This is a genomic window from Desulfosalsimonas propionicica (genome assembly GCF_013761005.1).
Classification (GTDB): Bacteria; Desulfobacterota; Desulfobacteria; order Desulfobacterales; family Desulfosalsimonadaceae; genus Desulfosalsimonas; species Desulfosalsimonas propionicica.
This window is the reverse complement of the sequence record NZ_JACDUS010000001.1, coordinates 55,740-113,410: the sequence shown is the minus strand read 5'-3', so window position 1 is coordinate 113,410 and position 57,671 is coordinate 55,740. Positions and strand designations below refer to the sequence as shown.

50 protein-coding genes, 1 tRNA gene and 1 riboswitch (2 of these 52 cut by a window edge) are annotated in these 57,671 nt (G+C 54.6%); of the genes, 21 read left to right on the top strand and 30 right to left on the bottom strand.

Features of this window, described 5'->3' with window-relative positions; translation table 11 throughout:
* The 12 genes from mazG to gltA form a co-directional block, all read left to right on the top strand.
* Positions 1–356, top strand: partial view of a nucleoside triphosphate pyrophosphohydrolase gene (gene mazG, locus HNR65_RS00540; protein WP_181549497.1) — the final stretch only. 409 nt of this gene lie to the left of the window's left edge; only the last 356 of its 765 coding nucleotides appear in the window; its start codon lies beyond the left edge, outside the window; the stop codon is at positions 354–356.
* A 396-nt stretch (positions 357–752) separates the two neighbouring features.
* Complete coding sequence (locus HNR65_RS00535; protein WP_181549496.1) at positions 753–1,625, top strand: methylenetetrahydrofolate reductase; 873 nt, start codon at positions 753–755, stop codon at positions 1,623–1,625.
* A gap of 106 nt (positions 1,626–1,731) precedes the next feature.
* Positions 1,732–4,764 (top strand): FAD-dependent oxidoreductase, encoded by a 3,033-nt coding sequence (locus HNR65_RS00530; protein WP_181549495.1) that lies wholly within the window; start codon positions 1,732–1,734, stop codon positions 4,762–4,764.
* Positions 4,764–5,210 (top strand): hydrogenase iron-sulfur subunit, encoded by a 447-nt coding sequence (locus HNR65_RS00525; RefSeq protein ID WP_181549494.1) that lies wholly within the window; start codon positions 4,764–4,766, stop codon positions 5,208–5,210. Before HNR65_RS00530 ends, HNR65_RS00525 begins: the two co-directional genes overlap by 1 nt.
* Before the next feature lie 28 nt (positions 5,211–5,238).
* Positions 5,239–5,907 carry a methylenetetrahydrofolate reductase C-terminal domain-containing protein gene (locus HNR65_RS00520; protein WP_181549493.1) on the top strand — a complete coding sequence of 223 codons (669 nt, stop codon included), beginning with the start codon at positions 5,239–5,241 and terminating at the stop codon, positions 5,905–5,907.
* A complete protein-coding gene (locus tag HNR65_RS00515) occupies positions 5,904–6,827 on the top strand; it encodes a methylenetetrahydrofolate reductase (protein WP_181549492.1) in 924 nt (307 codons plus the stop codon). Before HNR65_RS00520 ends, HNR65_RS00515 begins: the two co-directional genes overlap by 4 nt.
* Before the next feature lie 61 nt (positions 6,828–6,888).
* Positions 6,889–7,275: a response regulator gene (locus HNR65_RS00510; RefSeq protein WP_181549491.1), complete on the top strand. Its 387-nt coding sequence runs from the start codon at positions 6,889–6,891 to the stop codon at positions 7,273–7,275.
* A gap of 43 nt (positions 7,276–7,318) precedes the next feature.
* Positions 7,319–8,281, top strand: a complete 963-nt coding sequence (locus HNR65_RS00505; protein ID WP_181549490.1) for a hypothetical protein — start codon at positions 7,319–7,321, stop codon at positions 8,279–8,281.
* A gap of 62 nt (positions 8,282–8,343) precedes the next feature.
* Positions 8,344–9,831: a PAS domain-containing sensor histidine kinase gene (locus HNR65_RS00500; protein ID WP_220128237.1), complete on the top strand. Its 1,488-nt coding sequence runs from the start codon at positions 8,344–8,346 to the stop codon at positions 9,829–9,831.
* Positions 9,832–9,997: 166 nt separating this feature from the next.
* Positions 9,998–11,545, top strand: coding sequence for an ATP-binding response regulator (locus HNR65_RS00495; protein ID WP_232364597.1), 1,548 nt, complete (start codon positions 9,998–10,000; stop codon positions 11,543–11,545).
* Between the two features lie 74 nt (positions 11,546–11,619).
* The gene (locus tag HNR65_RS00490) at positions 11,620–12,453 is read left to right on the top strand and encodes a sulfide/dihydroorotate dehydrogenase-like FAD/NAD-binding protein (protein ID WP_181549489.1); all 834 of its coding nucleotides are present in this window, start codon (positions 11,620–11,622) and stop codon (positions 12,451–12,453) included.
* 41 nt (positions 12,454–12,494) lie between these two features.
* Entirely contained in the window at positions 12,495–13,907 is a 1,413-nt protein-coding gene (gene gltA / locus HNR65_RS00485; protein ID WP_181549488.1) for an NADPH-dependent glutamate synthase, read from the top strand.
* Between the two features lie 9 nt (positions 13,908–13,916).
* On the opposite strand, the gene nadA is transcribed toward gltA, so the two are convergent.
* Complete coding sequence (gene nadA, locus HNR65_RS00480) at positions 13,917–14,822, bottom strand: quinolinate synthase NadA (protein WP_232364596.1); 906 nt, start codon at positions 14,820–14,822, stop codon at positions 13,917–13,919.
* 63 nt (positions 14,823–14,885) lie between these two features.
* Positions 14,886–15,566: an outer membrane lipoprotein periplasmic chaperone LolA gene (gene lolA, locus HNR65_RS00475; protein WP_181549487.1), complete on the bottom strand. Its 681-nt coding sequence runs from the start codon at positions 15,564–15,566 to the stop codon at positions 14,886–14,888.
* Between the two features lie 586 nt (positions 15,567–16,152).
* On the opposite strand from lolA, the gene HNR65_RS00470 reads away from it, so the two are divergent.
* Together HNR65_RS00470 and HNR65_RS00465 are read left to right on the top strand one after the other, a co-directional pair.
* On the top strand, positions 16,153–18,561 hold the full coding sequence (locus tag HNR65_RS00470; RefSeq protein ID WP_181549486.1) for a 3-hydroxyacyl-CoA dehydrogenase/enoyl-CoA hydratase family protein: 2,409 nt from the start codon (positions 16,153–16,155) through the stop codon (positions 18,559–18,561).
* Positions 18,562–18,596: 35 nt separating this feature from the next.
* Entirely contained in the window at positions 18,597–19,802 is a 1,206-nt protein-coding gene (locus tag HNR65_RS00465; RefSeq protein ID WP_181549485.1) for a thiolase family protein, read from the top strand.
* 115 nt (positions 19,803–19,917) lie between these two features.
* Here HNR65_RS00465 and serC read toward each other — a convergent pair whose 3' ends face one another.
* Entirely contained in the window at positions 19,918–21,006 is a 1,089-nt protein-coding gene (serC, locus tag HNR65_RS00460; protein ID WP_181549484.1) for a 3-phosphoserine/phosphohydroxythreonine transaminase, read from the bottom strand.
* 322 nt (positions 21,007–21,328) lie between these two features.
* On the opposite strand from serC, the gene hisD reads away from it, so the two are divergent.
* The 3 genes from hisD (at position 21,329) to HNR65_RS00445 (ending at position 24,118) form a co-directional block, all read left to right on the top strand.
* Entirely contained in the window at positions 21,329–22,630 is a 1,302-nt protein-coding gene (hisD, locus tag HNR65_RS00455) for a histidinol dehydrogenase (RefSeq protein ID WP_181549483.1), read from the top strand.
* A 134-nt stretch (positions 22,631–22,764) separates the two neighbouring features.
* On the top strand, positions 22,765–23,205 hold the full coding sequence (locus HNR65_RS00450) for a DUF134 domain-containing protein (protein WP_181549482.1): 441 nt from the start codon (positions 22,765–22,767) through the stop codon (positions 23,203–23,205).
* Between the two features lie 52 nt (positions 23,206–23,257).
* Positions 23,258–24,118 carry an Mrp/NBP35 family ATP-binding protein gene (locus HNR65_RS00445; RefSeq protein ID WP_181549481.1) on the top strand — a complete coding sequence of 287 codons (861 nt, stop codon included), beginning with the start codon at positions 23,258–23,260 and terminating at the stop codon, positions 24,116–24,118.
* Positions 24,119–24,221: 103 nt separating this feature from the next.
* On the opposite strand, the gene HNR65_RS00440 is transcribed toward HNR65_RS00445, so the two are convergent.
* Complete coding sequence (locus HNR65_RS00440) at positions 24,222–26,318, bottom strand: 6-phosphofructokinase (protein ID WP_181549480.1); 2,097 nt, start codon at positions 26,316–26,318, stop codon at positions 24,222–24,224.
* Positions 26,319–26,570: 252 nt separating this feature from the next.
* On the opposite strand from HNR65_RS00440, the gene HNR65_RS00435 reads away from it, so the two are divergent.
* Positions 26,571–26,966: a pyridoxamine 5'-phosphate oxidase family protein gene (locus HNR65_RS00435; protein WP_181549479.1), complete on the top strand. Its 396-nt coding sequence runs from the start codon at positions 26,571–26,573 to the stop codon at positions 26,964–26,966.
* 596 nt (positions 26,967–27,562) lie between these two features.
* Complete coding sequence (locus HNR65_RS00430; RefSeq protein ID WP_181549478.1) at positions 27,563–28,267, top strand: rubredoxin-like domain-containing protein; 705 nt, start codon at positions 27,563–27,565, stop codon at positions 28,265–28,267.
* A 730-nt stretch (positions 28,268–28,997) separates the two neighbouring features.
* On the opposite strand, the gene HNR65_RS00425 is transcribed toward HNR65_RS00430, so the two are convergent.
* The 4 genes from HNR65_RS00425 to proV form a co-directional block, all read right to left on the bottom strand.
* Entirely contained in the window at positions 28,998–30,179 is a 1,182-nt protein-coding gene (locus tag HNR65_RS00425; protein WP_181549477.1) for a hypothetical protein, read from the bottom strand.
* A 253-nt stretch (positions 30,180–30,432) separates the two neighbouring features.
* Entirely contained in the window at positions 30,433–31,473 is a 1,041-nt protein-coding gene (gene proX, locus HNR65_RS00420) for a glycine betaine/L-proline ABC transporter substrate-binding protein ProX (RefSeq protein ID WP_181549476.1), read from the bottom strand.
* 82 nt (positions 31,474–31,555) lie between these two features.
* Complete coding sequence (locus HNR65_RS00415; protein WP_181549475.1) at positions 31,556–32,401, bottom strand: ABC transporter permease; 846 nt, start codon at positions 32,399–32,401, stop codon at positions 31,556–31,558.
* An 8-nt stretch (positions 32,402–32,409) separates the two neighbouring features.
* Positions 32,410–33,648 (bottom strand): glycine betaine/L-proline ABC transporter ATP-binding protein ProV, encoded by a 1,239-nt coding sequence (proV, locus tag HNR65_RS00410; protein ID WP_181549474.1) that lies wholly within the window; start codon positions 33,646–33,648, stop codon positions 32,410–32,412.
* A gap of 405 nt (positions 33,649–34,053) precedes the next feature.
* On the opposite strand from proV, the gene yihG reads away from it, so the two are divergent.
* Positions 34,054–34,950 (top strand): 1-acylglycerol-3-phosphate O-acyltransferase, YihG family, encoded by an 897-nt coding sequence (yihG, locus tag HNR65_RS00405; protein WP_181549473.1) that lies wholly within the window; start codon positions 34,054–34,056, stop codon positions 34,948–34,950.
* Between the two features lie 18 nt (positions 34,951–34,968).
* On the opposite strand, the gene HNR65_RS00400 is transcribed toward yihG, so the two are convergent.
* Positions 34,969–35,361 (bottom strand): hypothetical protein, encoded by a 393-nt coding sequence (locus HNR65_RS00400; RefSeq protein ID WP_181549472.1) that lies wholly within the window; start codon positions 35,359–35,361, stop codon positions 34,969–34,971.
* Between the two features lie 316 nt (positions 35,362–35,677).
* On the opposite strand from HNR65_RS00400, the gene HNR65_RS00395 reads away from it, so the two are divergent.
* Positions 35,678–36,175 carry a rubrerythrin family protein gene (locus HNR65_RS00395; protein WP_181549471.1) on the top strand — a complete coding sequence of 166 codons (498 nt, stop codon included), beginning with the start codon at positions 35,678–35,680 and terminating at the stop codon, positions 36,173–36,175.
* A 71-nt stretch (positions 36,176–36,246) separates the two neighbouring features.
* Here HNR65_RS00395 and HNR65_RS00390 read toward each other — a convergent pair whose 3' ends face one another.
* The 21 genes from HNR65_RS00390 to infC form a co-directional block, all read right to left on the bottom strand.
* Positions 36,247–37,857: a fumarate hydratase gene (locus HNR65_RS00390; RefSeq protein WP_181549470.1), complete on the bottom strand. Its 1,611-nt coding sequence runs from the start codon at positions 37,855–37,857 to the stop codon at positions 36,247–36,249.
* Between the two features lie 31 nt (positions 37,858–37,888).
* On the bottom strand, positions 37,889–39,175 hold the full coding sequence (gene thiC, locus HNR65_RS00385; protein ID WP_181549469.1) for a phosphomethylpyrimidine synthase ThiC: 1,287 nt from the start codon (positions 39,173–39,175) through the stop codon (positions 37,889–37,891).
* A gap of 207 nt (positions 39,176–39,382) precedes the next feature.
* Positions 39,383–40,156 (bottom strand): sulfide-dependent adenosine diphosphate thiazole synthase, encoded by a 774-nt coding sequence (locus HNR65_RS00380; protein WP_181549468.1) that lies wholly within the window; start codon positions 40,154–40,156, stop codon positions 39,383–39,385.
* A gap of 98 nt (positions 40,157–40,254) precedes the next feature.
* A riboswitch (TPP riboswitch) is annotated at positions 40,255–40,363 on the bottom strand.
* Between the two features lie 116 nt (positions 40,364–40,479).
* The gene (locus HNR65_RS00375; RefSeq protein WP_181549467.1) at positions 40,480–41,328 is read right to left on the bottom strand and encodes an MBL fold metallo-hydrolase; all 849 of its coding nucleotides are present in this window, start codon (positions 41,326–41,328) and stop codon (positions 40,480–40,482) included.
* Positions 41,325–41,783, bottom strand: coding sequence for a dUTP diphosphatase (gene dut, locus HNR65_RS00370; RefSeq protein WP_181549466.1), 459 nt, complete (start codon positions 41,781–41,783; stop codon positions 41,325–41,327). The genes HNR65_RS00375 and dut overlap by 4 nt, the downstream gene beginning before the upstream one ends.
* Positions 41,784–41,796: 13 nt before the next feature.
* Positions 41,797–43,971 (bottom strand): polyribonucleotide nucleotidyltransferase, encoded by a 2,175-nt coding sequence (gene pnp, locus HNR65_RS00365; protein ID WP_181549465.1) that lies wholly within the window; start codon positions 43,969–43,971, stop codon positions 41,797–41,799.
* Between the two features lie 424 nt (positions 43,972–44,395).
* Positions 44,396–44,665: a 30S ribosomal protein S15 gene (gene rpsO, locus HNR65_RS00360; RefSeq protein WP_181549464.1), complete on the bottom strand. Its 270-nt coding sequence runs from the start codon at positions 44,663–44,665 to the stop codon at positions 44,396–44,398.
* Positions 44,666–44,715: 50 nt separating this feature from the next.
* Positions 44,716–45,708 (bottom strand): tRNA pseudouridine(55) synthase TruB, encoded by a 993-nt coding sequence (gene truB / locus HNR65_RS00355; protein WP_181549463.1) that lies wholly within the window; start codon positions 45,706–45,708, stop codon positions 44,716–44,718.
* Positions 45,705–46,688, bottom strand: a complete 984-nt coding sequence (locus HNR65_RS00350) for a DHH family phosphoesterase (protein WP_181549462.1) — start codon at positions 46,686–46,688, stop codon at positions 45,705–45,707. Before HNR65_RS00350 ends, truB begins: the two co-directional genes overlap by 4 nt.
* Positions 46,648–47,028 (bottom strand): 30S ribosome-binding factor RbfA, encoded by a 381-nt coding sequence (rbfA, locus tag HNR65_RS00345; RefSeq protein ID WP_181549461.1) that lies wholly within the window; start codon positions 47,026–47,028, stop codon positions 46,648–46,650. The genes HNR65_RS00350 and rbfA overlap by 41 nt, the downstream gene beginning before the upstream one ends.
* The gene (locus HNR65_RS00340; RefSeq protein ID WP_232364595.1) at positions 47,025–47,327 is read right to left on the bottom strand and encodes a DUF503 domain-containing protein; all 303 of its coding nucleotides are present in this window, start codon (positions 47,325–47,327) and stop codon (positions 47,025–47,027) included. Before HNR65_RS00340 ends, rbfA begins: the two co-directional genes overlap by 4 nt.
* Positions 47,320–50,292 carry a translation initiation factor IF-2 gene (infB, locus tag HNR65_RS00335; RefSeq protein ID WP_181549460.1) on the bottom strand — a complete coding sequence of 991 codons (2,973 nt, stop codon included), beginning with the start codon at positions 50,290–50,292 and terminating at the stop codon, positions 47,320–47,322. Before infB ends, HNR65_RS00340 begins: the two co-directional genes overlap by 8 nt.
* 50 nt (positions 50,293–50,342) lie before the next feature.
* Positions 50,343–51,665 carry a transcription termination factor NusA gene (gene nusA / locus HNR65_RS00330; protein ID WP_181549459.1) on the bottom strand — a complete coding sequence of 441 codons (1,323 nt, stop codon included), beginning with the start codon at positions 51,663–51,665 and terminating at the stop codon, positions 50,343–50,345.
* Complete coding sequence (rimP, locus tag HNR65_RS00325; protein ID WP_220128235.1) at positions 51,659–52,111, bottom strand: ribosome maturation factor RimP; 453 nt, start codon at positions 52,109–52,111, stop codon at positions 51,659–51,661. The genes nusA and rimP overlap by 7 nt, the downstream gene beginning before the upstream one ends.
* Before the next feature lie 208 nt (positions 52,112–52,319).
* A tRNA-Gly gene (locus HNR65_RS00320) sits at positions 52,320–52,395 on the bottom strand.
* Between the two features lie 166 nt (positions 52,396–52,561).
* Entirely contained in the window at positions 52,562–52,900 is a 339-nt protein-coding gene (locus tag HNR65_RS00315; RefSeq protein ID WP_181549457.1) for a MerR family transcriptional regulator, read from the bottom strand.
* A 51-nt stretch (positions 52,901–52,951) separates the two neighbouring features.
* Positions 52,952–55,366: a phenylalanine--tRNA ligase subunit beta gene (gene pheT, locus HNR65_RS00310; RefSeq protein WP_181549456.1), complete on the bottom strand. Its 2,415-nt coding sequence runs from the start codon at positions 55,364–55,366 to the stop codon at positions 52,952–52,954.
* Between the two features lies 1 nt (position 55,367).
* Entirely contained in the window at positions 55,368–56,375 is a 1,008-nt protein-coding gene (gene pheS / locus HNR65_RS00305) for a phenylalanine--tRNA ligase subunit alpha (RefSeq protein ID WP_181549455.1), read from the bottom strand.
* 38 nt (positions 56,376–56,413) lie between these two features.
* Positions 56,414–56,764 carry a 50S ribosomal protein L20 gene (rplT, locus tag HNR65_RS00300; RefSeq protein ID WP_181549454.1) on the bottom strand — a complete coding sequence of 117 codons (351 nt, stop codon included), beginning with the start codon at positions 56,762–56,764 and terminating at the stop codon, positions 56,414–56,416.
* Between the two features lie 26 nt (positions 56,765–56,790).
* Positions 56,791–56,988: a 50S ribosomal protein L35 gene (rpmI, locus tag HNR65_RS00295; protein ID WP_181549453.1), complete on the bottom strand. Its 198-nt coding sequence runs from the start codon at positions 56,986–56,988 to the stop codon at positions 56,791–56,793.
* A gap of 398 nt (positions 56,989–57,386) precedes the next feature.
* Positions 57,387–57,671 carry the 3' portion of a translation initiation factor IF-3 gene (gene infC / locus HNR65_RS00290; RefSeq protein ID WP_332308989.1) on the bottom strand. 210 nt of this gene lie beyond the right edge of the window, so only the last 285 of its 495 coding nucleotides appear in the window; its start codon lies beyond the right edge, outside the window; the stop codon is at positions 57,387–57,389.

Sequence of the window (57,671 nt, the reverse complement as noted above, 5' to 3'; positions counted from 1 at the left end):
GTCTGCCGGCGCTGATGTATGCCGCCAAGCTTCAGACCCGGGCGTCCAGGGCCGGCTTTGACTGGGCCGATGCCCTGGGGGTGATGGAAAAAATCCAGGAAGAAGCCGATGAAACCCGGGCTGCCCTGGAGACCGGGGATCAATCGGATGCCGCAGATGAAATCGGGGATCTGATTTTTTCCGCGGTCAATCTGGCAAGAAAGCTCGGCATTGATCCGGAAGCCGCCGTGCGCCGTGCAAATTGCAGGTTTGCAGACCGGTTTGCATTGATTGAAAAGGCTGCCGCAGACCGGGGCGTTTCTGTTGCCGATATTCCCATGGATGAAAAGGAGCGTATCTGGCAGAAGGCCAAGTAAAAAAATCGGCCTTTTCCGTATCCGGACCGTATTTTTGCAATGCGGGGGGCCTATTTTAAATTAAAGTATTTATTCTTTTATTGCAGCAGGTTATAGCAAAAGGCGCCTGAGCGGCAATGGCCGGATAGCAACCGCGTAGCGCATTTTTTTGGTAAAATCATAAAAAAAATGGCAAAGGCATTTATTTAAAATTTCAGTAGTTATGTGCATATGTTCAAAAAATGTTTTTTGTTGTCTTGACAAGCCCTTAGCAGGGTGTTTTGATACTTTTTTTTTAAACTGGCGTAGATGCTATCCATGAAAAACTTATTGCAATTATTACGTATCGGGTTTATCCATCCTTAAACCGTGCCCGTGGGGCCTGGGGATAACTGCCTTACACAATGAGGTTCGATTATGAATTTTAAGAAGAAGTTGTCAGCAGCTGAATTCGTGGTACTTGCCGAGATGAATACCCCCAAGGGCGTGGATATCTCGGAGCTCGTGACCAATGCCAGGCGAGTAAAAGACCGGGTGGATGCCGTGGTGGTGCCGGATATGGACAACGGGGTGATGCGCATGAGCGCCCTGGCCGGGGGGGCATTGCTTCGCCGGGAGGGTCTGGAGACCATCGTGCATGTCTATGGCCGGGACAAAAACCGGATGGCCCTGCAGGGAGATCTCCTGGCGGCATATGTGCTGGGCATTCCCCACCTGCTGGTGGTCCCGGCTGAGCCCATGTCAAACGGCGACCACCGTGAAGCGGTAACCGTTGACGACCTTGATGAGTCCGGGATTCTGCAAATGATCCGCTCCCTTCGCGAGGGCGTTGACCTGTCCGGCTTTGATCTTAAAGGAACGCCGGATTTTACCTCGGGATGTGCCATGGCACAGGTGGCAGAAGACAGCGGTCTGGACCAGGAGATCGAGACCGTAAAACGAAAAGTCGAGGCCGGTGCCCAGTATATCGTTACCCCGCCGGTGTTTGATCTGGACGCCTACGGCCGGATCGCGGAGGCGTTAAAACCCCTGGGTGTTCCGGTGATCGCCACGGTGTTTTTGCTGAAAAATGTTGGTATGGCCCGATATATGTCCATTCATGATCCGGGTTCCCGGATTTCCGAGGACATGATCCGGCGTATCCGCAAGGCCCCGGACCGGGAGGCCGAGTGTATCCGCATGGCCGGCGAAACTGCTGCGGAACTGAAAAAAATGGTTCAGGGCATCAAGATTGCCACCCTGGGCTGGGAACACCGGCTGCCCGATATCCTGGCCAGCGCCGGGCTCTAGCCAGAAACCCGGATTGTCAGGCGGCCGGGTGCCGGCTGACCGCGTTTGAAATGCGGCAATCCAAATCATGCTATCAATGGGGGAACCCATGCAGGAATATACGGATATGAACACCAGAGAAACGGACAAACAAAGCGTGCTCGTCATCGGCGGGGGCGTGGGCGGCATCCGTGCAGCCCTTGACCTGGCCGAGTCCCGGCGCGATGTGGTTCTCATTGATAAATCCTATGCCATTGGCGGGCTGATGACCCGTCTGGACCGGACTTTTCCCACCAACAACTGTGATCTGTGCACCATCTCTCCCCATCTGTCAGAAAGCGGCCGGCAGCTTCGCCTGGATTTAAAGCCCATGACCGTTGTGGAGCAGGTGGAGGGGCAGGCCGGTGATTTCAAGGTCACGATCCGAACGCTGCCCCGCTACATTGATGTGGAAAAATGCACTGCCTGCGGCGAGTGTGCGGAAAAATTTCCGGACTGGGTCCGATTTACTCCGGGCCTTGATCCAAGGGCGCCCACATGCATGCGCTATCCCCAGGCAACACCGTATGCATTTTCCGTGGATGCCGATAAGGTGACGGATTTTGACGCACTGCAGAAGACCTGTAAAGTCGGGGCCATTATCCCCGATGACCAGGAAAAAACCGAGACTCTGTCTGTGGCTTCCATTATCCTTTCCACAGGCGCTGAATTATTTGATCCGGCAGTGCTGGACAATTTCGGCGGCGGCCAGTTTCCCAACGTGGTGACCGGCCTGGAATACGAACGGCTCATGTCGGCCTCCGGGCCCACCCTGGGCCAGCTGGCCAGACCCTCGGACAACAAGCGGCCGGCCCGGGTGGCATGGATTCAGTGCGTGGGCTCCCGGGGCATCAACCGCCAGGATGTGCCTTATTGTTCCAGCGTCTGCTGCATGTATGCCTTAAAGGAGGCCATTGTCACAAAGGAGCGCTTTGCCGAAGATATCGAGGCCAGCATTTTTTACATGGACATGCGGACCTGCGGCAAGGATTATGAGCTGTATCTCAACCGTGCAGTAAACGAATACGGTGTGAAACTGGTCCGCTCCCGGCCCCATTCCGTGGTTGAAGATTCGGAAACCGGCAACCTGGTCATCACCTATGCCACAGACGACGATGAGCGCCACAAGACCGAGGTTTTTGACATGGTGGTGCTTTCCACCGGCTTTCGGATTCCGGCCAGCACCCGGGAACTCGCCGGCCGCCTGGGCATTGATCTCAATGAACACGGCTATGCGCAGACCAGCGGATTTTCTCCGGTGGCCACTTCCCGGCCGGGTATCTATGTCTGCGGTGTGAGCGAAAGCCCCAAGGATATTCCCGAAACCATGATTCAGGCCAGCGCGGCCGCGGCCATGGCCGGCACCCAAATGCACCTGGAACAAGACACCGGGGCGGAAGAAGAGGATTTCCCTCCGGAAATCGATGTATCCGGCCAGAATCCCCGGGTGGGGGTGTTTGTTTGCGACTGCGGCCCCAACATCGGTGATGTGATCACGGTTTCCGCACTCGTGGAAAAGGTTCGTTCCTTTCCCGGGGTGGCCTATGCCGAAGCCGTGGGCTATGGATGCAGCAAGGAATCCATGGACAAAATGGAGACCCTGATCCGGGAGCACGGGTTAAACCGTGTGGTTATCGGCGGATGTTCCCCCCGGACCCACGAAACCAAGTTCCAGGACATGATGCGCCGCTGCGGCTTAAACAAGTACCTGGTGGAAATTGTCAATATCCGGGACCAGGATACGTGGGTGCATATGGACCGGCCGGCGGATGCCACCCGCAAGGCTGTAAAAATGCTGGAAATGGGAGTTCACGCGGTGGCCCGGGCGCATCCGCTCATGGAGCATTCCCTGCCCATGAATCAAAACGTGTTGGTTGTCGGAGGCGGGGTCACGGGGATGAATGCTGCCCTGATTCTGTCGGATCAGGGATTCCGGGTTTATCTGGTGGAGCGTGAAGCCCGGCTCGGCGGCATTGCCCGAAATATCCGCGCCACCCTGGAAGGCGACGATGTGGGCCGGTATATCACTGAACTGGCGGGAAAAGTGACGGCAGACCAGAAAATTCAGGTGCTGACCCAGTCGATCATCGTGGATCACAAGGGCATGCCCGGCCGGTTTACAACCGGCATCCAGACCGGCCCGCGGATGCACTACATGCAAATCGAACACGGGGTGAGCATCCTTGCCACCGGTGCACTGGCCAACAGGCCCGGTCAATACCAGCTCGGAGAAGACGACCGGGTCATGACCCAGCTGGACATGGATGCAAAAATCGCAGATGATCCGGAATCCGTCCGAAGCATGGACCAGGCGGTGATGATCCAGTGCGTTGGCTCCAGGGAGCCGGGCAATCCCAATTGTTCGCGCATCTGCTGCCAGAGCGCTATTAAAAATGCCCTGCGGATGAAAGCCCTGAATCCGGACATGCAGATTTATGTGTTATACAGGGATATGCGCACCTACGGCTTCCAGGAGGATTACTACCGGGAGGCAAGAAAGCAGGGCGTGAAATTTATCCGCTATGAACCCGAAAGCCGGCCGGAAGTCAGGGCGGATAAGGCCGGCCTGGCCGTTTGCGTCTACGATGAAGTCCTTGGCCGGTATCTTGAGATTTCCGCTGATGCCCTTGTCCTGAGTACCGGGCTGATTGCCGATGATGAAACCACTGAGGATCTCTCGGTGATGTTTCACCTGCCGCGCTCAGATGACGGATATTTCCTGGAGGATCATGTCAAGCTGCGGCCCACGGATATGTCCGTGCGTGGCTTTTTCGTGGCCGGTACGGCCCATGCGCCCAAATCCATTCGGGAAAGCATTACTCAGGCCCAGGCCGCAGCCGGCCGGGCCCAGACACTGCTGTCTAAGCAGTGGATCAACCTGGGGGCGTCAGTGGCAAAGGTGGATGGCGATAAATGCGCTGCATGCCTGATATGCGTCCGGGTTTGCCCCTATAACGTGCCTTATATCAATGCAGAAGGCTATTCGGAAATCGATCCGGCCAGGTGCCACGGCTGCGGTACCTGCGTGGCTGACTGCCCTGCCCGGGCCATACAGCTCATGCAGTATGAAGACGATCAGATACTGGCCAAACTCGATGGGCTATTTGAGAGGATGAACTGATGACCGACACCTTTGAACCCGAAATTGTTGCATTCTGCTGCCATTACTGCGCCTATACGGCTGCGGACATGGCCGGCAGCAAACGGATTTCTTATCCGCCAAACGTTAAAATCATCCGCGTGCCGTGCACCGGCAAGGTTGACGCCATTCATATCATGAAGGCCCTGGAAAAGGGTGCTGATGGTGTCTACGTGGCCGGGTGCCTGGAGGGAGACTGCCATTTCAAGACCGGCAATATCCGCGCGGCCCACAGGGTCCTGCGGGTTCAGGCGCTTCTGGAAGAAATCGGAGTAGAACCCCAGCGGGTGGAAATGATCACCATGTCAGCCGGCATGGGAGAGCGATTTGCAAAAACGGCCCGGGATTTTACGGAAAAGATCCGGCAGCTCGGCCCCAGCCCGGTTACAACCGCTGCCCGGGATTCTCGCCGGCGGGCGGTGAGTTAATCATTGAAATCGAATCTGGAGAAAAAAGATGATCACGGCTGTACGAAAACCCATGGAAGAGATTATCGCGTGTGTCGAACCTTATGACCGGATTCTTCTGGTTGGGTGCAATGAATGCGTCAGTGTGTGCTCGGCGGGCGGTCGAAAGGAAGTGGCGCTTCTGGCTTCGGCTCTGCATATGCATTTTATGAAACAGGGCAAAACCATGGATATCCGGGAGCTTACCCTGGAACGCCAGTGCGACCCCGAGTATGTGGAAGAGCTTGTGACTTCCGTGGACGGGGCGGATGCCATTTTATCCATGGCATGCGGCTGCGGGGTGCAGACAATCGCTTCCCGGTACCGGGACAAGCCGGTATTTCCGGCGGTCAATACCACTTTTATGGGCGCATCCGAGCGCCAGGGGGTATGGTCGGAACGATGCCAGGGGTGCGGAGACTGCGTGCTGGGCATTACCGGGGGAATCTGTCCCATTGCCCGCTGCTCCAAGCGGCTGATGAACGGCCCCTGCGGCGGCTCCACAAAGGGTAAGTGTGAAATCGATGCCAACGTTGACTGCGCCTGGCAGTTGATCTGGGACCGGTTAAAAGCCCTGGGCCTGGAAAGGCGCATTGAAGATATCATGGAAGCCAAGGACTGGCGGACAAGCCGGGACGGCGGACCCCGTAAAATCATAAGAGAGGATCTGGCATCATGAAAACCGAAAGCAGACTGGAGAAGGTACTGGCCTCGGGTGCGCTGGCGGTTACCTCCGAGTGCGGCCCGCCCAGGGGTGCGGTGCCCGAAAAGGTAAAGGAAAAGGCGGAATTGTTGCGGGGCAGCGTGGATGTGATCAATGTCACTGACAACCAGACAGCCATGGTCAGAATGTCGAGCTGGGCCGCCGGCATTCTTATCCGCCAGCTCGGACTTGATCCGGTGCTTCAGATGGTGACCCGGGATCGCAATCGGCTCGCCATGCAGGCAGATATTATAGGTGCCTATTCACATGGCATCAATACTATGTTATGCTTATCCGGAGATCATCCGCATTTCGGCGATCATCCCATGGCCTCCAATGTTTATGATCTGGATTCCGTGCAATTGATCCAGGCCGTGGTGAAAATGCGCGATGAGGGCAAGTTCCAGGGGGGGAAAGATATCGACCATCCGCCGAAAATGTTTGTGGGTGCTGCGGCCAACCCCTTTGCCGATCCCTTTGAATTGCGGGTGATGCGGCTGGCCAAAAAAGTCAAGGCGGGCGTGGATTTTATCCAAACCCAGTGCATCTACAACCTGGACAAGTTTGAAACCTGGATGAAGGGGGTCTGCGACCGGGGCTTGGATGAGCAGGTCTATATCCTGGCCGGGATTACGCCCATGAAAACTGCGGGTATGGCCAGATACATGAAAAACCGGGTGCCGGGCATGGATGTGCCCGACGAGGTGGTCAAGCGAATGGAGTCGGTTCCCAAGGAACAGCAGCCCGAAGAGGGTATAAAGATTGCCGTAGAAACCATCCAGCGCTTAAAAGAGGTTAAAGGCGTGGCCGGCTTTCATATTATGGCCATTGAATGGGAAGAAAAAGTTCCTGAAATCGTTGAAAAAGCAGGTCTTCTTCCCCGGCCCGAAGTGTAGCGGCCCTGGCTTGAAACCAGGCGGATAGCAAAAATTGACGAATCAGCAAGGAGCCGATCAGATGAGTGAAAAATTTATTATGGTTGTCGATGATGATCCGGACTTGGTGGAGGCTGTCTCCATGAAGCTCGAGTCCAAGCAATTCCGGGTCGCCAAAGCCTATGACGGTGAAGAGGCGATGGAGAAACTTAAAGGGGAAAAACCGGATCTGGTGATTCTCGATGTGATGATGCCCCGGAAAAACGGCTGGGTGGTCTGCGATGAGATTAAAAACAGCGATGCCACCAAAAATATCGTTGTGGTGATGCTCACCGCCGTGGGCGATGCCGTTCAGAGCACGAGCTATACGCATCATGACGGCAAAACAACCCTGGCCGACGATTATGTGCCCAAGCCCATTGACATGGACAAGCTCATGGAAATCGTGGATGATCATCTGGGCGCCTGATGCTTGATTTGAAATGACTTTTATACGGATAAACGGTCTTCGAATGAGTGGTCGGTTTGCCCGGCTATACCAGGAAGTTGACGCTTCGGTTAATCAGGAGTCCGTTTATCTGCATCAAAAGCTGGCTGCTGACCGGATCAATATTGTTTTTTTGTCACTTGATTTTCTCCGGAACCCCCGGCAGATTACCTGCATGGTGGCACCCGGTGCGGCACCGGCGACAGCAGGTCAGCACCATGATCAGGGGGCGGCCGGACTGGTTTCCCTCTTTCCGCACCGATTTGATCCGGCTGCCATGGCAGTGGTGTTTGCTGCCCTGGGCCAAAGACAGATTCCATGGTACGCCATGGCCAGTTCCGGATCCATGCTCACGGTGGTCACTGATTTTGCCGTCCAGCAGCAGGCCGCCGATGCTTTGGCCGAATACGCCCAACTCCCCCCTGGGCATGGGCCTCTGCGCGTTCAGCAGGATTACGATGACATTGCCAGACGGTTAAAGAGCGCACCGGAAACCGTTGCCCAATATGTGGAAGCCCGGATCCGGACCTATGGTATTGCCGTCAAGACCGGCCTGAAGCTGTGCCGGATTGACTTTCATTCCCATGAGCAGGTGCTGCTGGGCCGGGCCCTTGAGGGTCTGGCAGCAGACAATGCCGGTTTTGCTTATATATGCGCAAACCGCGCCGCAGACGGCCGGGGCCATTTGGCCGTGGCCCTGGACCCGGGACAAACCCCTTCCGATGCCCCGGATATTGCCGCCCACCTGGCGCCCGCCCTTTGTTCCAGCCGATTGGAAATTCGTGAAAATGTTGAAATGCTTTGTTTCCATGGCCCGCATTTCGGCGATCGATACGGGATTGCGGACAAGGCGCTGGGCTGTCTGATAAATGCGGGCATTCCCGTCTGGCTGGCCGGCTGCGTGGGCGCAACGGTTTCCATCATTGTCCCCCCGGGCATGGGCGAATCGGGCGTGGAAGCGCTTTCAACATCATTTGATCGACCCTGACCGCCGGGTCCGCCCCGGGTGGCGCCCGAACAGGGGAACGGAAACGATAATTGGATGCAGTGATGAACAACGTCGTTGACAAAGAGGAATTGAACTGGCGCCTGCGCGTGTTTGACTCCCTTTCCTATCCGACCCTGATCATACGACCGGATTACACCCTTGTCAGCGCCAACCGGAAATTTCTGGAACTGTTTGAGGAAGACCAGGAACGGATCCGGAATCAAAAATGCTACCATTTTTTTTACAAAAAAAATACGCCCTGCAGGGCCGAGGACTGCCCGGTGGTAAGGGTTTTAAACACCCATCAGGGCCAGACCGTGACATGGCGGAAAGAAGGACGGTGGGAGGACCGGGTTTTTTCCCCCATTCTCGATGACAACGGCGAAGTCGTCTATATCATTGAAAGCATTCGGGATGTTACCCGGGTCAAGATGCTTGAAAGCGAGCTTTCAGAAACCAAGGAGCTCATTACCCGGGTGGTGCAGAGCTCGGCCAGCGCCATTGTGGCAGCTGACCGCAAGGGCCGGATCCAGCTCATGAACCGGGCGGCCAAGGAGTTGTTCGGGGTGGTAAACAAGGAATGCTGGCCCTTTGATAACGCAGAGCAGCTTTATCCGCCGGGCAAGGCCAAGGAGATCATGAGCATGCTCAGAGACGAAACCATGGGGGGCAAGGGAAAGCTCTCCGGGGTGCCCGCCACCATTGTCAGTGCAGATGGTGAGGAAATCCCCGTGGAAATGAGCGCGGCCATTATTTATGACGACGATGACAATGAATCGGCCACAATGGCCATATACAATGATCAGCGCAAAAAGCGCGAAATCGAAAAAAAGCTAAAAGACGCTCAGCAGCAGCTGGCCCAGTCTGAGAAAATGGCATCCCTGGGTCAGCTGGCAGCCGGCGTGGCCCACGAGATCAACAATCCGCTTACCGGTATTCTGATGTATTCGAGTATGGTGCTGGAGCATCTGGAAACCGGCAATCCCCTGAGAAAGGACCTTGAATGTGTCATTGAGGATGCCAACCGGTGCAAGGAGATCGTCAAAAGCCTGCTGGTCTATAGCCGGAGCACGGATTCCCGCCGTCAGATCATTCATATCAATAAGCTGGTGGAGCAAAGCTTCCGCCTGACCCGGGACCAGAAGATTTTCCGCAACATCAGCATCCACAAAGAATTGGACGACGAGATGATGCTGATCAACGTGGATACCAACAAGCTCAGCCAGGTGATTATCAATCTGATTATCAATGCCGCCGATGCCATGGGCGGCAGGGGCGAACTCATTGTGCGCACGTATCGCAACAAATCGGCCCAAAAGGTTTTTCTCGAAATTGCCGATACCGGACCGGGCATTGCCGAAGAAAATCTCAACAAGATATTTGACCCCTTTTTTTCCACAAAGCCAAAGGGCAAAAGCACCGGCCTGGGCTTAAGCATTGCATACGGCATTGTGGAGGAACACGGCGGCCGGATTTCCGTTAAACAAACCGGGCCGGAGGGCACAACGTTTCTGCTGGAACTGCCCCAGTATATCCCGGCAGAAAGTTGATGGCACCGCAAAAAGTCCAATATCTGCGTTACGCGCAGTTTCCCGGAATTTCAATTACGGATAACTATTCTGTATTCTTTGAAATTGTGCGAGCCTTGATCTTGAACTTTTTACGGCGCCATCTACAATCAGACTTTTACGGGCGCATCAACGTTAAGAGGAAAAAATGACCACAAACCACGACCAAGAAGACTTTATGCAAAAGCCTTCCCGGAATGCGGATGCCGAAGGCGATACAACGGTGCGGGGAAACGTTGAGGAGATTTTTTTCCAGCCAAGGGTGCTCGTCATCGATGATGAGGAACGGATCCGGGATGCCTGTGACCGAATGCTCACCGAGGACGGTTTTGAGGTGGCCTGCGCCTGCAACGGCGAAGACGGTCTGCAGTTAATCCAGGAGGCCCACTTTGACATCATTCTGCTGGATCTGATGATGGCCGGGCTGTCGGGTTTTGAGGTGCTCACCCGGGTCAAGTCCCTTCATCCCGATACGGTGATCATCGTGATTACCGGTTATGCCACCATTGAGCACTCCATCGAGGCCATGAAAAAGGGGGCTTTTGATTTTCTGCCCAAGCCTTTTTCCCCCGAGGATCTGCGGCTGGTGGTGCGAAAGGCCATAGAGTTTATTCGCACTCTTCAAGACATTTCCACGGAAAAGTCCCGCATGCGGGTGCTGATCAACCTGCTGGCCGACGGCGTGCTGACCACCGACAATCAGAAGAAAGTGGCCCTGGCCAACCCGGCTTTTCTGAAAATGATCGGCTCCACCCGCACAAATGTTCAGGGCTGCCCGGTGGATGAAATTGTTACCGATTCCGCGCTGCTGGAAATGATCGATCAGGCCCTGGGTCAGCCGTCCGGCAGTTTTGCCGAGATTACCGAGGAGATCCGGATCAACGGAGATTCACAAGACAAGGAAACGATTCTGGGCGCCACATGCATACCCTTCCGGGACCGGCTGGGCCGGAATCTGGGAACGGTAACCGTGTTAAACGACATTACCACCCTAAAGCATCTGGACCAGGTCAAGTCGGATTTTGTGTCCATGGTTGCCCATGAGATCAAAAGCCCGTTGAATTCTGTGCTGATGCTTCTCGATAATGTGAAATCCGGTCTGGCCGGCGAGATCAACGACAAGCAGGCCGAAATTTTGGACCGGGTCACCGAGCGGATCAAATCTTTGACCTCGCTTTCGTCTGAACTGCTGGATCTGGCCAAGATCGAATCCGGGCTGATTCACCAGGAAAGAGAAGAGGTGGATATAGCCGCACTGATGGCAGAGCAGGCGGATTTATACAGGCCCAAGGCAGAAAGCCGATCCATTGACATGAAAGTGCTGCCGGCCGACGGGCCGGTGACGGCCATGGGCAATCGCACCAATCTGTGCGAAGTCATGGCCAACCTGATCTCCAACGCCATCCGCTATACTCCGGAAGGCGGACAAATCCGGATTTCTGCGGGGGTTGAGGACCATTTTGCGGTTTTTTCAGTGGCTGACACGGGATTCGGAGTTGACCCGGAGGAGCAGGAGCGGATTTTTCAGCGCTTTTACCGGGTAAAGACCGAGCAGACCCGGCCCATCAGCGGCACCGGACTGGGGCTTGCCATTGTCAAAAGCATTGTTGAGGCCCATCACGGGCGTATCCAGGTTGACAGCCAACCTGGTCAGGGCAGCACATTTCGCGTATATTTGCCCAGAATGCAAATGTAAACCAACCCGTGGGGATTGGAAGACCTTTCACCTGAAACCTGAACGGGTTGAATCGAACCAGTGGAGGATACAGCATGTTTAAAATCGTAAAACGAGAAACCATGGCTGATGACACGGTTGTCTTAAATGAAATCGAGGCGCCGCGGATTGCGGCCAAGGCCAGTCCCGGCCAGTTTGTCATCCTGAAAGCCAATGAGACCGGAGAGCGGATTCCGCTGACCATCTCGGATCTGGACCCGGAGCGCGGCACCATCACAGTGATTTACATGGTTGTGGGAAAATCCACGGCCCTGTTTCAGACCCTTGCCGTTGGAGACGGTTACCAGGACGTGATCGGTCCCCTGGGAAAACCCACGGATATTGAAAAACTCGGCAAAGTGGTCTGTGTTGGCGGCGGTACGGGTGTGGCGGTGCTGTTTCCCATTACCCGGGGCTTTAAGGACGCCGGAAACGAGGTGATCAGCATCATCGGCGCCAGAAACAAGGACTTGCTGCTGCTTGAAGACAAGATGGAAGCGGTATCCGATCAGCTCCATGTTTGTACGGATGACGGTTCATACGGGCACAAAGGCTTTGTCACCGAGGTGTTAAAGGATGTCCTGGACAATCACAAAGTGGACCTGGTGGTGGCCATCGGCCCGGTGCCCATGATGAAGTTTGTCTCCAGGCTCACCTATGAATACAATGTCAAAACCCTTGTCAGCCTCAATCCCATCATGATTGACGGAACCGGGATGTGCGGCGGATGCCGGGTATCGGTGGGCGATAAAACCAAGTTTGCCTGCGTGGACGGCCCGGAATTCGACGGCCACAAGGTTGATTATGACGGACTGATGCAGCGGCTCAATGCCTATACCCAGGAAGAAAAGGCCGCTTACGAACAATACTGCAAATTGCACCAAACCTGATGGATGAACAGGGCCTCTCCGGAGGCAACGGAGGAAGCAACATGACACAAAAAGCGTCGAAAAAGGAAAAAACCCCGCGTCAGCCCATGCCGGAACAGGCCCCGGAGGTGCGGCGGCGAAATTTTGAGGAAGTCCCGCTGGGATACACTGCGGAAACGGCTGTGAAAGAGGCACAGCGCTGCCTGCAATGCAAAAAGCCCGCCTGCGTGACCGGATGCCCGGTCCAGGTGGATATCCCCGGGTTTGTGGGCCAGATTGCCCAGGGCCATTTTGAAAACGCCATTCAGACCATCTGGGGCAAAAACAGTCTGCCGGCCATTTGCGGCCGGGTCTGCCCCCAGGAAATTCAGTGCGAGGGCGAATGCATCCTCGGCAAAAAAGACCAGCCCCTGGCCATTGGCAACCTGGAACGGTTTGTGGCAGACCGTGCCCGAGAGGAAGTCGCCTGTGAATTTCCGGCAAAGGCGGCGCCCACGGGCAAAAAAGTGGCCATTGTGGGCTCCGGGCCCTCCGGGCTGACAGTGGCCGGCGACCTGCTGCTAAAGGGACATGACGTCACCCTTCTTGAAGCCTTCCATAAACCCGGCGGCGTTCTGGTCTATGGTATCCCGGAATTCCGTCTGCCCAAGGAAATCGTGGCCTGCGAGGTGGCAGGCCTTGAAAAGCTGGGTCTGCGAATTGAATGCAACAATGTGGTGGGACGCACCGTGAGCCTGGATGAATTGTTTGAGGACGGCTATGATGCGGTTTATATCGGCGTGGGTGCCGGCTTGCCCAAATTTCTCAATATCCCCGGGGAAAATCTCATCGGCATTTATTCAGCCAACGAATATTTGACCCGGGCAAATTTGATGAAGGCGTACCGGTTTCCCGAATATGACACACCCCTGGCCAAGGGTAAAAATGTGGCGGTTCTGGGTGCGGGCAACGTGGCCATGGACTCGGCCCGAACGGCCATGCGCCTGGGAGCGGAAAAGGTGCGCATTGTTTATCGCAGAAGCCGCGATGAGATGCCGGCCCGGGCCGCGGAAATTCATCATGCCGAAGAAGAGGGCATTGAGTTCTATCTGCTGACCAGTCCCACTGCCTTTATCGGCGATGAAAACGGCCGGGTGGTGCAGATGAAGTGCCTGCAGATGGAACTTGGCGAGCCCGATGAATCCGGCCGCAGGCGGCCGGTTGCCGTTGAGGGCTCCGAGTTTCTGCTCGACTGCGACCTTGCGGTGGTGGCCGTGGGCGCTGACGCCAATCCCCTGCTGACCCGGTCGGATTCCGAGATCGCCCTGAACAAATGGGGTTATATCATTGCAGATCCCAAAACCGGCAAAACCACCAAAAAAGGCGTGTGGGCCGGCGGCGACATTGTCACGGGTCAGGCCACGGTGATCCTTGCCATGGGCGCTGGAAGAGACGCCGCCAACTCCATCCATGATTATCTGACAATCGGCTGGTAGGCCCCTGGCTTACCGGATGGAAAGCATTTTTTGCACAGCTGAAAGCGCCGGGTTCCGGATCTCCTCCGGAACCCGGACCTCGCCGGACAGGTGCGCCAGGGTTTCGGCCACATGTTCCGGGGTGATTTTTTTCATGTCCGCGCAATACATTTTTTCCGAGGCCGGATAAAACCGTTTGCCTGGATTGGCTTTTTCAAGAGGGTAAATCAGGCCGGTTTCGGTTCCCACGATAAATTCGGTGTGCGGTGATTGGCTGGCAAACAAAAGCATTCCCGAAGTCGATGTCACCACGTCGGCCATGGCTGTCACCTCTGGCCGGCATTCAGGATGGGCCATGAAAACAGCCCCTGGATACCGCCGGCGGACCTGGCTTACCATCTCCGGGGCAAGCTGCTCGTGATAGGGGCAGTACCCGTCCCATGCGTGAATGGTGATACCGGTTTGTGCCGCGGTATAGGCAGCCAGGTTCCGGTCAGGGGTCATGAGGAGTTCATCTGTATCCAGGCTGCGGGCCACTTTCACGGCATTGGCCGAAGTGCAGCAGACCGTGGAAATGGCCTTAACCGCAGCCGGCGAATTCACATACGTGATCACCGGCATTTCCGGCAGTGCTTTGACTTTTTCGGTCAGGGCCGCGGGCGTGACCATGTCGGCCATGGGGCATCCGGCATCGGGCCGGGGCAGCAACACGGTTTTGTCCGGGCAAAGAATGGATGCGGTTTCGGCCATGAAGTGCACTCCGCAGAACACCACCACATCGGCACTGGTTTCAGCAGCCTTTATGCTCAGTTCCAGGGAATCGCCGCATAAGTCGGCCAGATCCTGGATTTCCGGCGGCTGGTAGTTATGGGCCAGGATCAGGGCGTTTTGTTTTCGGGCCAGGTTTTTGATTTTTTTCATCATTTCCGGGTTCATGGTGTCTTGTTTCCTGCTGCCGGCAATATTTTATAAACTCCCGATTTTGGGCTTGTAATAACATTAATTTTCCATTTGGATGACATCTGCGCCCGCCGGGATTTGAAAGTCAAACAGCCGGTCCGGCATTTCCGGGTGAAACTCCACATCTTCAAATACAATCCGCGTAATGTCGCCATAGATGTTTTCCGTGGTGACCTGCTCGATTTCAAGGCTTTTGCGGTTGACCTCCATGTGGATCTGCTCAAGATCGCCCTGCTGCTTGCGGGGAATCAGTTTGATCCGCCAGGACTGGTCATCGGAATCTGCAAGGGAGGCCTCAAAAACGTCTGTGATGCGGGTAAAGTCGGCCAGAAAGCTTGCTCCCCGGCCGCCGCCGAAATGCCCGGCCGCATCGCCCACCACCACCTGGCGGTCAGCAGGACGGTGAATCCAAAGAGTCTCGCCGTCTGTGACAATAAGATAGGTCTCGGGCACCTTGTATTGCCAGCGCATTTTTCCCGGGTGCTTGAACCAGACCCGGCCTTCGGCGGTGTCAGTGATGTCCATGGCCTTGAGGATGGACTTCTGGCGGAAATCCGCGGTGAAATTTTTTTTTCCGTAGTGATCGTTTAGTTTTTCAATTACATCATCCACGGTTTTTCCCTTTCCGGCGTCCTCTTGTCCAAGCGTGGGCATCACGCCTGCTGACAGGCAGAGCATGCAAATAACAGCCATGATGGAAAACCATTTTTTTATCCGCATTCGCGGGTATCCTTATTTTTGGGTTTTTGGCAGCATCTCGGGTTTATCTCCGATTTCAGCAATCGGTTTTGGGCAGTTGTCGCTGATGTCTATATTATAAGGCCAAAATTGATATTCTGTCATGTTTTTTGCTATGTTAAGTAGAATCCACCAAAAATGTCAACCGCATTGTTTTTGCCACCGGCAAGCCCAGGCATGCATTTTTTCGTGGATTTCGCATGATGCCGGGCCGGGGACGGCTTGCTCCCTGCTGACCGCTTGCGCGGTCAATGCGACGCGCAAACCGACCCCGGTCCGGCATCATGGCCGGCACTCGGGTTGACCGCCGGTGCGATAGCTGCGGCGGGGGTTGTGCGGCCTTTTTGGACAGTCCAGGCCAGACAGCAGATTTTTTCTTAAATTCAGGCGGTTTTGCCGGCATTTGCAGCCTGTTTTTTCCTTGACTTGAGGTCTTGCGGTCTGATAAATAAATACTTTTTATCAAAGTCGGGCTTTCGGCGCGTCTAATTGACCGGATGCTCAGTATAAATCAAAAGCGTTTTACCCTAGTTTTGCTGGTTTAAACCAATATATCAGGAGGTACGTTATGCAAAGAAGGATCGCAAAGGCAGCTGTTGTGGGTTCCGGGATCATGGGGGGCGGAATCGCCGCCCTGCTTGCCAGTGCAGGCATCAAAACCCTGCTGCTGGACATTGTTCCGTTTGATCTCTCCGATGAGGAGAAAAAAGATCCAAAGGCCCGCAACCGGATCGTGGAAAAGGGCCTGGATGACGCCATCAAGTCCAAGCCGCCGCTTTTTATGGACAAAAAAAGCGACCCGGCACTGGTCACCACCGGCAACCTGGAAGACGACATTGACAAGCTCGCCGATGTTGACTGGATTGTGGAAGTGGTGGTGGAAAATGTGAAAATCAAGCAGGATCTGTTCAAGAAAATCGACAAGGTGCGCAAAAAGGGTACCGTGATCAGCTCCAACACTTCGGGCATTCCCTTAAAGGAAATGTCCCAGGATCTCAGCGATGACATGAAAAAGCATTTCCTGGGCACCCATTTTTTCAACCCGGTGCGCTACATGCACCTGCTCGAAATCATCCCGGGTCCGGACACAAGCCGGGATGTGCTTCAGTTCATGGCTGATTTCTGTGAAAAATACCTGGGCAAAGGCATTGTCTGGGCCAAGGATACGCCCAATTTCATCGGCAACCGGATTGGTATCCAGGGCATGGGCAAAGCCATGCACGCCATGCTCGAACACGGTCTGACCATTCCCGAGGTGGACGCCATTTTCGGCCAACCCATGGGCCGGCCCAAGACCGCAACATTTAAGACCGCCGACATGGTGGGGCTGGATACCATGTATCACGTGGCCAAGAACTGCTACGACATGTGCCCCGACGATGAAATGCGCGACACCATGGCACTGCCCGCATTTGTCGAAAAAATGGTCAACAACAACATGCTCGGCAACAAAACCAAAGGCGGATTTTATAAAAAGGAAATCACCCCGGAATGGAAAACCATCCGCAAGGTGATCAATCCCGAGACCCTGGATTATGAGGAATACGGCAAGGTTGATTTTCCCTGCCTGGCAGAGGCCAAGAAAAAGGCCTCTCTTCCGGAAAAAATGCAGACCATTGTTTATGCCGACGACAAGGCCGGCAAATACGCCTGGGATGTCATGGCTACCAGCCTGATTTATGCGGCCAACCGGATTCCCGAGATTTCCGATACCATCGTGGACATCGACAATGCCATGAAATGGGGCTACAATTTTGAAATGGGCCCGTTTGAGGCATGGGAAGCCATCGGAGTGCAAAAATCAGTGGAAAAAATGGAAAAAGAAGGCCGCACCGTGCCGGAAAAAATCAAGAAGTTTCTGGATGCAGGCAATGAGACCTTCTACAAGATCCAGGACGGCAAAAAATATTTCTATGATTTTGCCTCTGGCGCCTATAAGCCCGTGCCGGTCAGTGAAAAGCAGATCAGTCTCTATAATCTGCGCCAGGAAAACAAGGTGGTCAAAACCTCAGGCTCCTGCTCGCTGATCGATCTTGGCGACGGTGTTTTTGATATCGAGTTTCATTCCAAGATGAACGCGGTCAACCGCGAAATGATCGAGTTTATGATCGAAGCCCACCAATACGTGGCTGAAAACGGCGTGGGTGTGGTTGTGGGCAACCAGGCCTCGGGCATGCCGGCTCCGTTTTCCGCAGGCGGGGACCTGGGCTTTATGCTGGGACTGGCAAAAGAGGGCAAGTTCTCTGAAATCGATGATTTCATCAAGACCGTGCACCAAAGCATCCTGGCCTCCAAGTACGCCCCCTACCCGGTGGTGGCCGCCCCGTTCGGCCTGGCCCTGGGCGGCGGATGCGAGATGTGCCTGGCGGCCGACCGCGTGGTGGCCAATGCCGACCTGTTCATGGGTCTGGTGGAAGTCGGCGCGGGTCTGGTGCCCGGTGGTGCGGGCATGATGCACCTGTGGCAGAACTACATCAAGTACAAACCCCAGATTGCCAAGATCACCGATTACTCCGGATTTTTTGTCCAGGCGTTTATGCAGGTGGCCCAGGCAAAGGTTTCCGGATCTGCGGCAGAAGCCAGAAATGCCGGTTTTCTGCGTCCTGCAGACCGGATCGTGTTCAACAAGGACTTGCTCATCGGTGAGGCCAAAAAGGAAGTGCTCAAGATGGTTGATGACTGCTACGCACCGCCGCGCAAGGAAAAATTCCCGGTGTTCGGCCGTGAGGGCCAGGGCATGATCTGGTCTGAAATGCTGAATATGAAATCGGGCGGATACATCACCCCGCACATGGAAACCATTGCCAAGCGGGCCTGCTACTGCTTAGCCGGCGGGGACGTGCCCGCAGGCACCCCGGTTGCCGAGGATTATCTGCTCAAGCTGGAGCGCGAAGCCTTTGTGGATCTCTGGCGCACAGAGCAGACCCAGCAGATGGCAGAGCACATGATGAAAACGGGCAAGCCCTTGTTCCTGTAACAGATATAATAACTGAAAGTTAGGAGGATATACAGATGAGAGAAGCCTATATTGTCACATCGCTCCGCACGCCGGGCTGCCGGAGGGGCAAAGGCGCATTGGCCCAGACACGGCCGGAGGATCTGCTCAAGACCGTGATAGAAGCTGTCATGGAAAAAACCCCCAATCTGGACAAAAAGGATGTGGAAGACCTGATGATCGGGTGTTCGTTTCCCGAAGCCCAGCAGGGGCTTAATATCGGACGTATTATCGCCCAGATGGCCGGTTTTCCGGACTCAACCTGCGGGGCCACGGTCAATCGTTTCTGCTCCTCGGGACTGGAAGCCATTTCGCTTCAGGCCATGCGCATCAAAAGCGGATGGTGTGACGTGGCCATCGGCGGCGGCATTGAATCCATGAGCATTGTGCCCATGGGCGGCAACATGCCCCGCCCGCATCCCAAGATGGCAAAGGAAAATCCGGATGTCTACGTTTCCATGGGCATTACCGCGGAAAACGTGGCCAACCGTTACAATGTCAGTCGGGAAATGCAGGACGAGTTTGCCTATCATTCTCAGATGAAAGCGGCAAATGCCAAAAAGAACGGACTTTACAAGGAGCTCGTTCCCACCCCGGCCTCCCGCTTCGTGGAAAAAGACGGCCAGTGGGAAGAGCAGACCTTTGTCCAGGATTTTGACGACGGCATCCGGGAGGTCACTACCATTGAGGGGCTTGGCAAGCTTCGTCCGGTTTTTGCCGCAAACGGATCCGTTACAGCGGGAAATTCCTCCCAGACCACTGACGGGGCCGCTGCCACGCTGATCGTAAGCGAAGAGGCCCTGAAGAAATACAACCTGGAGCCCATTGCAAAAGTCAAAACCTATACCGTGGCCGGCTGCAGGGCCGATGAAATGGGCGTGGGGCCTGCTTACGCAATTCCCAAGGTCCTGGACATGGCCGGGCTTAAGGTCGAGGATATCGGCATTTTTGAAGTCAACGAGGCCTTTGCCTCCCAGGCCATCTACTGCCTGCAGCAGCTCGGGATGTATGATGACAAGAGCCTGTGGACCTCTGACAGTGACAAGCGCATTGTCAATGTCAACGGCGGTGCCATCGCCCTGGGCCACCCCCTGGGCTGCACCGGCGCCAAGCTCTGCGCCCAGGTGATCAACGAGATGAAAGAACGCGGCGTGAAATACGGCGTGGAATCCATGTGCATCGGCGGCGGCATGGGTGCTGCGGCTGTGTTTGAGCTGGTATAGACAAGACAGGGCGGTGGATTGATACCGCCGCCCTTGTCGGATTGAAAATAAAAGGCTGCCGGGTTGGCCCGGCAGCCTTTTTTATGGGCTTTTCGTTTGTCCTTTACCAAGGCCATTATTTGTTCCGGTTTTCAAATTCCTTCATAAAGGATATCAGCTTTTCAACGTTTTCCACGGTGGTGGCGTTATAGATCGAGGCCCGGCAGCCGCCAACCGAGCGATGGCCCTTAAGACCGCCAAGACCGTTTTGCGCGGCCTGGTCAATGAATTTCTTTTCCAGTTCCTCGCTGGGAAGCCGGAAAGTAACATTCATCATTGAACGGCTGTCGAGATCCGCGGTTCCCTTGTAAAAATCGCTTTCATCAAATGCGGCATAAAGCAGTTCCGCCTTTTTCCGGTTGATTTTTTCCATCTCCCCCAGTCCGCCAACAGTTTCCTCCAGCCACTTGAGCACCAGCTGCACCGTGTAGATGGCAAAGCAGGGCGGGGTGTTGTACATGGAGTTTTTCTCCACATGGGTGCGGTAGTCCAGCATGGTGGGCAGACCGTCGGGAATGAGTTTGAGCATATCATCGCGCACAATCACCATGCAAACCCCGGCCGGGCCGATATTTTTCTGTGCGCCCACATAGATCATGCCGAATTTGGACATGTCAATGGGCCGGCACATGAAATCCGAGGACATGTCCGCTATCAGGGGGACATCGCCTGTGTCCGGAAACTGATCCCACTGGGTTCCTTTGATGGTGTTGTTGGAGGTGATGTGGACAAATGTGGCATCCGGGTTAAAGGAGAACTCCTTGGGAATGTAGGCAAAATTGCGGTCCTCGGAAGAGGCGGCCACGTTAAAGTTCTTTTTCTGGATTTGGGCTTCCTTGATGGCCTTGGTGGACCAGGTGCCGGTGTTGATGTAATCGGCCGTTCGCCCTTCTGCAAGAAAGTTCATTGGGATCATGGCAAACTGCAGGCTGGCACCGCCCTGGAGAAACAGGACGTGATAGTTGTCCCCGATGCCCAAAAGACGCTTGGTGCGGGCCACGGCATCATTGATCACATTGTCAAAGTCGTTGGACCGGTGACTGATTTCCAGAATGGACATGCAGCAGTTTTGAAAATTCAGTACATTTTCCTGCAGTTCCTGGAGCACCGGCTCGGGCAGGGCAGCCGGGCCGGCATTGAAATTGCAAATTCGATTGACTTCCATAAAGGGTTCCTCCGATTGATATTGAACTTTTTACAAAGCCGTCTGTAATCAGACTTTTTACAAGCGCATAACAAAATAAAACATAAACATTAAGTATTACATAATTGTTAAAATAAGTCAACAACTAATGATTGTCGGAAATTGCAGATAGTTGCATTGTTTTTGCCAGGGTCGGGTCATCGGCAGGCGCGGCCGGCTTGTTGACATCTGCCCGGCTTTGCCATAAAACAGAGAAAAATTTTAAAAACCCCGGAAAATTTCGGGCCATTGATCCGGTCAGGCCGTAAGACCGGGTTGAATCTCAGCGCTGGAGAAGTGGAAAATGAAGATCTATGATTACCCCTCTGCTGAGGCGGAAAACCGGATTCAGGCAATTGTCAACCGGGGCCTGGATGCGGGTGCGGCCGATTATCAAAATGTGGCCGCCATTATCGGGGATGTGCGTACCCGCGGCGATGAAGCGGTTATGGAATATACCAACCGCTTTGATGCCCCCGGAATGGAGATTTCCGGGCTCAGGGTGACAGATACAGAAATGGAGGCCGCACGCAATTTTGTGAGTTCAGAATTTCTGTCCGCCCTTGATACGGCTGCATCCCAGATTGAGGCTTTTCACCGCAGACAGGTGCGCAATTCCTGGTTTACCGCTGACCGCCAGGGCGTGGTGCTGGGCCAGTTGACCAATCCAGTGGATGCGGCCGGAGTTTATGTTCCCGGGGCAAAGGGAGGCACAACGCCTTTGGTGTCATCGGTGCTCATGGGCGCCATACCGGCTGCCATTGCCGGTGTCAGCCGGGTTGTCATGGTCACCCCGCCCATGGAAGACGGCACAATCAATGCCCATCTGCTGGCTGCTGCAGATCGGGTCGGGGTCACTGAGATTTATAAAACCGGCAGCGCCTGGGCTGTGGCTGCCCTGGCCCACGGCACAAAGACCATTGCCCCGGTGGATGTGATCGTGGGGCCGGGAAATATTTACGTGACCCTGGCCAAGAAAATCGTTTCTGCATTCGTGGGCGTGGATATGATCGCCGGGCCCAGTGAAATCCTGGTGGTCGCCGATGAAACAGCCGATCCGGGCTTTATCGCAGCCGATCTGCTGTCCCAGGCCGAGCACGATCCTCTGTCATCGGCCATACTCGTGGCCACATCCCGGGAACTGGTCCAATCAGTGAAATCCGAGGTTCAGCACCAACTGGCCGGGCTTTCCAGAAAACAGATCGCAGAGCAGTCCATAGAAGATTTTGGTGCGGTTTTTGTGGTTGGCGATATTTCCGCGGCCATGGCCCTGTCCAACCGGATCGCTCCGGAGCACCTGGAATTGCAGATCCGGGACCCGTTTGCCTGGCTGCCGCTGGTCAAAAACGCCGGGGCGGTTTTCCTTGGCGCCTATACCCCCGAGCCGGTGGGCGATTACATGGCCGGCCCCAACCACGTGCTGCCCACCGGCGGTTCAGCCCGGTTTTCATCGGCCCTTTCGGTTGACTGCTTTGTCAAACAGTCCAGCGTGGTTTATTATTCAAAGGATGCGTTTGAACGCGAAGCCGACGCCATTGCCGGTCTGGCCGAAATTGAGGGTTTGTCCGCACATGCGGCATCCATACGTCAGCGGCTTAAATCATAAGGCGATCCTGAAAGTTATCTGTCAGGATTCAGGGCCCGAACAGGCTGTCTGCTTAGGGAAAAATCCGGCCTTGACAAGAGGGCGGCAAGTACATATTTTAATATTTTGAGATTATACTCATAAGGTGGAGAAAAATGGGGAGACCGCATAAAAAACGCAATGTCGCATACAATCCGAATGTCAGTTATTTCAAGCCCCGGGGGATTCCCATGAAGGAACTGTCGGAAAGTGTTCTGACAGTGGATGAGTGCGAAGCCATCCGGCTGGCTGATTATGAAGGATTCTCCCATGAGGCCGCAGGAGAGCTCATGGGTGTTTCCAGGGCCACTTTCGGCCGGATCATCGAACAAGCGCGCAAGGTGGTGGCCGATGCCCTGATAAACGGCAGGGCCATCCGCATTGAAGGGGGTTCCTACCGGTTTGTGGATACGGAGCGACGATTCGGCTGTAAGGTATGCAACCATCAGTGGGTGTTGCCGTGCGGAACCGGCCGGCCGGAGAATTGCCCGGAGTGCGGGGATATGCAGGTAGGCCGGGTTGGGCCCTCAGAGAGCAAGCCCTCAGAGTGCCGATAGGCGCCGGCTTTTGAATTGTTCATTTTATTTTGCATATAAGGAGCAGTCAATTATGGAAAAGTGTCAGCAGGGCGGATGCGACTCGCAGCAAGCCCAGCAGCAACAGCAGCAACAACAGCAACAGCAGCAGGAACAGTCGGTCAAGGAAACCCTTGCCAAAATCAAAAACAAGTTCGTGGTCATGAGCGGCAAGGGCGGCGTGGGCAAAACCAGCGTGTCTGTGAACCTGGCCATGGCCCTGGCAGAAAAGGGATATCAGGTGGGCATTATGGATGTGGATGTGCACGGCCCGGATGTGCCCAGGATGCTGGGTTTGTCCGGCATGCTCACCGGAGACGGCAAAAAGCTCGCCCCAATGCGCTACAGCGACCACTTGGCGGCCATTTCCATTGAGGGGCTCATGCCGGACAAGGATTCAGCCGTTATTTGGCGGGGGCCGCTCAAGCATTCGGCCATCACCCAGTTTGTATCTGACGTGGACTGGGGGGAACTGGATTTTCTGATCGTGGACTCGCCTCCGGGCACCGGAGATGAGCCCATGAGCGTGGCCCAGACCATTCCCGACGCCCAGGCCATTATCGTGACCACTCCCCAGGAGGTGGCCCTTTCAGACGTGCGCAAATCCATCAACTTCTGCAGCAAGGTGGAAATGCCGGTATTCGGCGTCATCGAGAACATGAGCGGCTATGCCTGTCCCCACTGCGGCGAAACCATTGAGCTGTTTGGTTCCGGCGGCGGAGAGAAAACCGCGCAGCAGTTCGGGCTCAATTTTCTGGGCCGGATTCCTTTTGATGCCAACATGGTCAAGTCCGGCGATGCCGGCCAGTCCTATATGCGTGCGTACGCGGATTCGGCTGTGACACAGGCCTTTGACCGGATCGTGGAGCAAATGGGCAAGCTGATCCAATCCTGAACTCAGCTTAGGCCAAAAGATTCGGCCGGGAAAAAATCGGTTTAGAAACCCGATTGGAAAATGAGGGCGGGGCGCAGTGTTTTTGCATGCGCCCCGCTTTTTTTTATTGGCGTCCCAGTTCGTTTAACACCAGGGTAATGGGCCGGGAATCCTCGCTTTCGCCTGAATAGCGGATGGGTCCGGGCCTGCGGTAACAATCCGGTCCGGGTTCGGCGGCCAGCCATTTCTCCCGCATTGCGGAAAACACCCGAAAGGCCGGGGCTTCAATGTCCACAAGGGATTTTTCCAGCACCAGGGCCAGTTTCCCCTTGCGTTCCTCGAGGTGCATCAGGGGAGCAATGGGGATGCCCAGAGGCGTCCAGTCGGAAAAATCTTTTTCCAGGTTCTTAATGGCTGCCATCTGCCCGGTGGCTCCGCAGGCGATCAAGGCAAATACGGTTCGCCCCAGATTGTAGGTGTAGGTGCAGTCAAACCAGGTGGGATCATTTCCCCGGCCGTCATAGCCGTAGAAATGATTCTGGGTTTTGAATTTGGGCATGGAGGCCTTGTAGATTTTGTCAATGGGTTTGGGAATGTCTTTGCTTTCATCCAAAACCCCTTCCCGGGCCAGGGTCTGTTTTAAGGTTTTTACCGAAACCGCGGATTTTTTGACCAGCAGAAAGGCATCATCGGTGTCAAAGTTTTGAAACAGGGCCCGGCCGTAGGTTTTCGGATCCAGGCCGCCTTTTTCCATGGTCCGGGCATACCAGCCCCGTTCGATGCCGATTTTATAGACGCCCTGCTCGGCCAGGGTTTTGAGGTAATCCTTGACCAGGCCCATGATCACCTTGTCGGTTTCCACCTGGGAGAACTGGAAGTTGCCGTGGCTATCTCGCTCCGTGAGCAGGCCTTCCTGGAAAAACGGGGGCAGGACATTAAACAGGTCGTCATCCCGGGTATTCCAGACCGTGAAAATATGGTTTTCCCGGGCCATGCGGGCCATGCGCCGCAAATGGTCGAGCTTGTCGTCCAGGGTCGGGAAATCCGAGTGAAAATCCGTGTCATGGGTCTGGTTGTAGTCTGCGATAATGGTATTGAGCTTGATGATAAATACCTGGATTTCATTGATAAATTCCAGCAACCCCTCGGGCATGACAATCACGCCGTAATTTTTGCCCGCAGCCGCCCGCTTGACAATGCCGTCGCAGATCAGCCGGGAGACGTGCCGAAGTGTCATGCCATAGGCGGTGTAATCCACGGTTCCCTGCTCACGGGCTTTTTCAATCCGCTCCTCGTCAATGAAATCAGCCACTTCCTCGCCAATAAGTGTAATATTGGGATGGACCTGCAGGCCCACTTCCAGGGCCAGGTGGCTGGCCACCCGCCCCATGACCTTGCAGATATGCCAGTATTTCACATCTGAGCTGCAGTCCGCACACAGCCCGCTGACATTGTGGGCAAAGGCCCGGGCCGCGGTGTGAAAGCCAAAGGACATGGCACACAACAACTCGCTGTTTTTGTCCCGCACCTGGATGTCCCCGTCAATGGTCTTGGGCACGCCAATGACCTGTATGCCGTCATTGAAAAACTCCTGGGCCATGAACGCGGCATTGGTGTTGGAATCATCGCCGCCCACGATCACCAGGGCATCCAGGTTCAAATCAAGGCAGTGCTGGCGGGCCAGAGCCATTTTATCCGGTGTGTCGATTTTGGATCTTCCGGTTCCGATCATGGTAAAGCCGCCCAGGTTGCGGTAGGCATCGACTTTTTCCCGGGTGATTTCCATGTAATTGTTTTCCAGGATACCGTCAGGACCCAAAAGAAATCCGAAAAGGCGGCTGTTTTCATTGGCCGCAAACATGGCGTCAAATACCCCGGCAATCACGTTATGCCCTCCCGGGGCCGGCCCGCCGGAAAACACAATGCCGATGTTAAGCCGCCTGTCCGAAGGTTTGGCTGCCGGGTCCGGCTGATCTGCGCCCACAATGCCCTCCACCGGGTTGTCAATGATATCGGGCAGGCTTTCCCGGGCCGAGGGGTGGATTTGGAAACCATAACGGTTTTCTGTTTCCAGCCGGATAAAAGGGGATTTGAAGACTTCGCATACGGGGGGGATGAATCCGAGGCGTTCTGACAAGGCGGAACTGGCGCTGCTGACGGTTTTTCCAACGTCTGCCTGCGCCATGAAAGATTTCAGCGACCAGGTGCTTTTTTCCGTCATTTGGTTTTTTCTCCGTTTTTTTCCGGGTTGCCGATGCTTATATGCGGGTCTGTATTCAAGTATAGCGTTTGATGCCGGGGTGTCAAGCATCCAGGACAGGAGGCGGTTTGATTTTTCTGAAAAAAGGGGTTTTGCGCATATCTCCTGCATTCTTTTTGCGCACAGGCGCAATCATTGCTATATTTGTGGAAAATATCCGATACGAAGTTTATGTTTGAAATAGCAAACCATTGCATCACAAGGAGAGGACAAATGCAGAAGGATCTGAAATCGTATTTTGAAGAAACTGAAGGCACCGGCATCATGGCCACGGCCGATGCGGCCGGAAACGTCAACGCTGCTGTCTATGCAAGGCCCCATGTGCTCGAAGACGGCTCTGTGGCCATGATCATGCGCGATCGGCTGACCCGGAAAAATCTGCTGGAAAATCCAAAGGCATCCTTTCTGTTTATGGAGAAGGGCCCGGGCTACAAGGGCTGCCGGCTGTATCTGACAAGAACCGGCGAGGAAAGCGATGTTGAGAAAATCCGGTCCATGAAGCGGCGGTGTCCCACAACAGATGCGGACCCGGACAATACGGATCTTTATCTGGTCACTTTTCGGGTGGATAAGACCCTGCCTCTGATCGGCGCGGGTGATGGCAAGTGATCCCGGGGCAAGAAACTGAAATTCCAGTAAGTTTCAAAAAAGTTGCTGTTCGTGTTTGGTTCTATGATTTTCGCATGATGCCGGCCCGGCGGCGGTTTGCTCCCTGCTGACCGCTGGCGCGCTCAATGCGACTCGCAAACCACCCCCGGGCCGGCATCATGGCCGACTGTGTGCAAAGTTTCACACCAGGGGGTCCGGAGCAACACATCTAAGTAACTTCAGAAAAAGTTACTGTTATAGCTTGGTCCCGGGATGCGGTCCGGAGAAGCATTTTTAAGCAAAATCATATATTGTTATGCGGGGACAATCTTCCAACAAGTTTCCAAGAAAGCCAAGGTCGGGGTTTTGGTTTTTGAAGCGACATTGAGCGTTTACGGAAAAATTCAGCAAATGCCGGAGCTAAAAAATTTCAAATTGTTTGAGGCCGGCAGGCCGAGTTTTTGAAATTTTAGCGAAGGCATTGGCTGAATCCGTAAACGGTCAGGAGCGAAAAAACCAAAACTCCGACCGCAGGGCTTTCTTCCTGAAAAACATCAAGCGATGGAAAAAACGTTTGTGACCCTTTCATTATTTTTAAAAAAAGGAGAAAGTCCAAAATGAAAAAATGGCGGTGCACGGTCTGCAACTACATTCACGAGGGGGATCAGCCGCCGGAGACCTGTCCGGTATGCGGGGCGGATAAAAGCAAGTTTGTTGAAGTCAGTGATGCGGAAGCCAAAGAGATCCAGGCCAAAAAAAGCGAAAAACAGCTTGAGCGGGAAAAGGCCATGGCTGAGAAGGCAAAAGCCCAAAGCCCGGGTTCAAAACAAAAGTCCCAAACAGGACAAAGCGCATCCGGGCAAAAGGGTTCCGGCAAAAAGGGCTGGATCGAGTTTGCCAATGGCCAGATGATCCGGCATCATGCCCATCCCGTGTCCGTGCACATCCCCAACGGGGTACTGCCGGTATCTGTTCTGTTTGTCCTTCTCGCCCTCTGGTGCACAGGCCAGGGTTTTGCCACGGCAGCGTTTTACAACAGCGTGGTGGTGTTAATCGCAATGCCGGCAGTGCTCTATACCGGTTACAATGCCTGGCAGCGCAAATACGGCGGTTCATGGACCACTATTTTTATCTTCAAGATCATCACCGCGTTGATTGTGACCGTCACCTGTCTGCTGGTGGTGATCTGGTATGTTGTCAACCCGGAGATTTTGTCCGGCGGGGCAGCCCGTCAGGCCGGTTTTGTGTTTTTGAATCTGATTATGCTGGCCGCAGCAGTGGTAGCCGGTTTAATCGGTGGAAAGCTTGTTTTCAAGGATTAGAGCAGATTTATAACCTGTTTGACCGGCGGCTCTTGTTTGCTCAAGATTTTCGCATTTTCCCCGGATTTTGAATTTGCCCCGGTTTTCGCACGGGGCCGGTCGCGGTATGGTTTGTGCCTTGCTGACCGCTGGCGCGCTCAATGCAATTCACAAACCATCCCCCGCCCGCGCCCCGTTGTCCAGCCTCTCGGGGTATTTTCCCCATTTCACTACTGTCCCATCGATTTTGAAAAAGCCAAAATATTGGATATAAGTGCTTGATTTTTATATATGCCATTTCTGGTTAAAGCTGAAATCGATAACTCCGAAAAAAATCCGAAAACCCTCGATATTAGTGGTACACAGCGTGTAGATCTATATGTCGATGGGACACGCATGGCCATAGCATTTCCGATTTGGCTAAAGCCTTCGGTTTCCCTGGTCCGGACAGAAACAAGCGTTTTCCCGTACGGTCCGGCGTTGATGCCGCCTCCTGGCGGCGCATTGCACGTTGGGCCGGCCAGCAGTTCTTGGCGAAGCGAAGCGGCCGCGGCCGAATTACTTCGGCCGCAGCGGAGCAAGCCTTAGAACTGCCCGGCCCGAGTGCGCGACCGTCAGGGGGCGGCACCAACGCCGGGCCGCACGAGACGGGCGCGCTCCGGCAAAAAAAAGGCCCGGATTTCGATTTCTCGAAACCCGGGCCTTTTCAGGTCATGCTTTTTTTAGTGCAATTTGGCTTTACGCCATTTGCTTAGAAATAATAGCCAAAGTTGATGTTGAAGCGGTACTGCCATTCATCATTCGGATTGTCCCCAAATCGATTATTATAGGAATCATTAAAAGGTTCGCCACCGACAAAATCATTGCCGTTAGAGTAAGCCAAGTCGGTATATATATACCATCCGCCGCGGGCCCAGGCAGCACCCAGGACCCACATTTCACTGTCATTGAAGTCGCTTTCATCCTTGATAATGGAGGAATACTCAACATACGGAATCATATAGTCAAGAAAATCGATCTGCGGGGTTTCCAGGTAGTAGCTCAGGGAGACAGCTGGAATCCAGGCCTCTGCAGCTACCAGGGTTGGAAAATCATATGCACCAAATTGAACTAGGTCAGCAGTGCTGCCGTCGGGCTTTTCTACGTCATAATCGTAATAGGTAAGCTGTGCAGTCAGGTTCCAGTTGTTGAACTTATTGACCGCGTGAATGGATCCGGCCCAGTGACTACCGTCATCCTGGGGGCCGTTGCTGTCCAGCATTCCGTACTGCAGGGAACCTCCCAAATCAGTTTTGACAGCGCCCATTTCAACGGGATAAACGGCTCGGATATTGAACTGGTGCTCTTCTTCGTAACCGTCTCCGCTTTCATTCACCACGTCATAGGAATAACGACTGCTGTCTTCTGTGGAGCCAAAATAATTGCCCTCATCCATGACATAATAGGCAAAATCCATTTTCAGCTTGCCAAAGGATGTGATGTATTTGGCACCCAGGTCCATGTCGTCAGAAAGGCCCACGTAATAGTGCTGGTCAAACAGCCAGCTCTGGGATACGCCGTAAGGGCCGGGACCAAAGGGCACGCGGTTGACACCAACCTGAAGCTGGCTTTTCTCGTCAAAGTTGTAGCCCATCCAGCCGGTATGCAGAAAGTGATACCCGTCATAAAACCGGTATTCGGCTTTGCCCACCCATTGATCCTGCTCGTAATCCAGATTGATGCGAAACGTGTCAAGAACAAAATTCCCGCCATCATCTTCTGCGCTAGAAGGTGCTGATGGATCCTCATCTTCATAATCACCAATCAGATAATTGGCCCTGATGGCGCCGCCTACGTCCAGGGGGCCCAGTTCAATGGCCATGGCGCCGGCGGGGAATGCCAGTAATAATACCAGCAGCCCTGCTAAAAACAGGTTCCTTTTTGATTTGCGCATTTGTTGCTCCTTTCGTTTGTGTTTCTGTTTTGCCGTTGTTTTTTGTTTTCCCGTCTTTGCGGGAAAACGGTTTGAATTAAATAAACATCTTTTCAGATTTCAGTTTTTGCGGTTTTTCACAAGAATCTCCCAAGGCAAACGGATTAATCCTTTTTACCCCGGGAGATTTTTTAGGTCAACAATTATTGGATGCCGGCTGGCCGGTCACAGAGAGATTTTCAGACCGGCTCCGGCCGGGTTTGAAGCGCACGGTCTATTTGGCCGCGGCCTTGGCCGCTGTCAGCCAGGCGTTCCACTTGTCCTGGTTTTCCTCGATCCACTCGTCCACGTGTCTTTCCACGTCTTCCTGCTTGTCTTCGCCCTCAAACATGCGGTTGTTCTGGGCGGCAATGTCGGGGAAGGGAACAGACATCAGGGCAAACATGGTTTTCACAGCCGGATTTGCCTCAAGGAAATCCTTGTTGGCCACCACGCGGATGTCATTTGCCACAAAGCCCATTTTACAGGGATCGGTCACTGTTCCGGTCAGCCCCTTGGCGATCATGGCGTCTTCCAGGCCCTTCTGGCCTTCCTTGGGAATGATTTCCGGCACGTTGATCCACATGACGTCCTCGCCCGGCTTGAACTTATAGACCGTCCAGTTGGGGGTCCAGGTGTAGAAAAACACCGGCTGTCCGTCCTCGTAACGGGCCAGGGCATCGGCCATGCCGGCGCTGTATCCGGCCTTGATCAGGTTGATGTCATCGTGGAGATCATAGACGTCCATGTGATGGGCAATGGTTTTCTCACATCCCCAGCCCGGCGGGCAGGCCACGAGATCGGCCTTTCCGTCGCCGTTGGCGTCAAAAGCTTCTTTGACCTCGTCGCGCCGGAAATCATCCAGAGACTTGATGTCGTATTCTTCCACATGTTCCTTGGACACCAGGTATCCCTGGACAGCGCCGGCCTTTACAACCGTGCCGGCCATAACGATCCGTTTGTCCCAGTTTCTGGGTAGAAATTCCGCGTGCAGGGGAAACCAGCCATTGGCCCAGAAATCCACCTCGCCATTGGCCAAAGAGCGGTAAAAAATCGGGCCGCCGAGTTTTTTGGCCTCTTCGACCTCATAGCCGAGTTCTTCACAGGCCCTTGAATAAAGGGCTTCCAGGAAAAACCCGGTGGTCCATGTGGCCGCAGCCGGTTCAATGGTTTTGCCCTTGCCGGGCAGGTCCTCTGCCATGGTTGTGCCGGAAAATGCCATCATGCAGGCGGCTATCACAAGCCCTGCAAGACCGATTCTTTTTGCCAGTTTCATGGGAATCCTCCTTTTTTGGTGTTGTCCTGTCAATGGTTACAGGTTTTGTTTGACGGGTACATGATCCACACCCGGCAAAGCGTTATTCATCATACTTGGTTTGCCCCAGCGCCTGGGTGATGCGGTCGAGCACCATGGCCATCAAAACAATGCCGAGACCGCCGATGCCGGCCAGGCCTACCTGCAGGCTGTTCAATCCCTCAAACACGGGCACGCCCAGACCGCCGGCGCCGATCAGGGATGCAATGACCACCATGGACAATGACAACATAATGGTCTGGTTTAATCCGGCCATGATGGTGGTCAGGGCCAGGGGGATCTGCACTTTCCATAAAACCTGGCTCCGGGTGGCCCCAAAGGAGTAGGTGGCCTCGATTAGCTCCGGGTGCACCTGGCGGATCCCAAGGTTGGTCAGGCGGATAATCGGGGGCATGGAAAAGATGATGGTGGCAATCACGCCGGCCACCGTGCCGATGGAAAACAGCATGACCACGGGCACCAGGTAGACAAATGCCGGGGTGGTTTGCATGGCATCCAAAATCGGGCGCAGAGAACTGGCAAACCGATCGCTTCTCGATGACAAAATGCCTAAAGGAACGCCGATTAACACGCATACCACAACAGCGGAGATCACCATGGCCAAAGTGGTCATGGTCTCGGGCCACAATCCGATCAAGCCGATAAAGCCCATGGAAATAAAACTGAAAATCCCCACTTTCCAGCCAGCAGCCCTCCAGCCGCCTACAAGGAACAGCACCAGAACGATTTCCGGCGGCAGCCACAGCAAAAGGTCGTTGATGCCGTTTAGCATCCACTGAATGGGCATTTTTATGGCTTGGAACTGAGGCCGGAAATTGCCCACCAGCAAGTCAACCGCGTATGCAATCCAGTCATCCAGGGGAATGGTGTATCGGAATATATCAAACATGGTGCCTCCTATGCGTATTGTTCGTCAAAATTGGTTTCCCGGCTCAGGGTCCGCAAAAACAGATGCCTGGAGATGGTGCCCTTGTATTTGTTGGCGGAATCCACGATGGGAACCGGGCATTCATATTCAGTGAGCTTGGGCAGCACTTCCTGAAGGGTTGCATCCTGCCGGACCGGTTCGATTTTTTCAAGGTAGGCCGGTGTGATGTCCTGGGAATTGATACTTTCATCTTCCAGGGCCTGCTGGATTTTGTTCAGGGATACCACTCCCACATAGGTGCGGTCCTTGCGCAGCACATAGGCATATTCCCGGTCATATTCATTGAGCCGCTGGCGCACCGCCCGCAGCCCGGCCTTGTGCAGCGGGAATGTCACCTGAGTGGTGGTGGCAATGTCGCCGGCGGTATACACATTGGTGGGATCCACCCCCCGGAAAAAGGCCTTGACGTAATCGTCAGCCGGGTTGCGCATGATTTCTTCGGGTGCGCCGATCTGTACGATCCGGCCGCTTTCCATGATGGCGATGCGGTCGCCGATGCGCATGGCTTCATCCAGGTCATGGGAGATAAAAATAACCGTCCGGTCGCTTCCTTCCTGGAGTTTGAGCAGTTCGTCCTGCATCTCCGTGCGGATCAGGGGGTCTAAGGCGGAAAATGCCTCGTCCATAAGCATGATATCGGGATCAACGGCCAGGCCGCGGGCCAGTCCCACGCGCTGCTGCATGCCCCCGGAAAGGGATTTGGGATAACTGTTGGCCACATGGTCGAGGCCAACCTGTTCGAGGGCGGACATGGCCCGCTCTTTTCGTTTTTTTTCTGTAAAACCCATGATCTCCAGGCCAAAGGCGGCGTTTTGGTGAACTGTCAGATGCGGCATCAGGGCAAAAGACTGAAAGACCATGCTCATGTATTTTCTTCGCGTTTCCGTCAGTTCCTTGACGTCCATCTTGGTGATGTCCTGGTCCTCCACAAGGATCTTGCCGGATGTGGGCTCGATTAAGCGGTTGAGCAGCCGTACCAAAGTTGATTTGCCTGAGCCGGACAGCCCCATGATTACAAAAATTTCTCCGGCATAAACAGAGAAATTGGCATTCTGCACCCCGATGGTAAGTCCGGTTTCCTTGTAGATTACATCTTTGCCTTTACCCTGTTTGAGCATTTCATAGGCCGGGCCGGGATCGCCTCCGAAAATCTTGTAGGCGTTTTCCACCACAAGGCGTTGATGGCCATTTGATGAGTCGTTCCCCATGGTTGTTATCCTCTTTTTGGAATGATCGGAAAAAAATTTTTAATTTACGCCCCTGAAAAGTCCGGTTTCGAAAATCGTTTAGCCTAACATGGGCTCATGTTAAAACACTATTGGCAAAGGGAAAAAAATCAAATAAATTTATCCCTGCTATGAAATAAGTTTTTGATATAGTACTGTATGCCTGTTTCCCCTTTTCTGATAACTGATAGTTTTTACTACAATTTTAATAGATTGTCAATTCGGCTGAAGTGCAAAAAGCCTCTTTCATTTTTTGGAATACCGAAAACAACTTGAAATTATATGATATTTTGTTAATTTAAAAAAACAAATGGCGCAATCGATGTTCATTTTTCAGTCATTGTGTTCATCCGGGGCGGCTGCTCATACCCGGGCAGGTTATTGCTGATGCGACTTGCTTTGATTTCGGTGTTGCGGGGTCTGGCGACCTTTTCCGTATATGTGATCTTTACTGTGGTGCTGTGCGCGCTTTTTTTCCTGGTGGCTGCGGTGAAATTTTTGGTTCCGGTAAAAGCGGTGCAAAAGCACGCCAGCCGGGCGCTGGACCGGATTGCCAGCGGCATGTGGGTGGCCTGCTCCGTTTGGACCCACCGGATTTTGGGCCGGGTGGAATATGATATCCGCGGGCAGGCGGATCTGCGCATGGACCGTTGGTGCCTGATTGTTTCCAATCACCAGAGCTGGGTGGATATCCTGGTGTTAATCCGGGTGCTGGCCGGCCGGGTCCCGCCATATAAGTTTTTTATCAAAAAGGAACTGCTGTGGCTGCCTTTGATGGGACAATGTTTCTGGGGACTGGATTTTCCGGTGATGAAACGCTATCCAAGACATGTGGTGGAAAAATACCCCCATTTGAAGGGGCAGGACCTGGAAACCACACGCAAATCCTGCGAGAAATTCCGCCACACTCCTGTGGCGGTGATGAATTTTGTGGAAGGCACCCGGTTTACCCGGGAAAAACAAAAAAAACAGGGCTCGCCCTACCGGCGCCTGTTAAAGCCCCGGGCGGGCGGGGCAGCCATGATACTCTACGCCATGAGCGATCAGCTACAGGATCTGGTGGATATCACCATTGCCTATCCCGATGGTATCCCCGGCCTGTGGGATTTTTTTTGCGGCCGGACCCGTCGTGTCCGGGTGGATGTCCGACTGCGGCCCATTGCCGAAGATTTGAAAAACGGCCGGTATTTTGCCGATCAGCGGGGCCGGGACCGGTTTTATCAATGGCTGGATCAGCTGTGGGCCCAAAAGGATCAGACCATAGGCAGGCTTTTGTCTGATTAATCCCGGCGGCTGTGCTGGTTAAAAATGACCTCCGCATCCGCAGTCACATCCGCTGCAAGCCGTGATTTCCGCCATGGCCCGCACCACCTCCCGGGCATCGGCCGGGGCTACAGATACGATTTTCAGGTTCAGATAAAACGGATCCAGGGCAATTTTCAAGCGCAGGGGAAATGGGAAAATATGTCCGAAAAAATCGGGTATGGCGGATTTGCTGATTTCCATGCTCAGATGCTCATCTGCGTACCGGCCTTCGATTTTTCGCTCCAGGGGGGTCAGGCCCGCCTTGCCAATACCGAAAATAAATCCCACCGGCTCCGGGTCCATGACTTCGGTGCCGGATGGGCGCTTGCCGGCCGAAACCAGTAAATCCACCTTTATTAATGGCTCAATGCGTTGTTTTGCAGTTTTCATCCGCCTTCCTTTAATCTGTGACGGCTTGCTCCGTCTTTTTGGCTTTTACATAACACAGGCCCGGCCCGGGCATCAATACAAGTTGATACCATGGCGACGATTCTTTGTCTCAGCCGGGAACCGGGTGTATCACGTGGGCAGTGTCTCATTGAGACAGGGAGGGAAAAGTTTGCCAAAAAAAGCCTGAAATATTGGACCCTGCCTTGTGGCACAAAAATTGAAATACTTTTGACAAAACTTGAAAAGTGATGCGGGATGTATATTTTAATGATTTGCAACGATAAATCCAAAAATACATGAATCCAAGGAGGAGCAAATGGGAAAGACCATGCAGCATTTAAAGGACGCATTCGCCGGTGAATCCCAGGCCAACCGCAAGTATCTGGCATTTGCCAAGCAGGCGGACAAAGAGGGCTATCCGGCTGCGGCAAGACTTTTCCGGGCTGCGGCCGCGGCGGAAACCGTCCATGCGCACGCCCATCTGCGGGCCATGAACGGTATCGGCAGTACAGCGGAAAATCTCAAGGAAGCCATCGAAGGCGAGACCTATGAATTTAAATCCATGTACCCGGACATGATCAAAGACGCCCGGGAAGAGGGGGAGAAAGCCGCTGACCAGAGTTTTACCTGGGCAAACGAAGTCGAGCAGATACATGCCGGGCTTTATCGAAAGGCCCTGGATGAACTGGGCCGGGGCGAGGACGTGGAATGCTATTATGTCTGCTCCCTTTGCGGCAACACCGTGGCCAACGAGCCCCCGGATGTGTGTCCGGTCTGTAAGGCCAAAAGTAAGGCCTTTGAGCGGGTGGACTGATTTTGGCGGCATAGTGCAGGCCCGGGCAAAAAGGGCGGCCCGGGCCTGCACTGCTGCAGCAGTACCGGCTATCAGCCCAAAATTTGTTCGAAAAAATCATTGCCTTTGTCGTCAATGATGATGAACGCCGGAAAATCCCGCACCCGTATCTTGTAGACCGCCTCCATGCCCAGTTCGGCAAAATCGATCACCTCCACTTTTGTGATGCAGTCCCTGCCCAGCCTGGCCGCGGGCCCGCCGATGGAGCCCAGATAAAATCCGCCGTAATCCCTGCACGCATCTTTGACAATGGCTGAGCGGTTGCCCTTGGCCAGGGTGACAAATGCACCGCCGTGTTTTTGAAATAAAGGCACGTAAGGATCCATGCGCGCGGCCGTGGTGGGGCCGAAAGCTCCGGATGCATACCCTTCCGGGGTTTTGGCCGGGCCTGCATAATAGATGATGTGATCTTTGATGTAATCCGGGAGCAGCCCGGTTTTTTCCAGCTGCTCATTGATCCGGGCATGGGCGATGTCTCTGGCCACCACGATGTCGCCGGAAAGTAGCAGGCGGGTGGTAACCGGATAGCCGGAAAGCTCCCTGCGGATTTCGTCCATGGGCCGGTTTAAATCAATTTGCACCGCCGGGGTGTCCACGGCCGGGGCATCCGGCAGAAACCGGGCCGGGTCGGTGTCGAGCTCTTCCACAAAAACACCGTCTTTTGTGATTTTGCCCTTGATATTGCGGTCTGCGCTGCAGCTTACCCCGATGCCGATGGGACACGATGCCCCGTGTCTGGGAAGGCGGATGACGCGCACGTCATGGCAGAAATATTTCCCCCCGAACTGGGCGCCCAGACCCAGCTGTTGGGATGCAGCCAGAAGCTTTGCTTCCATGTCCGGATCGCGAAAGGCATGGCCGTATTCGTTGCCCGAGACCGGAAGGGTGTCGAGATAGCCGGCAGTGGCCAGTTTCACGGTCTTGAGATTGGCTTCAGCAGAGGTGCCGCCAATAACAACGCCCAGGTGGTAGGGCGGACAGGCCGCTGTTCCAAGGGATTTCATTTTCCCGGTTAAAAACGGAATCAGGGCTTTTTCGTTTAATACCGCCTTGGTTTCCTGGAACAGGTAGGTTTTGTTGGCCGATCCCCCCCCTTTGGCGATCATGAGAAAATTGTACGCATCGCCCTGGGTGGCGTACAGTTCGATCTGGGCCGGCAGGTTGCATCCGGTGTTTTTTTCCGTGTACAAATCCAGGGGTGCATTCTGGGAATAGCGCAGGTTGTTTTGGCTGTAGGCGTCAAACACGCCTTTGGAAAGGGCTTTTTCGTCATCTGCGCCGGTCCGGACCTGCTCCCCCTTTTTGCCGATGATCACCGCCGTGCCCGTGTCCTGGCACATGGGAAAGACAAATTCTGCTGAAATAACGGCGTTTTTAAGCATTTCCAGGGCCACGAACCGATCATTGTCCGAGCTTTCCGGATCATTTAAAATATCTGCAAGCTGCTGCAAATGCCGGGTCCGGTACAGGTGGGCCACGTCTGTGAAAGCAGTTTTTGCAAGCTCGGAAAGGGCTTCGGCAGCCACCTTGAGCACGGTCCGGCCTTCAAATTCGGCCATGCCAACACCTGCATCACTGAGTTTTCGGTACGGCGTGTCATCGGCTCCCAGGGGGAACATGGGCTGATAATGAAACTCGGCCATCACAGACTCCTTTGCTTTAAGGGTTGCACTGTTATTTGATTTCTTCCAAGGCCCGGCCATAGGTTTTCAGGGCACAGAAGTCACCGCACATGGTGCAGACGTCCTTGTCGTGGTCCTCGCTTTGGGCCCGCATGGCCCGGGCTTTTTCCGGGTCAATGGCATGTGCGAAAACCGCCGGCCAGTCAAAGCCTCTTCGCGCTGCGGTCATTTCCCGATCCCGGTCCCATGCGCCGGCCACGCCCTTTTCCAGGTCCCCGATATGGGCGGCGATTTTTGAGGCAATAACGCCCTCCCGCACTTCATCCAAACCGGGCAGGGTCAGATGCTCGGCCGGGGTCACGTAGCAGAGAAAATCTGCGCCTGAGGCCGCGGCAATGGCGCCGCCAACGGCACCGGCAATATGGTCGTGGCCGGCAGCAATATCTGTTGGCAGTGGTCCGAGCACGTAATAAGGGGCCTGTCCGCACAACTGCTGCTGCAGCTTCATGTCCATGGCAATTCTGGATAAAGGCACATGCCCCGGTCCTTCAATCATCACCTGAACCCCGGCATCCCGGGCCTGTTGGGCCAGTTGTCCGAGCACCACCAGCTCGCTGATCTGGGCCCGGTCCTGGGCGTCAAAAATACTGCCCGGCCGCAGGCCGTCGCCCAGCGACAGGGTCACGTCATGGGCCCGGGTGATTTCCAGGAGCCGATCATACTGGGCATATAACGGATTTTCCGCCTGGTTGCGCACCATCCATTCGGCAATCAGGCTCCCGCCGCGCGATACCATGCCCAAATGCCGGCCGCAGCCCTTAAGCACCTGCAGCGTGTTTTGGGTAATGCCGCAGTGCACGGTGATAAAATCCACTCCTTCCCTGCACTGGGCTTCAATTTCATCAAAAATATCATCAGAAGTCAAATCAATGCAGGTCCGTCCTGCTGCCAGCATTCGGCTGACTGCCTTGTAAACCGGCACCGTGCCCACCATTACAGGGCTTTTGTCCAATATGGACCGCAGGGTCGCATCCAGGTCCCCGCCGGTGGACAGATCCATGACCGCATCAGCGCCCGCGGCCACGGCTGCATCGAGCTTGGCCAGTTCCCGGGCGGGGTCATGCCGGCTCGGCGATGTGCCGATATTGGCGTTGACCTTGGTGCAAAGCCCTTTTCCGATTGCCCGGGGGACAAATTGCCGGGCGGCATTTTTGGGTATCACCACGCGGCCTGAAGCGATTTTATCGCGCAGTTCCTCCGGGGGGATTTGTTCATATTCCGCCACCTGGCGCATTTCATCGGTGATGCGCCCGGCCCTGGCCGATTCCAGCTGTGTCATGGGATTTTCCTGTCTTTGTTTGTTTATTCACTAAAGATTGATGGCGCAGTAAATACCATGTTGGTTCCCTCCTTTGTTGAATAAGTTAATGTTGACTTCCTTATTCTAACATCGTTTGGGACCAACATGGTATTTACTGCACCATCTGAAATCAGACTTTTTACGGTGCCATCAAAGATACGTTTTTATCATAAGTTTCCGTGCCAATCAGAGTTTTTCAGCCAGTTCCCGGGCCACCTTGCGGCCGGAAAGCAGCATGCCGCCGAAAATCGGTCCCATGCGGGGCCCGCCGGCTGTGGCATTGGCCGCCATACCGGCCACGTAAAGCCCGGGAAAGATTTCCTTTGTGTTTTCCGTTGTGTCGCTTTCGGCCCGGTCCGCCCACATGGCCTTCTGACCGATGATGCCGCCGGTGGATGTGTTGAGCCGGCCCGGGTTTTTTTTGTCCACCATTTGCACCACGTCGGTGTCATGGCCGGTGGCGTCAATCACGTAGCTTGCGCGCACAGTGAGCGGATCCACGTGCAGGCCGGCCATTTCCACCGGCGACCAGTTGATCACCAGTCCTTCGACCCGGTCGGGCCGCATCATCACGTCTTCGACACTGATGCAGTTAAATATGGTCAGCCCGGCGCGCACGGCTTCTGCGGTCAGCGAGGCGACTGCCTCGACTCCGTCTGCGGTGTAGTAGTCGTCCTGGTACTGCCGGTAACGGATGCCAAACTCATCCAGGATGGCAAGGGCTTCATACTGGACCACGATTTCGTTAAACAGCATGCCGCCTCCCCACATGCCGCCGCCAATGCTGAGCTTGCGTTCAAATAAGACCACCTTTTTGCCGGCCTTGGCCAGAAAATAACCCGCAACCAGGCCGGAGGGGCCTGCGCCCACGATGGCCACGTCGGTTTCCAGGTTTTCTGTGAGCTTTTGGTGATATCGCTCGATGATGGCCCGGGAAATCAGAATTTCGTCAAGTGCCATGATTCTCTTCTCCTTGGGTTTGCGTTAAAAAACAAAAAAGCCGTTTTCCCGGCCGGGAAAACGGCTTAACTTCCATTTGCGATCAGATGCCACGGATGGATGTGTTTGCGGCGTTTTCCCTGCGCAGGCATTACCCTGATCAGGTTTAAAGGGTTATCCGCGGATCTTCGGATTCTCAGCCGGAATTCGGCACCCCCAACGGCGATTTCAGATTGTAGTTTTCAATAAAATAAAAGCCTGTTGCCTATGGTGTCAAGAAAAAGTTCAAAAAAGTTTTCAAAAAGGCATAAGCGCTGTTATTTCGAAATGAGTATATGGGTGGGTCAGGCTGTTTTTGTGATTTCAAACATGCGGCCGCATGCATCCTGGCAGGCTGCGGAAAATCGCAGGCGACGGCCGTTAACGGGTTCGGCCACCACGCTCAGGGCTTTTTCCGGGGTGTTGTTGGTTTGGCTGATATGGGCAAGGATCACATTTTTAAGCCGGTCGTGGATGACTTCCATTAGCAGGTCCCGGGCGGCTTCATTGGAAAGATGGCCGGTGCGCCCCTTTACCCGTTGCTTGGTGGGCCAGGGATAGGGGCCTTGTTCGAGCATGGGCACATCGTGATTGGCTTCAAGCACGAGCAGGTCACAGCCTTGCAGATGGTGGCGTACAATGGCCGTGGCCATGCCCAGATCCGTGGCAATGCCGATTTTGCCGGCTTTGTTTTCCACGGTAAAGCCAGCGGGCTCGGCCGCATCGTGAGAGATGGAAAAGGGGCGGAAAACAAGATCGTTGACGGCAAACCGGGTGCCGCAGGAAAACGGACAGAACGCGTCAATGCGGCCCAGGTGGCGGGCTGCAGCCTCTCTGGTGCCGTCATTGATGTAAACCGGCAGGTTGTAGCGCCGGGCCAGCACGCCCACACCGGTTACATGATCGTTGTGCTCATGGGAAACCACCAGGGCATCGAGGTTTTGGGGACAAAGGCCCTGCTGCTGCATCCGGCGTTCGATCTGAATCCCGGAAAGGCCGGCGTCAATTAATACAGCGGTTTGGCCGGAGGCCACATAAATGGCATTGCCCTTGCTGCCGCTGGCCAGCATGCAGATACAGAGGCGGTCGGAGCCCTTCGGCGATGACACGCACGACCGGGAAACAGATGCGCCAAAAGGGGGTTGCTGTTTCATATGCCGGTATGCCCGAATCCACCGGAACTGCGCGCCGAGTCCGGGAGGCGGTCCACAAGTGCCACCCTGACCCGGCTCACCGGGCTGATGACCATCTGGGCGATTCGGTCGCCGCGGTTGACCATAAAAACCGATTGGCCGTGATTGATCAGCGCCACCTGGATCTCCCCCCGATAGTCGGCATCAATGGTGCCCGGAGAATTGATCAGTCCAATGCCGTGCTTGACGGCAAGACCGGATCTGGGGCGGATCTGGGCCTCGTGATCAGCAGGCAGGCACACGGCAAAACCCGTGGGAATCAGCCGGATTTCTCCCGGTCCAACAGCCACGGGTTCATTTACCGCCGCGCACAAATCCATGCCCGCCGAGTGGGCGGTCATGTATTCGGGCGCGGCAATGTCTGCATCCGATTCCGGCCGTATCCGGCGGCACTGGATCACGGGTTTGTCTGACATATGAAAAAGCCATTTATTTGTCGTTTTTCCCGGGCGGCCTGCGGGAGCGGTTGTCCTTGTCCTTGCCGCCGCGGTTATCCTTGGATTTGGATTCGCCATCCTCCTTTGCCGGGGCTTCAAGCAGGGCCTTGTGGCTTAAGCGGATTTTGCCGTCCCGGATGTCAATGACCTTGACCTGCAGCTTATCGCCTTCCTTGACAATGTCAGATACACTTTTGACCCGGTAATGGGCAAGTTCGGAGATGTGCACCAGACCTTCGGTTTTGGCCTTGATCTGTACAAATGCGCCAAAATCCGTTATCCGGACAACAGTGCCCTCATATACCTGGCCGATCTCCGGCTCGGAGCCGATATCCCGGACCATTTCAGCGGCAGCCTCGCCTTCTTCCTTGGAGAATGCGGCGATTTTCACAAGCCCGCTGTCGTTGATCTCAATCTGGGTGTTGGTGTCGTTCTGGAGCTGGCGGATGTGCTTGCCGCCGGGTCCGATCAGTTCTCCGATACGCTCCGGGCTGATCTGCACTGTGGTCACGTTGGGGGCATAGGGAGAAAGCTCTTCGCGAGGGGCGTTGAGGGTCTCCTCCATGCGGTCCAGGATGTGGAGGCGCCCCCTTTTGGCCTGATCCAGGGCTGTTTCCAGGATTCTCCGGGACAGTTCCTTGATCTTGATGTCCATCTGCAGGGCGGTGATGCCCTTGCGGGTGCCAGCCACCTTGAAGTCCATGTCCCCGAACTGATCCTCGTCGCCCAGGATGTCTGAGAGCACTACGGATTTTTCCCCGTCCGTGATCAGGCCCATGGCAATTCCGGATACCGGTGCGGTCACCGGGACTCCGCCGTCCATCAAAGCCAGGCTGGATGCACAAACCGTGGCCATGGAAGAGGATCCGTTGGATTCCAGTACCTCTGAAACCAGGCGGATAGTGTAGTCAAAGGTTTCCTTTGCCGGAATCACCTTTTCAATGGCCCGCTTGGCCAGCGCGCCGTGGCCGATGTCCCTTCGGCTGGGACCGCCGGGGCGCTTGACCTCTCCCACGGAATAGGGCGGAAAGTTGTAATGCAGCAGGAACGGATAGGTTTCATCGCCCAGAAGCGTTTCCACCCGCTGTTCATCCTGGCCCGAGCCAAGGGTCAGGGCGGCCAGCACCTGGGTTTCGCCCCGGGTAAACAACGCGCTTCCGTGCACCCGGGGAAGAGGAGCGGTCTCGCAGGAAATGGGCCGCACCTGGTCGGTTGCCCGGTTGTCAATGCGCTTTCCCTCTTTGAGGATCATGTCCCGGCAGATTTGTTTCTGCAGATCCCCCAAAAGTTCTTTGGCTTCGGACTGGCGCTCGGCAAATTCTTCGCCCAGATCCTCGATGGCCTGCTTTTTGACATTGGACAGGGCCTGGCGGCGTTCGAGCTTGTCAGCGATGGTCAGGGCCTGGCGGATATTGTCTGCAGCCAGCTGCTCCAGGCGCTCGGCCAGGCTTGCGTCTTTTTCCGGCAGGGCAAAGGAGCGTTTTTCCTTTGCCATGCTGTCGCGCAGCTTTTCCTGGATATCGATTAAGGGCTGCATTTCCTTGTGGGCAAAAAAGATGGCCTCAATCATTTCTGCCTCGGAAACAAAGTCGCCGCCGCCTTCCACCATGATGATTCCGTTTCTGGAGCCGGCCACAATCAGGTTGATATCAGACTGCTCCCACTGGTCAATGGCCGGGTTGATCACATAGCTGCCTTCAATCCGTCCCACCCGCACACAGGCAATGGGGCCGTCAAACGGGATGTCAGACAGCTCCAGGGCGGCCGAGGCGCCGATCATGGCCAGAACATCGGGTTCGTTCTGCTTGTCCATGGAAAGCACAGTGGCAATGACCTGGGTTTCGTAGTTGTAGCCCTTGGGGAATAACGGTCGGATGGGCCGGTCAATGAGCCGGGAGGTAAGGGTTTCTTTTTCACTTGGCCGGCCGATTTCCCTGCGGAAGTAATTGCCGGGGATTCGGCCCGCGGCATAGATTTTTTCCTGGTATTCCACAGTAAGCGGCAGAAATGTGGCATCCGGTCTGGGGTCGGTATTGGATACGGCCGTTACCAGCACCATGGTTTCCCCGTACTGGACCAGAACCGAGCCCGAGGCCTGCTTGGCCAGCTTGCCGGCCTGGATGCTCAGCGTCTCGCCGCCGATCTGGGTTTTAAATGATATTTCCATATTCAGCTCCTGAGCCTCTCAACAATAATGTAAACTTGCAGTGTTTTATCCGGCCAATGGCGGCTGGGCCGCAAAAGCCGGGTTTTTATAATATTGAGGACCCTGTTTAAGTGATTTGCCGGCATTTCCGGCATTTCCGGCATTGACGCGCTAAAAAAGCGCGCGCGAAATCGGTTTTATTGATCCTGCGTGTTTTCGGGCCAAAGCCGCAGACCGCCAAAAATTTTTTATTTCTATGCAATAATGATGGCACCGGAAAAAGTCCTAAAACTGGTATAACCGCTAACCAATAAAAGAATAACTCATTGATTTTATTTAACACTTAACCACTTCAAACTTAATGCTGCCTGTAAAAAAGATTTTTTACAGGCGCATCGATAATAGACAAATAAAAAATTTCAAAATTTGAAACGCTGAGTGTTGGCTATTTCCGGATGCCCAGCTGCTTGATCAAATCGCGATAACGGTTGATGTCCTGGTTTTTCAAATAGTTTAACAGGCGTCTGCGGCGTCCCACCATCACCAGCAGCCCGCGGCGGGAATGATGGTCTTTTTTATGGGTTTTCAAGTGCTCGGTGAGATTGGTGATCCGCTCTGTCAAAAGGGCGATCTGGACTTCCGGTGAGCCGGTGTCCACCTCGTGGCGCTTGAATCGTTCAATGGTGTTCTGTTTGTTTTCCACGGCGATATTCAATTTGGCCTCCTTAAAGATCTTTTTTCTTTTTAGTCTCTATATCACAGGTATCAGGTGTAATGAAAGACACAACAATATGAATAGTCAATTTTGTCCGGACTTTTGCCTGTTTTTTTTTCAATAACCGCAACCAGGCGCTCTTCCGGATCCAGAATCCGGATCCGGCCGCCTGCATTGGTGGCCGGTTCCGGTTGCATGTCTTCTGCGGCAATGGGCCGGCCATGCCGGATTTTTTCCAAAAGTCCCGGATCTGCATTATATTCCGGCATGTCTGAGATGGCCCCGGCCATGGAAATGATCCATGGCTGCAATTCAGCAGGAGTCTGCACCTTTTCCAGATCTGCCAGCTCCGCCGCATCAGCGATACCAAATCCGCAGCTTTCGGTTCTCATCAGCCGGCTCAGATGCCCCCCGCAGCCCAGAGCATGGCCGATGTCCGCACAAAGGCTGCGGATATAGGTTCCGGCGCTGCACGTTACCTCAAAACAAATATCCGGCAGATCAATGTCCGTGACCCGAATGCTTTCGATGTGCACTGTTCGTGCGGGTTTCTCCACCGGGGTGCCGTTTCTGGCGTAGCGGTAAAGCGGCACGCCATTGTGCTTTAGCGCCGAAAATACCGGCGGAACCTGCTGGATGTCTCCGGCAAAGCTTTGCACTGCCTGGCGGATTCGATCCTCGCTCAAAGCTTTTACCGGGCGGCGGGCTGTGACCTCACCGGTGCAGTCCAGGGTGTCGGTTTCTGTGCCCAGGCTCAGCACGGCCCGGTATTGCTTGGTCCCGTGAAGGAAAAACCTCGACAGGCGCGTAGCACGGTTGACCGGGCAGATCAGCATCCCGGTGGCAAAGGGATCGAGCGTGCCGGTGTGTCCGGTCTTTTTAACCCCGGGCAGCCGCTTGATCCGGCTGACCACGGCTGCAGATGTCATGTTCGCCGGCTTGTTGACCAAAAGAATGCCGTCAGGTCGATCCGTGGCCTGTGTTACTGTCTGGCGCACACTGTTTTCCCGTTCCTGGGTCCGGGCGCCGTGCATGCTTATCATAAATGGCCGGCCATGGAGTAAAGCTCATTTTTTAAATCCAGAAGAGAGCTGTGAACGTCAAATCCAGCAGCACTCCGGTGCCCGCCGCCGCCAAAAACCGCAGCAAGATTGGCCACATCCACTGATCCGTCAGACCGCAGACTTACGTGAAAGACGCTGCTTCTTTGGCGTTGCATCTGACGACTGCCTGCGCGTTCATAAAGCAGGGCCGCAACCTTGACGTTTTCGATGCGCCGGGCATAGTTGATCAGGCCGTTGACATCCGTGATTGAAGTTCCCGTAGCATGGAGCATGTTCTGGGTCAATGTCATAATCGACAGCCGGCCGTTTTCCGACACCTCTATGGTGTCATAGAGCATGTTGAGCAGCTTGATCCGCTTCAGTGAAGTTGTTTCATATACGTGATGCGCCACCTTATGGGGATCAGCTCCCTGACAGACCATTTCATGACAGATTTTAAAGGCCTCCGGCGTGGTATTGGAAAATCTGAAGGAGCCTGTATCCGCCATGATTCCCGTATAAATGGCATAGGCCATGGCGCAGGTGATGGGCATTTCCATCTCCCGCAGCAGCCGGTGAAGAATTTCAGTGGTGGCCGAGGCCCTGGGGTCGATGAACTGGTAATTGCCAAACCGCGTATTGGTTGCGTGATGATCGACATTGATGACGGTGGGAATCCGGCTGATGGCCTCGGCGGCTTTGCCCACGCGCTGCAGATCCGAGCAGTCAAGGATCACGGCCGTGTCATAGGCATTTATATCCCCGGGCTCGTTTTTGATCCGGTGGATCGAGGGCAGAAAATGATAGACCGCAGGCAGCACGCTTTCATTGTACAATTGTACTTTTTTCTTCAGCCCTTCTTCCAGCGCCAGTCCCAGGGCCAGCAGCGAGCCGATGGCATCGCCGTCCGGATGGATATGGGTCGCCAGCAGTACGCGTCTACTCTTCTTTAGTTGTTGGATGATCTGGTTCATGTTCATTGTGCAACCGCTTGAGCACGCTGTCGATATGCATCCCGTAGTCAATGGATTCGTCGTAGAAAAATTCCAAATCCGGCATATACCGAAGTTCCAGTTCACGGGCAAGACTGTTTTTGATAAAGCCGTGGGCTTTTCGGAAACCCGCGGCCGCATCCTCCCGGGAGGAAAAATGCCCGGAAGTGACAAAATAAATCCGGGCCAGTTTCAAATCCCCGGTCATTTTCACACCGGTAATGGAAACCGAGGCCAGACGGGGGTCTTTGATTGATTTGAGCAGTATTTCAGAAAGGGCCTGCTGGATCAGACCGCTGACCCTTTCGGCACGGCCGTAGGGTTTCATATGTTGTGAATCTCCGTTTCCATATCCGTAACTTCGGCCAGTTCCAGGCGGCAGATAAAGTCATAGAGCTTGTCCATCTGTGAATTAATCGTCCGCCGGTCATTTCCCACCAGGGCAAAGCCGATTTTGGCGCGCTGATGCATATCATTGAAGTCGACTTCGGCAATGGCCGCGTTAAAGCTGTTTCTGCTCCGTGCAATAATCGACTTGATGATTTTGCGTTTTTCCTTTAATCCCTGGCACTCGTGCAGCCGGAAGGTCAGGGTGCCGAAGCCGATTACCATAAGCCTTTTATTCAATTACGGGTTTGATTTCTTCCAGCCAGTAGGACTCAATGATGTCACCGATTTTGATATCATTGAATTTCTCAATGCCCATACCGCATTCGTAATTGTGGGTCACTTCCCTGACATCGTCCTTGTATCGTTTCAATGAAGATAGCTTTCCTTCATGGATGACAATGCCGTCGCGCACCAGGCGGATGGGCTGGCCTCTCTGGATTTTGCCTTCAAGCACCATGCAGCCGGCAACTGATCCCGTGCCGGGCACGTGGAATACCTGCCGCACCTCGGCGCGGCCAAGCACGCGGTCTTCAAACCGGGAGTCCATCATGCCCACCATGGCATCCTTGATGTCCTTGATGGCATTGTAGATGACGTTGTAATACTTGATATCCACATTTTCATCCTCGGCCAAATGCGAGACCTTTGCCGAGGGCCGGACATTGAATCCCAGGATAATGGCATTGGACACGGCTGCCAGGGACACGTCGGATTCGTGAATGGTGCCGGCGGCTGAATGCACCACATTGACCTTGACCTCGTCTGTGGACAGCTTGGTCAAAGAATCCCTCAGCGCCTCAATGGAGCCCTGAACATCAGCCTTGATGATCAGGTTTAAGTCCTTGACCTCTCCTTCCTGCATTTTTTCATACAGGCTTTCCAGGCTCATGCGCGTGGTTTTGGACAGGTCCTTGGAGCGCTGTTTTTCCATTCTGTGCTCACTGACCTGTTTGGCGTCCTTTTCGTCAGCCACGGCCATAAGCTCATCGCCGGCCATGGGAACTCCGGAAAGGCCGATGATTTCAACTGGGTAGGAAGGCCCGGCCTCTTTGACGGCTTTGCCCATGTCGTCGAACATGGCCCGGATCTTTCCGTAGTAGATCCCGGAAACCACGGGTTCTCCGGTATGCAGGGTGCCTTCGCTGATCAGCACTGTGGCCACCGGACCCCGGCCGGTTTCAAGCTTGGATTCCACAATAAAGCCACGGGCCAGCTTGCTGGGATTGGCCTTGAGTTCCAGGACCTCGGACTGGAGCAGCACCATCTCCAGCAATTCGTCAAGGCCGGTTTCCTGCTTGGCGGATACCGGAACGCAGATGGTATCTCCGCCCCATTCCTCGGGAACCAGGTCTTTTTCCGCAAGCTCCCGTTTGATTTTATCCAGATCCGCGCCGGGCTTGTCGATTTTGTTGATGGCGACAATAATGGGCACGCCGGCGGCCTTGGAGTGGTCAATGGCCTCGATGGTCTGGGGCATGACGCCGTCGTCTGCGGCCACCACCAGAATCACCAGGTCGGTCACCTTCGCTCCCCGGGCCCGCATGGCGGTAAATGCCTCATGGCCTGGGGTGTCGAGAAAGATAATGTCGCCGTTTTCATAGGGCACCCGATAAGCTCCGATGTGCTGGGTGATGCCGCCGGCCTCCTTTTCAGTGATCTTGGAATGGCGGATCACGTCGAGCAGCGAAGTCTTTCCGTGGTCCACGTGACCCATGATGGTGACCACCGGCGGCCGCGGCCGGAGTTGTTCCGGGGCGTCTTCTTCGCTTTGAAAAATGGTTTCTTCTTCAAATGCGGCCTTTTCCACTTCAAACTGGTATTCCGAGGCCAGCAATTCAGCGGTTTCATAATCGATGCTCTGGTTTAGGGTCACCATCATGCCCATTTCCATGAGACGCTTGATCAGCTCGTTTCCCTTAACCCCCATACGCTTGGCCAGATCCGAGAGCACCACGGTGTCATCGATTTTAATGCGCCGCTTGATGGCCTTGGGCGTGGTGATCTGGGGCCGCTGGTCAGATGCCGGCCGGGCAGCCTTGCCCTTTTTTTTGCTTTTCCGGCCCCGCCCGAAGCGCTGGTCATATAAGGCATCGCCTTCCACAACTTCCTTGCGCTTGAACCCGGCTTTTTTCCTGGCGGTTTTTTTGACCTTATCCGCTTCCTCGGCGGTATCGGCAGCAGCCTTTTTCTTTTTGGAACGGCGCTTTTCCTCTTCGGTTCCGGTCGTGGCCGGAGGCTCCGGGGTTTTGTCTTTGGCCTTGGGCCCAGGCGCCGGGGCGGTTTCTTCCTGTGCGGGTGGGGCGATTTCGGCCTCGGGTTCGGGCAGACGGATGATTTTGGCCGGCTCGCCCTTTTTGGATTTCTTTTTGGGTTTTTTGATCTTTGCGGCTTTTTTGGCTTCCGTCTCAGCCGGTTCCCCGGATTCTGCAGACTCCGGGGCCTCTTCCGAAGCCTCGGCCGACCGGTTTTCCGCAGGGGTTTCCGTGTCAGATGCCGGCTCTTGTGCGTCTTGGGCTTTGCCGGGCGCGGAAGTTTCTTCCACGGTCCCGGCAAGGGGTTGTTGCTTTTCTTCGGGAATTTCTTCGGACTCGTACGCAGCGGCCGGGGTTTCAGCCTCCGGTTCTTCCGGCCGGGCCTGAGCCGTTGGCTCGGGTTCTTTCCGGGGAGTTTCTTCAGGTTCCGGGGCAGCAGAATCATCGGTTTCCGGCGGCTTGGCTTCGGGTTCTTCGGAAACCCTCGGGGTTGCGGTTTCCGGTTCTGTTTCCGCCGCTGGCGCTGCCTCTGTGTCCGCCTCGGCTTCCCCGGGGGATGGTGGGGTCTCGGCCTCGGTTTCCTCGGATTTTTCAGCGCTTTTTTCTTCGGTTTCTCCGGCTTCTAAGGGTGTCGGGGCGGTTTCTTCGGCAGTTGTTTCTTCTGCCTGTTGGGCGCCCTGCTGTTCTAAACCCCCTTCTTCAGCCGTTTCGGTCTGCCGGGGTGCAGCTTTCCTGCGTCTGCGGATGACATTGGGCCTCACCCGGGTATCTTCCACCGAAACCTCCTTTTTTCGGCCGAAGATAGCAGTTTTAATCTGTTCGACAGTGTCGTCTTCCAGAGAACTGAGGTGACTGGACACCTCGATGTTGTTTTCCTGCATCTTGTCGAGCAGTTCCTTGTTGCCCATGTTCAGCTCTCTGGCAAGCTCAAATACTCTGCGTTTTGCCATCCATCCCCCTTGATTGTCCAGGGCGCCGCGTCAAACACTTTCGGCTGCCTTTATATTTCCTGATTTTGCTTGTCTTTGTCATCATCTTCGGCGCTGTTGTCTAAAGACCCATCGGCTGCATTATCTTCGGGTTCTGCCATGGTCTGCTGGTTTGCGGCGGCTTCAACCAGGTTCCTTGCCTCCGGCTCAGACAGGTTGAACTCCTGGGCCAGTTCTTCGGGCAAAGCTTTGCTGACGTCTTCGGTGGAAAAATAGCCTTTTTCAAACAGCAGATTGGCAAGGGGTTCGGTCATGCCGGGCAAATCCATCAAGGAAGCAAATCCAAGTTGTAACCGTTCATTATATCGCTTTTCGCTGATAACATCAAGATGCCATCCGGATAATTTGGATGCCAGCCGCACATTCTGGCCCTGTTTGCCGATGGCAATGGACAGGGAGTCGTCCGGGACCACCACTTCCATTACGTGGTTGATCTCATCGATGATGACCCGCGAGATTTCGGCCGGAGCCAGGGCGTTGCACACGAACTTGGCCGGATCGATATGCCAGGGGATGATATCGATTTTTTCGCCCTTTAATTCCTGGACCACGCTCTGAACACGGCTGCCCTTGATCCCGACGCAGGCGCCCACCGGATCAATATCCGGATCATTGGACCGCACGGCGATTTTCCCACGGCTGCCGGCTTCCCGGGCCGCGCCGATGACGCTGACCATGCCTTCGCTGATTTCCGGCACCTCGGTTTTAAACAGGTTGATGAGAAAGTCCGGATGAGTCCTGGACAACACGATTTGAGGGCCCCGGCTTTCATCGTGGACTTTCAGGATATAAGCCCGGATTCGGTCGCCCCGCCGGTAGGTCTCGTTGGGGATCTGCTCACGCTTGGGCAAAACCGCTTCTGCCTGTCCGAGGTTGACAATGATTTCATTGCGGCTGACCCGCTGGACAATGCCGTTGACGATTTCCCCCTTGCGGCCGATGAAATTCTGATAGACCACGCTTCGTTCAGCCGCCTTGAGCTTTTGGATGATGACCTGCTTGGCGGACTGGGCCGCAATCCGCCCGAAAGTGGTGGTATCCATCTTGGTGCCGAGACTGTCGCCCATCTCGCATTCAGGGTCCAGTTTCCGGCCCTCCTCCAGGCTGATTTCAAAATCCGGGTCTGTGATGGTTTCCACGACGTTTTTAAACTGGAAGACTTCCAGTTCTCCGGATTCTTCATTATACTGGATTTCAATATCAATTTTATTGCCGAACTTTTTTTTGACCGCGGAGCGCAGGGCTTCTTCAAGTGTTTTGACCAGGACATAAAAATCAATACCTTTGTCCCGGCTTACCTGCTCAATAACGCGTTTCATATCTGTGATCAGCATTTGTCGTCTCCGTGATAATTCGTCAGCCTGGCTTTGGTGATCTCTTGGTACGGTATTTCAATGGTTTCGCAATCCAGTATCAGCCGGACAGCGTCATCGGCTGTACCGGCAAGTAGGCCCTTGAAGTTTTTTTGCCCCCCCAGGGCCTGCCGGGTGCGGATCCGGGCCATTTCCCCGGCAAAACGATCAAAGTCGGCCTTTTTCGACAACGGCCGCTGGGGCCCGGGGGAGGAAACCTCCAGAGTATAGGATACATCCGTGTCAAGTTTGATATCCAGAAGATCTCCGAGCTGCCTGGATACCCGGCTGCATTCTTCTACCCCGACGCCGCCGGGTTTTTCAATAAACAGCCGCAAGACCCAGCCTGCGGGTTCACGCTGATATTCCACATGGATTAATTCCAGGCCTTCGGCCGCGCACAGCGGATCCCCCAGTTCCCAGGCCACTTTTGCCACCTGCCGGCTGGATACAGCGCTGTTTTTTTCAGTCTTTGGTTGTGAATGTGTCTTTTTTTTCGTTTTCATTGCGTTTTTTAAAATAGAAATAAAAAACGGGCATTTTGCCCGTTTTGATCAACTCCTCCAACCTTTGGCGCTTCATCTTTTCCGGAAAAATTTTCCGGAAGCTTCCCCCGGCTGATCGCCACGGAAAAGATGGAGCGGGCAACGAGATTCGAACTCGCGACACCAAGCTTGGGAAGCTTGTACTCTACCAGCTGAGCTATGCCCGCTCGAAAATATACCTGGCAACAGTAAGCAATAAAATAAAAATTGTCAATATGAAAAAACAATCAAAAGCAGGTACAACCTTCGGAGAATTGGTGAAAAACAGTTTTGTGTCCGAAACCGGCACGGTTTTGGGTCCGGTCCGGGGGCAAAGGGGAGGGAAGAAGGGATTTATTCGTCAAGCATGTTCCGAATGGAGCGGAGCTCTGCACGAATTTGCTCTATCAGCGGATCCTGTGCATTCCGGGATCGATGTGAACCCCGCTTCTTGAGGTGCTTGCGGGCCCCTTCGATGGTGAATTTTTTTTCATACAACAGATGCTTGATCTCCAGGATGGCCTCAATATCGCTTCTGCGGTAAAGCCGCTGGCCGGATTCGCTGCGCCTGGGTCGGATGGCGGAAAATTCCGACTCCCAGAACCGCAGCACGTAAGCGGCCAGGCCCGTGATCTCGGTAACCTCCTTGATCCGGTAATAGAGCTTGTCGGGTATAGGAGCCTGGGAAGCCACGAAAAAACCTTCCGCCACCGGTTAGGGGGTCGTTAGCGGGTTCGCACCGGTTTACGCCGGAAGCGCTGCATTAAAGGCCGTCAGCAGGCTTTGGGTGATGCTCCGGTGCAGTTCATTGACCTGGGCGTCTTCCAGCGTCCGGGTCGTTGAGCGGTATACAAGCCGCACTGACAGGCTTTTGTGCCCCTCGGCAATGGGCGGTCCGGAGTAGACGTCAAACAAAAATACGTCTTCAAGCCATTGGGTTTCCGCCTCCCGAAGATGATCGAGGATTTGTCTGCCTTCCACGTCCTGGTCGACAATGATCGTAATGTCCCGGGTAACGGCCGGAAATTTCGGCACCGCAACAAATTGGGTGGCTTCGGGAACAATCGGCACCAGGGCTTCCATGTGAAGTTCAAGGGCGAAGACCGGCTGGCGGATATCAAATTTTTCCAGGACAGCAGGCCGGATTTCCCCGATGATTCCGAGGAAAGTGTCTTTGCAGCGAATCTGGGCGGTTTGTCCCGGCTGGGTATAGCTGCAGGCTGATGCGGGCAGTGCTGAAAAATCCCCGTCTGCTATGCCCAGGGCGGCCAGCAGAGCCTCGGCCACGCCCTTTAGGTCATAGAAATCGGTTTCAATCGGTTTGGTGTGCCAGGTCAGGGGTTTTTGCAATCCCGTCCACAAGGCGGCCAGCATTTCAATTTCCCGGGGAAGGGCGCCGGGTTGTGTGTGATAAAAAGCCTTGCCCTGTTCAAAGAGCTTCAGTGTTTTTTCCTGGCGGAAGATGTTTTTCTGCACGGTTTCCAGCAGAGCCGGGAGCAGGCTGGTCCGCATAACGGACTGATCTTCGGTCAATGGATTTAAAACAGGCTCTGTCCGGCGTCTGGGATCGTCTTCGGGCAGCAGCATGTGATCGGCCGCGCTATGACTGATAAAACTATAGTGAATGGTTTCATGAAACCCGAATCCTTCCATACGGTCGCGTATTTGTTCACGGACTCTCAGGGACTTTCCGGGCGCCTCGGCCTGGGCGGTGATTCCGGGAAATGTGGTGGCAATGCGGTTGTAGCCCCAGAGCCGCGCTACTTCCTCCATGAGGTCTTCGGGCCGGAAGACATCCACCCGATAGGAAGGCGCCGTGACTGCAAGCTGGTCCGCATCCACGGTTTGAATTTCAAAAGCCGCGCTTTGCAGCAGGTCCGTGATTTCAGCCTGGCTCAGCCCGGTTCCCAGATGCTGGTTTGTCCGGCGGATGCTCAGCCGGATGGGGGATTTGGCCGGCGGCCGGGGGTGTTCATCTATATAGGAGCCGATCAGTTGGCCGCCGCCGAGTTCGGCCATGAGCACGGCAGCGCGCTGGATGGCGTACACGGTGCCGTCCGGATCCACGCCCCGCTCAAACCGGTATGAAGCATCCGTTGAGATGCCGAGCCGCTTGGCGGTTTTGCGGATGGAAACCGGGTCAAAGAAGGCGCTTTCAATAAGCACCCGGCTTGTGGTCTCCAGAATTTCTGAGTTTTCCCCGCCCATGACCCCGGCAATGGCCACGGGTTTTTTCCCGTCGCAGATCAGCAGGGTATCGGCGTCAAGCGGCCGGGATTTTTCATCAAGTGTTGTAAATTCGGTTTCCGTATCCGGGGTGCGCACAACGATGCGTTTTTCTGCAAGCCGGTCAAAGTCAAATCCATGCAGGGGCTGGCCGGTTTCCATCATCACGTAGTTGGTGATATCCACGATATTGTTGATGGGCTTTAAACCCACGGCCCGCAGCCTGCGACGGAGCCATTGCGGGGAAGGCCCCACAGTGATATCCGATACCAGCCGGGCCGCGTATCTGGGGCAGAGTTCCGGGTTTTCAATGGTCACGGAAGTCTGCTGGGCAATATCGCCGGATACCGGCAGGAAGGGGATTTCGGGCAGATGCACTTTTTTCCCGAGCAGCGCGGCGATTTCACGGGCAACACCAATATGGCTGAGGCAATCGGGCCGGTTGGGCGTCAGGCCGATTTCAAAAACCGTGTCTTCCAGGCCAAGGGCCCAGGCAACGGGCGTGCCGGCAGCATGTTCCGCCCCAAGGTTCATCAGCCCGGAGGCATCTTCGCCCAGGCCCAGTTCGCTCTGGCTGCAGAGCATCCCCTCGGAGGTCTGACCGCGGATGCGGGTTTTCTTGATTTCCATTCCAGAGGGCAGGATTGTTCCCACCGTGGCGCAGGGCACGTACATCCCGGCGGCGGCATTGGGGGCCCCGCAAACGATTTCCAGGGTTTGTGATCCCGCGTCCAGCCGGCAGCAGGAAAGCCTGTCTGCATCCGGATGCGGCCGGACCTCGATAATTTTTCCCACAACAACGCCGTCGAGATGGGAATGGGGCCGGACAACAGCCTCCACTTCCAGGCCCGCCATGGTCAGCCGGTCTGCAAGGGCGTTTTCGCTGATATCAATATCTACATATTGCTGTAACCACTCCAGGCTGACCTTCATTTCAAAACTGCCTCAAAAAACGGATATCGTTTTCAAAAAACATGCGGATGTCGTTGATGCCATACTTGAGCATGGCGATGCGCTCCACGCCCATGCCGAAGGCAAATCCTGAATACCGGCTGGTGTCATAGCCGACGTTTTCAAACACGGCCGGATGTACCATTCCGCATCCCAGCACTTCGAGCCATCCGGTATCCGAGCAGACCTTGCAACCCGTTCCCCGGCAGATCACGCACTGAATGTCGACCTCGGCGCTGGGTTCGGTGAATGGGAAAAAACTGGGCCGGAAACGCACCCGGATATCCGGATCAAAAATCTGGTGGACAAATGCGGTTAAAATGCCTTTCAAATCCCCGAAACAGACCTGCTCATCCACCAGGAGTCCTTCCACCTGGTGGAACATCGGCGTGTGGGTCAGGTCCGAGTCACACCGGTATACCTTGCCCGGGGCAATAATGCGCACCGGCGGCTGGTGGGCTTCCATATACCGGACCTGGATGGGAGAGGTGTGGGTGCGCAAAACCACATTGTCCGAAACATAAAATGTGTCCTGCATGTCCCGGGCCGGATGATTCGGCGGGATATTGAGCGCCTCGAAATTGTAGTAATCCGCTTCTACTTCCGGGCCTTCGGCGATGCCGAATCCCATGCGCTCAAAAATCCGTGCGATGGTCCGGGTTATCCGGGTGATCGGGTGCAGACTGCCCACGGGCGAGGGCCGGCCGGGAAGCGATACATCAATGGCCGCCCGGTCATCTTCCCCGGATGCGGTCAGTTTTTCAAGTGCATCGGAAAAAGCGGCTTCCAGCTCTTTTTTGACTTCATTGGCCCTTTTACCGGCAGCGGGCCGCTGCTCTGCGGGCAGGCTGGAAATATTGCGCAAAAATGCTGTTACCCGTCCCTTGCGGCCCAGGTAGGCAACCGACAGGGTCTGGACTGCATCGGCATCTTTGGCGGCCTGAAGCTCAGACAGGGCTTGTTCTCGGATCTCTTCGATGGAGGCGTTCACGCTGCATCACCCGCGGTTTTTTCCGTCAGATCGCATGGTTAAAGCTGGGCTGAAGCAGTCTGCGCCAGTTGGGAGAACGCATAGGGATCAGATACGGCCAGTTCAGCCAGGACTTTGCGGTCCAGTTCAATATCCGCACGCTTGAGTCCGTTGATGAATTTGCTGTATGACAGATTGTTCATGCGCGCGCCTGCATTGATTCGAACAATCCAAAGGCGTCGGAAATCCCGTTTGCGGACCTTGCGGTCCCGATACGCGTAGACGAGCGCCTTGTCCACGGCATCGGCAGCGGTGCGGTACAGCTTGCTTCTGCCGCCCTGGTATCCTTTGGCCAGTTTCAGCACTTTTTTACGGCGTTGTCTCGCCTTATATCCTCTTTTGACTCGCATGGTGAAACTCCTTTGCCTGCACCTTGTTATCCGTACGGAAGCATCCGCTTGACGGCTTTGCGGTTGGTTGCATCCATAACCTGCTGTTTTCTGAGCGCTCTTTTGCGTTTCCGGGTTTTCTTGGTCAGAATATGGCTGGCATGGGATTTGGCAAACATGTATTTGCCTGAACCGGTGCGCTTAAACCGCTTGGCTGCCGCGCGGTTGGTTTTGATTTTCGGCATGATGGCTCTCCCTTAAAAACAACATCGATTTTAAACAAAAATTTTCATTAAAGCAGAAATGGTTCCGCAACAATGCATAAATTTTAGAAACAACAAAATATGCAATATCTTTTCAGCCCAGTCAATAAAAAAATATAAAGCGAGGGAAACACGTTTCCCCTCGCTTATCTGCCGGGTTCTGCACGAAGCTACACGGGCGGCTGCCAACGCTGATGGTGCCGTAAAAAGTCCAATATCTGCGTTACGCGCAATTCCTCAGAATTTCACGTACGGCTAAGTACGCTGCATTCTTCAAAATTGCGCAAGCCTTGATCTTGAACTTTTTACGGCACCATTTGAAATCAGACTTTTTACGGTGCTGCCAACGCTGATTTTCAAAAAAAGCCGGCTTGTTTTGTTTATCTGGGGCCCAGAAGCATGGTCATGGTTCGGCCCTCCATTTTGGGGTACTGTTCCACTGTGGCAAACTCCGCTGCCCTTTCGGCAACCTGTTCAAGCACCCAGCGACCCCGTTCGGTCATTGTGATCTCGCGTCCCCGGAACATGACCGTAACCTTGACCTTGTTTTTCTTGCTGATGAATTTCTCTATGTGTCCCAGCTTGATATCCAGGTCATGGGTGTCGGTTTTGGGTCGCACCTTGATCTCTTTGACCTGCAGGGCCGCCTGCTTTTTGCGGGCTTC

Coding starts and splice junctions, on each gene's coding strand:
- proX (WP_181549476.1), bottom strand. CDS start 31,473: ATGAAACTGGCAAAAAGAATCGGTCTTGCAGGGCTTGTGATAGCCGCC.
- HNR65_RS00445 (WP_181549481.1), top strand. CDS start 23,258: ATGGAAAAGTGTCAGCAGGGCGGATGCGACTCGCAGCAAGCCCAGCAG.
- rplT (WP_181549454.1), bottom strand. CDS start 56,764: ATGCGAGTCAAAAGAGGATATAAGGCGAGACAACGCCGTAAAAAAGTG.
- lolA (WP_181549487.1), bottom strand. CDS start 15,566: ATGCGGATAAAAAAATGGTTTTCCATCATGGCTGTTATTTGCATGCTC.
- HNR65_RS00470 (WP_181549486.1), top strand. CDS start 16,153: ATGCAAAGAAGGATCGCAAAGGCAGCTGTTGTGGGTTCCGGGATCATG.
- HNR65_RS00430 (WP_181549478.1), top strand. CDS start 27,563: ATGAAAAAATGGCGGTGCACGGTCTGCAACTACATTCACGAGGGGGAT.
- hisD (WP_181549483.1), top strand. CDS start 21,329: ATGAAGATCTATGATTACCCCTCTGCTGAGGCGGAAAACCGGATTCAG.
- HNR65_RS00525 (WP_181549494.1), top strand. CDS start 4,764: ATGACCGACACCTTTGAACCCGAAATTGTTGCATTCTGCTGCCATTAC.
- HNR65_RS00520 (WP_181549493.1), top strand. CDS start 5,239: ATGATCACGGCTGTACGAAAACCCATGGAAGAGATTATCGCGTGTGTC.
- HNR65_RS00510 (WP_181549491.1), top strand. CDS start 6,889: ATGAGTGAAAAATTTATTATGGTTGTCGATGATGATCCGGACTTGGTG.
- HNR65_RS00350 (WP_181549462.1), bottom strand. CDS start 46,688: ATGAACATGAACCAGATCATCCAACAACTAAAGAAGAGTAGACGCGTA.
- HNR65_RS00495 (WP_232364597.1), top strand. CDS start 9,998: ATGACCACAAACCACGACCAAGAAGACTTTATGCAAAAGCCTTCCCGG.
- yihG (WP_181549473.1), top strand. CDS start 34,054: ATGCGACTTGCTTTGATTTCGGTGTTGCGGGGTCTGGCGACCTTTTCC.
- HNR65_RS00490 (WP_181549489.1), top strand. CDS start 11,620: ATGTTTAAAATCGTAAAACGAGAAACCATGGCTGATGACACGGTTGTC.
- infB (WP_181549460.1), bottom strand. CDS start 50,292: ATGGCAAAACGCAGAGTATTTGAGCTTGCCAGAGAGCTGAACATGGGC.
- HNR65_RS00380 (WP_181549468.1), bottom strand. CDS start 40,156: ATGGCACTTGACGAAATTCTGATTTCCCGGGCCATCATCGAGCGATAT.
- HNR65_RS00515 (WP_181549492.1), top strand. CDS start 5,904: ATGAAAACCGAAAGCAGACTGGAGAAGGTACTGGCCTCGGGTGCGCTG.
- serC (WP_181549484.1), bottom strand. CDS start 21,006: ATGGAAGTCAATCGAATTTGCAATTTCAATGCCGGCCCGGCTGCCCTG.
- truB (WP_181549463.1), bottom strand. CDS start 45,708: ATGATAAGCATGCACGGCGCCCGGACCCAGGAACGGGAAAACAGTGTG.
- HNR65_RS00425 (WP_181549477.1), bottom strand. CDS start 30,179: ATGCGCAAATCAAAAAGGAACCTGTTTTTAGCAGGGCTGCTGGTATTA.
- HNR65_RS00395 (WP_181549471.1), top strand. CDS start 35,678: ATGGGAAAGACCATGCAGCATTTAAAGGACGCATTCGCCGGTGAATCC.
- gltA (WP_181549488.1), top strand. CDS start 12,495: ATGACACAAAAAGCGTCGAAAAAGGAAAAAACCCCGCGTCAGCCCATG.
- rbfA (WP_181549461.1), bottom strand. CDS start 47,028: ATGAAACCCTACGGCCGTGCCGAAAGGGTCAGCGGTCTGATCCAGCAG.
- nusA (WP_181549459.1), bottom strand. CDS start 51,665: ATGCTGATCACAGATATGAAACGCGTTATTGAGCAGGTAAGCCGGGAC.
- thiC (WP_181549469.1), bottom strand. CDS start 39,175: ATGACACAGCTGGAATCGGCCAGGGCCGGGCGCATCACCGATGAAATG.
- HNR65_RS00465 (WP_181549485.1), top strand. CDS start 18,597: ATGAGAGAAGCCTATATTGTCACATCGCTCCGCACGCCGGGCTGCCGG.
- HNR65_RS00440 (WP_181549480.1), bottom strand. CDS start 26,318: ATGACGGAAAAAAGCACCTGGTCGCTGAAATCTTTCATGGCGCAGGCA.
- HNR65_RS00435 (WP_181549479.1), top strand. CDS start 26,571: ATGCAGAAGGATCTGAAATCGTATTTTGAAGAAACTGAAGGCACCGGC.
- dut (WP_181549466.1), bottom strand. CDS start 41,783: ATGTCAGACAAACCCGTGATCCAGTGCCGCCGGATACGGCCGGAATCG.
- HNR65_RS00400 (WP_181549472.1), bottom strand. CDS start 35,361: ATGAAAACTGCAAAACAACGCATTGAGCCATTAATAAAGGTGGATTTA.
- HNR65_RS00505 (WP_181549490.1), top strand. CDS start 7,319: ATGAGTGGTCGGTTTGCCCGGCTATACCAGGAAGTTGACGCTTCGGTT.
- HNR65_RS00450 (WP_181549482.1), top strand. CDS start 22,765: ATGGGGAGACCGCATAAAAAACGCAATGTCGCATACAATCCGAATGTC.
- HNR65_RS00530 (WP_181549495.1), top strand. CDS start 1,732: ATGAACACCAGAGAAACGGACAAACAAAGCGTGCTCGTCATCGGCGGG.
- HNR65_RS00500 (WP_220128237.1), top strand. CDS start 8,344: ATGAACAACGTCGTTGACAAAGAGGAATTGAACTGGCGCCTGCGCGTG.
- HNR65_RS00535 (WP_181549496.1), top strand. CDS start 753: ATGAATTTTAAGAAGAAGTTGTCAGCAGCTGAATTCGTGGTACTTGCC.
- HNR65_RS00390 (WP_181549470.1), bottom strand. CDS start 37,857: ATGGCCGAGTTTCATTATCAGCCCATGTTCCCCCTGGGAGCCGATGAC.
- pnp (WP_181549465.1), bottom strand. CDS start 43,971: ATGGAAATATCATTTAAAACCCAGATCGGCGGCGAGACGCTGAGCATC.
- pheT (WP_181549456.1), bottom strand. CDS start 55,366: ATGAAGGTCAGCCTGGAGTGGTTACAGCAATATGTAGATATTGATATC.
- rpmI (WP_181549453.1), bottom strand. CDS start 56,988: ATGCCGAAAATCAAAACCAACCGCGCGGCAGCCAAGCGGTTTAAGCGC.
- HNR65_RS00375 (WP_181549467.1), bottom strand. CDS start 41,328: ATGAAACAGCAACCCCCTTTTGGCGCATCTGTTTCCCGGTCGTGCGTG.
- proV (WP_181549474.1), bottom strand. CDS start 33,648: ATGGGGAACGACTCATCAAATGGCCATCAACGCCTTGTGGTGGAAAAC.
- HNR65_RS00415 (WP_181549475.1), bottom strand. CDS start 32,401: ATGTTTGATATATTCCGATACACCATTCCCCTGGATGACTGGATTGCA.
- nadA (WP_232364596.1), bottom strand. CDS start 14,822: ATGAACCCGGAAATGATGAAAAAAATCAAAAACCTGGCCCGAAAACAA.